The organism is Soonwooa sp., from assembly GCF_032062245.1.
Lineage (GTDB): Bacteria > Bacteroidota > Bacteroidia > Flavobacteriales > Weeksellaceae > Soonwooa.
The window spans coordinates 1-57,671 of record NZ_DAMBQF010000013.1 but is presented as its reverse complement, the minus strand read 5'-3'; the positions used below and the strand labels follow the sequence as shown (position 1 = coordinate 57,671).

Here is a 57,671-nt window from a genome sequence, read left to right as displayed (position 1 = left end):
AAGTAGATTTGCCGAAGTTTGAACTTATTAATTTTAAAGAAGCTCAAGATTCCAAGAATGTTTCGGGAGATTTTTCGTTTCATTTGTTGGAAAATATCAGACAAAATTTAGAACATAAAAATCAAACCATTGTTCTTCACAACCGCCGTGGTTATGCGAATGTTGTGGAATGTGAGTCTTGCGGTTACGTTAATTATTGTTCAAATTGCGATGTGGTGATGACGTATCATAAATTTTCTAACCAAATGAAATGCCATTATTGCGGTCAACGTGCTTCGAAGCCCAAAACTTGTCCAAAATGTCATTCTGAAAATTTGAATGAAAGAGGCGTTGGCGTAGAGCAAATTCATGAGGAATTGCAAAAACTTTTCCCAGAAGCTGAAGTGGATAGAATGGATGTGGATTCCATGAGAAAGAAATTTGCCTACGAAAAATTATATGAGAAAATTGAAGACCGCGACACTGACATTATCGTTGGGACCCAGATGATTTCCAAAGGTTTGGATTTTGACCACATCGAATTAGTTGCCATACCAAGAGCTGATTCTTTGATGTATGTTCAGGATTTTCGGGCGGAAGAAAGAGCTTATCAATTGATGACTCAGGTTTCTGGGCGTGCTGGTAGGGTTTCTGGGCAAGGAAAAGTATTAATTCAGACTTATAATCCTCAAAATCCCGTTTTTGAATTAATCCAACGAAATAATATTCAAGGGATCTACGACTACTTTTTGACCGAACGCAAAAAATTTCATTATCCGCCATTTACGAAATTGATAATGATAGAACTAAAACATCGCAGAGAAGACAAAGTGGATCGAGCGTCTCAATTTCTAGGTTCAGTCCTAAGAAAATACTTGCCCGAAGATTGCATTTTGGGTCCTGAACCCGCATCTATTGCACGTTTGAACAATATGTTTCAATTTCAAATTCTGCTAAAACTTCCTCGTGGAAAGAATTATTTAATCTTTAAAGACTATATCCGCCAAAGCTTCGAAGAATTCGACGATATTTCTGCTTACAAAAGTATCAAAAAGTTAGTTTACGTTGATTTTTAACAAAGTTTAACAAAGTTTAAAAGCTTTTATAATGTGTAAGGGCATCGACGGAAGCAATAATATATAACTTTACTTCGTTTTTAGAAAGGTTGATTTTATTTGACAAATATAGAATTGTTAAATTTTCAACATTTTCACCTATATGTTTGAGAATGAATAAATTTAAGAAATACATTAGCGTACTTAGTTTAGGTTTTTCGATTAGCATTTTTGCGCAGACATCAGCAGTATCTTCAATTCCTCAATTTTATGAGCAACCAGGTCTTTTGGCGAAAGAGATTTCTCCCGAAAAATCCCTGTTGTCACCTAAAGAGAATATTGAAGTTAACATCAACAGAATGTTTTCGGATCCTGTTCTAAGAACTGCAAATTGGGGATTTGTTGTGTACGATCCTAAAAGCAACAAGATTATTACATCTTACAACGAAACAACCCCCTTAATACCTGCTTCGACGACCAAATTGTTAACCACAGAAACGGCTTATTCTTATTTTGGAGGAAACTTCAGATGGAATACGCAGTTGGAGTTTTCAGGAAACATCGATGAAAATGGTGTGTTAGATGGTAATCTTTATATTATTGGAAGTGGCGATCCTTCTTTTGGAGCTTTGCGCGTAGGTTCTACATCGGCTTCTGGTCTGGTTTCGCAATTTATGAATGCTATTCGCAATAAGGGAATAAAAAGAGTAAATGGCGAGATTATCGTAGAAACTGCCGTTTTCAAAGAAAATAAAACGGATTTGCCAGCTAATATCGTTTGGTTAGACCACAATAACTATTATTTACCTGTTGGGACGACACGAGATATTAATCCAAGAAATGAAAAGTTAATTGTTAAACAAAATAATCCTTTTAACAACGAAAAACGTTACTTCTATGTGTCACCTTACAATAACAAAATGGTATATGCTGACAAATTTGAAGGTGGAGGATTAACAACAAAATTAGCAGATCAACCCACTTCGCTAGCAAATTCTTTAAGAGCATCGATGTTAAAATCTGGCATTGCAGTTCCTGGAAAAGTAACAGCAAGATTTATCGATCCAACGCCTGAACCAAGAGAAATACTTAGCAATTACAGGTCGCCAATGCTTTCGGAGATAGTACATTATACCAACCAACATAGTGATAATGCCTTGTCGGAAGCTTTATTAAAAAGTTTAGGATTTTATGTTTCTGGAGATCAAGTCGCAGAAGCTGGAAAACAAGTCGTCCGTAAGCATCTTGAAGGAAAATCGTTCGATACCAATGGTCTTAACTATGTTGATGGTAGCGGTTATTCTCGCAGCAACCTCGTGACGCCAATTGCTCAGGTTAAATTTTTAACTGGATTGATGAAGGAGCCTTATTATAAAGACTATTTTGAATCTCTGCCTATTGCTGGACAAACTGGGACGCTAAAAAAGATGTTTTTGAATACCTCTAATGGACAAATTTTTGCTAAAACAGGAACTTTAAGTCGTGTTAAAACTCTTGCAGGTTACATAAAAACTAGAAGTGGGAAAACATTGGTTTTCTCACTGTTAATCAATAATTACACGGGGTCTGTTGCCCAAGTCAAAGATAGAATGGAGCAACTTTTGGATCCTACTTTAGATTTGTAACATAATATTTTATAATTTTAATACTCGCAACATTGCGAGTATTTTTTTTATATGAAAACAAAATTTACCATTTTAATTTTATCTATGATTTCGGTTTTGAGTTTAGCTCAAAGCAGAACCGAGCAAGATAAACTGATTGAGAGTGAACGTAAAAAAGCTTCTAAAGCAATGCTTTTTAACGAAAACGAAAATCCAAATACGCTTAATTACGATCTTCGTTACATCCGTATGGAATTGGATCTTGATCCAGCACAACAATTTGTTAAAGGAAAGGTGACGTCGCATTTTAAAATGTTGAATCCATCATCAACTATTTATTTTGATTTGTCGAATAATCTTAATGTGAGTGAAGTTAAATATCACAATCAGAATTTGACTTACCAGCAATTATCAACCAAGGAATTGAAAATTAATTTTCCTACAAGTATTCCTGCTGCAACTTTAGACTCTTTAACGATTTCTTACAGCGGTGTGCCAGATGATTCCGATGATGCTTTTTCATCGCAGATGCAAAATGGAGTCCCAATCTTAGCAACATTATCAGAGCCTTTTGGTGCAAAAGAATGGTGGCCAACTAAGCAAAGTCTTAATGACAAGATTGAAAAAATCGATCTTAAAATTACAACACCGTCTCAATATAATGTCGCGGCAAATGGCGTTTTGCAATCGGAAACTTCTCTCAGTGAAGGGAAAAAATTGACTTATTGGAAAACTAATATCCCAACGCCTGCTTATTTGGTAGCTTTAGGTATTACGAATTATGTCAAACTAAATGATACTTTTGGGACTGGATCGGACGCTTTTCCGTTTGTGAATTACATTTATCCATCTACCAATAACAACCCTTCTGAGATGAGTAATATCCAATGGACTAAAACCTGCATGGCAAAGTTTGAAGAATATTTTGGACCTTATCCTTTCCGAAGCGAAAAATATGGACATATGCAATTCAATGCTGGAGGTGGAATGGAACATACCACGATGAGTAGTATGGGCTCTTTTTCGAAAGGCTTAATTGCACATGAGTTGGCGCATCAATGGTTTGGTGATAAAGTAACTTGTGCCACATGGAATGACATTTGGCTTAACGAAGGTTTTGCAAATTTTGGAGAACATCTTGTCTATGAAAAGTTATTGATGACTTCTAGCAACTTTCAGAATTACCTAAAAAATCAAATTGATTATATATCGATGTATCCTACTGGTAGTGTATATATCCAAGATCCGGAACCAAGTTCGAACAGAATTTTTGATGGAAGATTAACCTACGCAAAAGGAGGTTTTGTCTTAAGAATGTTAAAATGGAAACTTGGAGAGCAAAAGTTTTATAATCTCTTGAAAGCTTATACAACGGCACCGCAATTTGCTAATACTTATGCAAAAACTGCGGACTTCGTTACTTTTGCAAATACTTTTACTGGAGAAAATCTAACAGAATTTTTTAATGATTGGGTATATGGCGAAGGCTATCCAACTTATACAGTGCGTTGGAAGCCTGGTACAACTAATGTAACATTTAAGATTTCCCAAACCCAAAGTCATAACTCTGTTAATTATTATGAGATGCCTTTGCCAGTTAAAGTTGTTGGTGCCAATGGACAATCTATGGATTTGGTGCTTAATAATACATCAAATAATCAGTATTTTACAAATGAAGTTGGATTTCCTGTGACGGCGGTTTATTTTAATCAAGATTTACATATTTTAACCAAGAATTCAACGGTTGTTAAGGACAATTCTTTGGCGGTAGATGATCTTAAAAGCTTAAAAGTTATGGTCTATCCAAATCCTGCAACAACCGAGATTATTATTTCAAATCTTAAAAAAGATACAGGTTACCAAATCTTTAGTATTGATGGGCGTCTTATTAAATCAGGAACTTTAGACTCAAATAAAACGATTAATATTTTAAACCTCGAAAAAGGTGAATACATTCTAAAAACCAACGATGATCAAATCAAATTCTTAAAACATTAATTTTAAAATTAATCCAAACAAAAAGGAGAAACTTACTACAGTTTCTCCTTTTTATATTTAAAAATCCACCCCAAAACCGAGGGCAATTCTGCCACCATCGCTAGATCGGAAATAGCTAGCTTGCACACCAATTTTGTCCAAAGCATTTAGCCAAAGTCCCAGACCAAAGGAATTATGCCATTTGTCGGTAATTTCATTCGAGATCCAAACGCGTCCGTAATCAAAACCTGCAAACAAACCTACATTTATTGGTAAATAAGCATTTTTAATAGTTCCTAAATCGAATCTCAAATCTGTGGTTTGATAAAAACTAGATTTACCGTAAAAACGATCGAATCGAAATCCTCTCAATTTTTGATTGCCGCCCAATGTCGACATTTGGAAGAACTGATAATCGTTGGCTAACAGCCATTTTGCTTCTGCATAAGTGCTAACAATTACTTTTTCGTTGTTGGTGATGTAATGGATAAAACCTAATCCAGTCTCGAAAGTTGGAAGTTTGTTATCCGAGTTTTCAAGGTTTTGACGGTAGCTAAACGCCGCCTTAAATTTCATTCCCAAACTTGGATTCACATTTTTGTTTAAATTTTCAAAATCAAATTTTAAATCGATTCCTGCAAAATGCTGTGTTTTGAAAGCTTGTTCGTCCACAACATTTGGAAGACTAATGCGACGATTGGCTGTTTTTTCAATTTTTATGGTTTCGTAGGCTAAATTTGCGGTAAACCAACTTGCATTTTTTTTCCAGTTAATCGAAGGTTTAACATAAAATTCTTTCGCACGAACACGATAAAAATCTTCGTCAAAAATCTTTTCTTCATTAATTGTTAAATTACCGTTTCCAAAATAATTTCTGATAAATCGGGAACTCGTAAATCCAGTATTTAAGCCATAATACCAATTGCCAACCAATCTTGGGAAAATGCCTTCGTAAGCAATTTCGTAACCTTGAGAACCTGTGAAGTAATTGGTTTTGAGACTGTGTTTTGCAGCAAAAGGATTTCGTTTAAAACCATTTTTAACAAAACTCGTCGTCATGCCCAGGACAATTTCGTCGTCAGGATTGTAACCAAGGTTAGGTGTCGCTGTCCAAAAACTGTATTTAAGGCGTTTGTAATTATATTCGTTAAGGTCATAATCGTCAGTTAATTTTGCTGACGCATTTTTAGAAATCGTATTTTTTTTGGATTTGTAATCATAGATGTTGACACGATTATCTCTTTCGATATTGTAGTTGTCATGGTTAAGACCGCCCAAAAGACGCAGCTTGATAGGATTGCTTTGATCACCTTTTACGACTAAATCATCGTCGTCGCCCAAAGTATAAACCCAAATTTCTGAAGTTTCTTTTTTATTATAAACTTTTTCGAAGGTCAACTCTTTGCCATCTTTTTTATTTCTAAATATTTTTACTTGCGTTTCATGATTTGGAAGACGTGTAATTTCGAATCGATCTTTTTTATTAGTTCCCGTCAAAATAACGGTTTTTCTTAAGGCTTTATAATAATCGGAAGCGTAGGTTGCAAGGTCATTTTTACGAAGTTCAAGATTTTGTTTTATAGATTCGATGTCGGCATTTTGTACTTCTTTTGGTAAATTTTTAAAAGCATCTTCGATAACATTCCTTGTTAAATTAGCTTTAATAAAATCTGCCTCGCGCTTCCAATCTTCTTCGGTTGCATTGTTCGTAAATGCCAAATCTAAAGGGTATGGCTCCATATTAAACCATTTTATATTTTTGATTTTTGGTCCAAAACTCTGCATGTGACGAAGTCCCGGAAAGTTTAAAAACATTTGGGTTGCCAAGCCATCGTACTTAACAAAAGCTTGGTCACGATCTTTAGGAATCGGTGAAATTAAAACCCTGTCGCCAACATTTTTTTGTTCCCATTTCCATTGGTCATAATGTCTGTCCCAATCGCCGATTAACATATCGAAAAGACGTGCACGAATGTAGGCGGATTCGTCCATTTTGTATTTTTCATCCTTAGCCAAAAGTTTAATAACATCTTCTGTACTCAAGACTTTGTTAGGATTTTCTTCGGTCTCGGCAGGTCGAACTTCTAGATAATATAATTCGTTTCCAAAATTTTGATTGTACTTACCAAGTGCATTTTGCTTCGGAACATATACCAAACTAGGATCAGTATGTCTAATCCCGATAGATTCTGCCATTGCGGCGATTGCTAAAGGCGTGTAAGGATTAGACGATGTATAAAAATCCAACAAAAACTGATCAGCAAATCCGTCTGCAAAATCGTCAACGACATAACGATCTTTAAAAGCGACAGATTGCAAGAATCTTACGCCACTTTTATGAAGCGCTCGGATGACATATTCTCCTTTCGGGGTGTCCAATCGCAGAGAGTTGGTCTGATGGCCGCCACCAGCTCTCGTTGCCTTTGCGCCACCGTAAAGTGTGTCCAAATCCAAGGTCGGAACCGAAACTTGTGTGCCATACATCTCACGGTAGTTGTTACCCCAAAGCATTTTATAGAATCCAGACTTTTTGGTGTCTTTTTGATTGTAAATACTTGTGGTCGTCGTTGCGGGAAAGTCTTTTGGATAATCGGTTTTGGTATAATTATCACCTTTTAAAACGGTATGCCTAAAAAGCAATTTTTCTTGTTCGTTTTCTCTTCCAAAATAGTCAACGAAAGCTTCTCCTTTTTTTGAAATTTTTAAAACGGCATAACCATTTTGTCCGTAAGAAAAATCATTTGGAAAAATAGCTGCAGCAGCTTCCGATTTAGATCCCGCGCCGCTGATGATTTGGCGGATGTTGCCTTGTTCGATGTATTGTAGATTATGATCGTGACCAGAAACAAGGATCACATTTTCTTTATCAGCAATTAAAGTTTTGATTCGGGCTGCTAATTTTCTATAATTAGGATTTGATAAATCTTGGTGTGTGATACCGCCAGTGGCTCTCATTAGATTAATTGCGGTTGCTAAGATTGGCAGCGGAATTTTGTTCTCTAAAGGGAATAATTGCTTTTCCATCGAGTAATAACCGCCATGCGAGCCGTGGTCAATTAATGGATGATGGACAGCTACGATAATTGTTTTGTTTTGGTTTTTTGAAATTTGACTTTCAAACTCTGTGAAAAAATCTTCTCTCGTTTTGATGTCGCATTTTTCATTAATGCCTGGGTTTTTGTCCCAATTTGCTAGAAACCATTCGGAGTCGATCGTTATTAACGCAATGTCTTTTCCTATTTTTTGAGTTTCGATGGCGCAAGAATTTTTTGGAGAAAAAGCTTTTTTGTCATTTAGTTTTTCAATGACGTAATCTTGCTCTTCTTTTAATCCAATAATACCGTTGCTGTACCAATCGTGATTGCCAGGCACAAAAATACTTTGACCTTTGAATTTATTTGCTAATGCGATTTGGTCGTCGAGTTTTTCTTCTGCAAGTTTTCGGTCTTTGGAGTCTTTGTTAGGAAGTCCGCGTGGATAGATGTTATCACCAAGGAATAATAGGGTGCTATTTTGGTCAGCGGAGTCAAGTTTTGATTTTAATTGATTTAGAATTTTCTTTGCATGATTTTGATCGGCATTACCAGCGTCGCCTACCAGATAAAAAGTGTGGGCAATATCTTCATCTTTTACACGTTCTGTAGTCTGGAAGTTTTTGATGTTTTTACCATATTGCGCTTTTTCGGTAGCACAGGAAATGCTTATAATTGCCAGAGCAGAAAGCATGGTATATTTTTCAGCAAATATTTTCATAAATTTGAATCAAACATTTTATAAATGAACATCGTTCACAAAGCGGAGCACTACGTTATTCAACTTTTCAAAGATAAGCTTTCTCCAGTTTATTCTTTTCATAATCTTGAGCATACCAAAAGAGTGGTTGCCGCAGCAGAATTTTTAGCTAAACAAGAGCATATTAACGAAAAAGACAGGGAGATTTTGACGTTGGCAGCATGGTTTCATGATGTTGGTTATTGTCAAGCTTGTACAGTTCATGAGAATGTTGGTATGCAAGAAGCAGAAGTTTTTTTAAAACAAGAAAATATTTCGCAAGAAGAAATTGATGCGGTTAAACAATTAATCCATGCAACATCGGCGGAGTATCAACCGCAAAATTTGTTAGAAAAAATTATGAAAGATGCCGATTGCTCACACATTGGATCGGAAGACTTTTTTAGTATTACAGAAACGCTACGCCAAGAATGCAAGCAAGTTTATCAAAAGAAAATCAGCAAGTTGGATTGGGCAAATACGAATTTGCAGTTTTTGACGCAACATCATCGTTTCTACACCGATTATGCCCAAAAAAATTGGGAAGAGACTAAAACTGAAAATGTAGAAAAAACTTTGGAGCTAATTGCTAACCTCATTAAAGATAAAGAAAAATCGAAAAATACAGAGCACGAAAAGGCATTGCTTAATAAGAAAAAACTTGAAAAATTGGACTCACCAGAACGTGGTATAGAAACGATGTTCCGTGTGACAATGAATAATCATACACGCCTAAGCCAAATTGCCGATACCAAAGCTAATATTTTGTTATCGGTTAATGCGATTATTATTTCGGTGGCGTTATCGACGATTATTCCGAAACTTGATTCGCCAAAAAATGCGCATTTGGTGATTCCGACTTTTGTGATGATTGCCTTTAGTGTAGCCACTATTATTATGGCAATTATGTCGACGCGTCCAAAGATATCAAGCGGAACTTTCACTAGAAAAGAAATAGAGGAACGAAAAGTGAATCTTCTGTTTTTCGGGAATTTCCACAAAATGCCTATTGACGAATATATGTGGGCGATGAAGGAGATGATGAAGGATCGGACTTATCTGTATGATAGTCTCGTTAAAGATTTGTACTATCTTGGCATTGTCCTGAATCGAAAATACAAATTGTTGCGAACAACTTATACTATTTTTACAGTTGGGATTTTGGTTTCTGTGCTTACATTTTATTTGGCTTTCCGAGAAGTTATTTAAGAAAAAAAAAGCTTGAGAATTTTCTACAAGCTTTTTTTATAGTCGTTTTGTTGTCGAATAAAATTAAATTTCGGGATAAAATTCGTATTGCATTGGCTTTGGATCGTAATTGATCCCAACTCTTATCGCTTGTAGACCTGCGATACCTTGTAGATCTTCGATGTCTACAATTTCAATATTGTCTTCTAGATGACCTTCGTTTTGAAGGATTTTGATAAATCTAAGATAATCGTATTTTTCGGTTTCTTGAGAGAAAACAACACTCAGTTTTCCCGTTTGTACAAGACGTTCTGTTGTATTTTTAATTAAAGATTTATCGATACGTTTTTTAATCATTTCGTAACGTGCATTGTAACTCCCGTCGACATCAAAACGTTTCTCATCCATTCGGAATCTTATGCTAATTGGCGCACTGTAGACCAGAATAAGAGATGTGATGTCTAACTTCATAGGAAGTTTTTTGGTCAGCTCTCGAAACTTGATTTCGCTTTCGGTCATCACGCGAAGCTGCCAAAGTCTCAAATTTTTAAGATATACGTTGTCAAAACTCAGCCAAGGCGCGATGCTTGGGCCCATGTAGAAGTTATGCTCGACACCATCCGTTTTGAAACGTTCATAATAGAATGGGAAGCGTTTCTGCTGTTCGTCTTGGCGTTTGTCTAGTAGATTGCTGAGCTCTTTATTAATCATTGAAATGCTGTCGTCAAACTGTTTTCGGTAATGATAAATAAGTGGCGAATTTTTTTCTAATTGTTTATAGTAGGTCGTTATTTCTTGGTTATTGCTAAGACTTTCGAACTTTAATCGGTTAAGTGTCGGGTAGATTTGCTCCTGCAAAAAAGATTGGATTTCGCTTTCAGTATTGGCTTTCAGACCAAATTTTAATTCATTCTTTTTTGAAGTGAGTTTATCAAAAATTGGTTGAAGATCTTCGGAAGATGTTAAAGTTGCTAATAGGTTGTTGAGGATATCAAGATTGTTTTTAATATCCTTTACAATTGCTTGGTTTCGTTCGTTACTAGAATTTTTAACATCCGATTGTCCGTAGAAAGGGATTAAATTATCAAACGTAATACTTTTGTAGGGCGATTTATCACCATGTTCGTTAGCGATATTAATGTGCTTCATCGCTTCATCGTGGAATTTCCAGTAGACACTTGGGTGTATCGCCGTATATTCTTGTTGTATCAACGCAACAACGTGGTTTTCGAGATTTTCGTAGAGTTGGTTAATTGTGTCTTCTATATAGATAATAACGCTGTCCATTTTGTTAGCATTAATGCTGTTAAGCACTTTTTTAGAAGAGGTCAGCTCCATAATACCAAGAAGTTTTCCATCTTTATAAAGTGGTGCAAAAATGGCGCTTTTTATTCCTAAATTTTTAAAAGTCGAAACTATGAAAGCATCGGTTTTTTGAAGTTCTACTTTGTCAATATCCGAAATACTAAAATATCTACGTTGGTCTTTAGCATTTTGTAACAAAGCTTCGTGCACTTTGTCTGACAAAAATTGTTTCGGAATTGTTGATAGAATTTTACTCTCGATAACTGTATTAATAGGCGTTATCTCAAATTTATTTTCTTTATAATTAATAGCGGTATAACCAATTTCTAAATCAGAAAGTCGGAATATTGATCGGAAAATATTCGTAATGTCAGATTTGATGTTGCGATAATCATCTTTAGCTTGTATCAACTGACTTTTGAGGTTAGAAACTGCGATTTCTGAAGTGGCATCGTACATCGACACAATCCCAAAACCTGTGAGCTCCCAAGAGCTTGGCGGGAATTTTTCTTTCCAAAGATCAATGTTATCGAAGTTATCGACCAGTTCTTCAATTTCTTCTTGTGTTAAAATTTTTGAAGTTTCGGTTGTTTTTATTTCGATAAAGTCCGCATTGGTTAAGATTCGATAATGGTTGAGATAACCGTCTTTATTTGGAATATCATATATAAAAGGAAAATCAATTTTTACAGGTGTGCCAAAATAAAAATCCAAAATCACACAACAACTTAAGACATAAAATTGTGCTGCCGTGAAGCCGCTAATTTGTAAATAAAACTCTTCACCAGCATTTTCAATGATTTTCTGAAAACGCTTTGTCGGGTTATATATGAAATTAGCAAACGGAATTCCGACAGCTTTTATCTCATTGTTAGTCAATAATGGAGGGAAAAGCTCACTTAGTAGTTGCTTGTAAAAATAATCATTCTCACTTAGCAGTCTATCGGATAAGGCAAGTCCAAGATTCGGATTTTTTTCAAGTTCGTTAAGTAGATACTCATGTCGCTCTGCATACAATTTATCAACTTCAGCCAAGGACTTTATTTCATCAATTAAAGTTTTAAAAGTAAAAGTAATCTTAAAAGGAGAATCAAAAGGTTGGTTAAACGTCATACGCTCACAAGTTTGTATTTGCAAAGATACATAATATCAAGACTCTATATTTTAAAATTAATATGATTTTAATATTCGAAATCGATACTACAAGTAGATGTGCTCTATATGAAAAGCCTTATCTTTGCACCGAAAATTAATTTAATTTGAAAGATATTCGTACGTTAACTCTCGACCAATTAAAAGACTATTTCGAAAGTATTGGTGAGAAGGCATTTCGCGCCAAACAAGTCTATGATTGGCTTTGGAGTAAAAACCAACACTCGTTTGAAGATATGACCAATCTCTCAAAAAATTTGAGAGAAAACTTGATGCGTGATTTTTTTATCAATCCGATTGCTGTTGATCTTTTACAAAAATCAAAAGATGGAACCATCAAAAATGGTGTTAAACTTCATGACGGATTAATGGTGGAATCGGTTTTAATACCAACCGAAACTCGTACGACAGCTTGCGTTTCTTCACAAGTGGGATGTTCTCTTAACTGTGAGTTTTGTGCAACGGCGAAGCTTAAACGAATGCGAAATCTGGAAGTTGCCGAGATTGTCGATCAAGTTGCATTAATTGATAGTCAAAGTAAAACATACTTCGATCGTCCGCTTTCCAATATCGTATTTATGGGAATGGGCGAGCCAATGATGAATTATAAAAACGTTGTTGAAGCTATCCGAAAAATTACGAAACCCGAAGGTTTGGGGATGTCTGCAAGACGCATTACAGTGTCAACTTCTGGAATTCCTAAAATGATAAAAATGTTGGCTGATGAAGGCCTTCGTGTCAAGTTGGCTTTGTCATTACATTCCGCAGTTGAGAAGACCAGAAACGAGATTATGCCGTTTTCGGATAAGTTTCCGTTGACAGATATTATGGAAGCTATGCAATATTGGTATCAAAAAACTGGATCGGTTATCACGTTTGAATATTGCGTTTGGAAAGGCATTAATGACAAAGATGAAGATATCCGAGCTTTGATAAAATATGCCAAACAAGTACCGTCAAAAGTTAATTTGATACAATATAATCCAATTGGCGAAGGTAAGTTCGATCATCGAAGTATAGAAGCAGAAGAACGTTATGTTCGTGAGTTGGAGAAAGCTGGCGTTACAGTGATGGTCAGAAAAAGTCGTGGCGGTGATATTGATGCAGCGTGTGGACAATTAGCAAATAAAACAGCAGAATAATATAGATATAAATTTATTTTAATATGGATTTTGTATTTGGAGAAAATGCTTTAGAAAGTGTGTACGCATGGTCAATCCCGTTGCATGCATCAGTTATTTTGGCAGAAATGATATACAGCAGTGTAGCACAAGCCAATTTGTACAGTCGTAAAGATTTGTTTACAAATATCTATCTCGCTTTAATGAATTTTAGCCTTGACTTGATAATGAAGGCTTTCGCGATGGGCGTGATGTTTTTCTTTTATAGTTTCCGCATTTTTGATTTCGATATGGGGACTTGGTATTATTGGGTGTTTTGCTTTATGGCAACCGATTTAGCTTATTATTTCCATCATTTGGTCGATCACAAATCAAGAGCATTTTGGGCGGTGCATATCACGCACCACAACTCGGAATATTTCAATTTAACAACAGGATTTAGAAGTCCAGTTTTCCAGCCATTATACCGTTATTTATTCTTTTCGCCATTGGCGTTCTTAGGATTAAATCCTTGGTCAATTATGGTTTGCTACGCCGTTGGTCAAGTCTACGGAACTTGGGTGCATACGCAGACGGTTAAGAAGATGGGATTCTTAGAATATATTCTGGTAACGCCATCACATCACCGTGTTCACCATGGTTGTAACATCAAATATTTGGACAAAAATATGGGAATGGTGTTTATCTTTTGGGATAAAATTTTTGGAACATTCGAGCCTGAAGATCCAAAAGTTCCAGTAAAATTCGGGATCTATCCAAAAATGCCAGATGATGGACCTTTGACGACTTTGTTGTACGAATGGCGAAAAATCGGAAAAGATCTTCGTCAACCGAATTTGACTATTAAAGACCGTTTCAATTATATTTTTAATTCTCCGGGTTGGCGCCATGACGGAAAAGGAAAAACCGTTAGCGATTATCAACGCGAATATTGGGCTAAAAAAAAGGCGCAAGCTAAAGCTAAAGAATCGCAGAAAGAGGAAACAAAAATTGCTTAGTTCACTATGAAATTTAAAATTTTATTAATCTTTATTTTTTGTGTGAATCTTGGATTTGCGCAACAAGCTGAGATTTTTAAAATTAAAAATTATCAAGTCGCTGAGCTTTCGGATTCGTTGAAAGAAAGCTCAGGGTTGGGTTTTATTGGTGAAAAACTTATAAGTTTTAATGATAGTGGCAATGCTGGAGATTTATTTTTACTATATCCAAAAACTGGAAAAATCACAGATTATATTCCGACGCATCTTAATAACCGCGATTGGGAAGCTATTACAAAAGATTCAGCGAATCTATACGTTGCGGATTTCGGAAATAATGACGGAACCAGAAAAGATTTAATAATATATAAAATTCCTTTTTCTGGGGAGATTTTCAAAGTTGATTCAACACAAGTTATTTCTTATTTTTATCCAGATCAAAAAAATTTTACTTCTAAAAATCTAAACACAGATTACGATGCAGAAGCTGTTATTTTTTACATGGATAAACTCCAAATTTTTACGAAAGAGTGGGCGAGTAGAAGTGTAACACGTTATGAAGTTGATCCTAATGTTTTTGAACAACAACCTGCAAAAAAGCTAGAGTCTTATGATACAGGATTTGTTGTGACAGATGCTTCTTATTTTGATAAAAAACTGTATGTTGTAGGTTATACGAAGATGACTCAAGTCTATTTAATGATTTTTGAAGAATCAAAAGATGGCTTTTTCTTTTCCAAAAAAGGGAAGAAGTACCATTTAGGAAGTGCTTTGTCCGTTGGACAGATTGAAGGAATTGCTGTTAACCACGATGGAATCTATGTTTCTAGTGAACTTTTCAAAACACCTTTAGGAACTGTGAAGCCACGATTGTATTTTATCCCAACTGAAAAATTAAAATAACGAAATTTCGTTTCTCGCAAAGAAAAATTTATCTTTGCGTATTACCTAATAATTCTTGCTTTGGCTAATATTGTAGAAGAAATCAAACGTCCGATAAGTACCGAGATGAAACTTTTTGAACAAAAGTTTTATGAATCGATGAAGAGTAATGTGTCTTTGTTGGATAAAGTGACTCGTTTTATCGTGACAACAAAAGGGAAGCAGATGCGTCCGATGTTTGTGTTTCTTTGTGCAAAATTAGTTGGTGACGTTAACGAGAAAACCTATCGTGGCGCATCGATGATCGAGTTAATCCACACCGCGACTTTGGTACATGATGATGTTGTTGATGAGAGTTTTAAAAGAAGAAATTTCTTCTCGATTAATGCGCTTTGGAAGAATAAAATTGCTGTTCTTGTAGGCGATTATTTGTTGTCAAAATCGGTTCTATTATCTACGGATAATAAAGATTTTGACCTGCTTTCTATTATTTCTCGCACGATTCGCGAAATGGCAGAAGGAGAATTGCTTCAACTAGAAAAAGCTAGAAAACTAGACATCACCGAAGATGTCTATTATGAGATTATTCGTCAAAAAACAGCCACTTTAATTGCGGCTTGCTGCGAAGTTGGCGTTTTGTCTAATGATGCAGATGAAGTTCTAGCAAAAAAAATGAAAGACTTCGGAACTTACACTGGGATGGCGTTTCAGATTAAAGATGATTTGTTCGATTATACCAGTAGTAATATCATCGGAAAACCTGTAGGTATCGATATTAAAGAGCAAAAGATGACTTTGCCTTTAATACATGCACTCAAAACTTCAAAACCAGAAAATTACAAAAAGTATTTTAACACGATAAAGCGTTACAACAACGATCCTAAAAAAGTTCGTGAGTTGGTCGATTATGTAAAAACTTCTGGCGGGTTGGATTACGCCATCAAAGTCATGAAAGATTATCAACAAAAAGCTTTAGATATTCTTTCCGAATTTCCTGATTCTGAAGCTAAAAAATCATTAGAATTAATGCTGGATTATGTGATAAGCAGAAAGTTATAAATTTATTGGTTTTAAAGAATAAAAAGTCTTCAGTTTGGGAAACTTTTGCTTTCATTATCGATTTCGTAATTTTGAAATATGAATAACAATTCGCCTTTAGCAGAAATTTTACGTCCTAAAAATCTTGAAGAAGTTGTTGGTCAAGAACACTTGACTGGTCCCAAAGGTCCTATACGTCGTATGTTGGAGAATGATACCATTAACTCACTTATTTTTTGGGGACCTCCAGGAACTGGCAAAACGACTTTGGCGGAAATTATTTCTGAACAATCAAAAAGAAAATTTTATAAGCTAAGTGCGGTGACCTCTGGGGTCAAAGATGTTCGCGATGTTATTGACGATGCTAAGAAACAAAATCTTTTTTCTGGAAAATCGCCGATTTTATTCATTGATGAGATTCACCGATTTAATAAATCTCAACAAGATTCTTTGTTACACGCTGTCGAAAAAGGTTGGATAGTTTTGATCGGTGCCACGACCGAAAATCCTAGTTTCGAAGTGGTTTCGGCACTTTTATCGCGAAGTCAAGTTTATGTTCTTAAATCTTTGACGTTTGAAAAGTTGGAAGAACTCGCAGATACAAGTCTTCAAAAATACAATGAACTCAATAAAACTGAGTTTGTCCTCGATGATAAAGCGGCTTTTATACAATATTCTGGTGGTGATGCCCGCAAATTAATTAACTCGATTGAATTGGTTCTTAATCAGTTTAAAAATTCAAAAATTACGCACATCACCAATGATGAGGTTTTGTCGGTTTTACAAGAAAACATGGCGCTTTATGACAAAAATGGAGAGCAACATTATGATATAATTTCGGCTTTCATTAAGTCGATTCGTGGGAGCGATCCGAATGCGGCGGTCTATTGGTTGGCGAGGATGTTGGTTGGTGGCGAAGATATTAAATTCATAGCGCGTCGATTGGTAATTTTGGCGTCCGAAGATATTGGTCTTGCGAATCCAAATGCCTTGGTGGTGGCGAATAATTGTTTCCAAGCGATTAATGTTATTGGAAATCCTGAAGCACGAATTATCCTTAGCGAAACGGCAATTTATCTGGCGGTTTCCCCAAAAAGTAATTCGGCGTATATGGCGATTAATGAAGCGATGGCTTTGGTCAAAAAAACTGGAAATCTTGCGGTGCCATTACACCTTAGAAATGCTCCAACCAAATTGATGAAGGATATGAATTACGGAAAAGACTATCAATACGCCCATTCTCACGAAGGTAATTTTGTGGATCAAGAGTTTTTGCCGGAAGATATTTCGGGATTGCAATTTTATCAACCTGGACAAAATTCAACTGAGCAAAAAATTAAAGATCAGCTCAATAAAAAGTGGGGAAGTCGCTACACCTAGCTTTTAGATTTTTTTAAATATAAATAAACGCTTCATCTATAGTAGTTTTAAAATTATTATAAATGAAGCATTTTCCGTTTTTAATTAAATCATTTCTTAAGCTTCATTATTCTCATTTTTATGGTTTTCTGTTTTGGTTTCCACCATTTTAGAAATGATTTTTTTAAGCCTTTGGAATAAGAACGAACTTAATAACAACAATACGCCAAGTAGGATAAATGCGACAATTCTTGATACGTTATCTAACTGCCACACATCATACAGATATAGTTTTGCAATCGTGATGCCTATCAATACAAAACCAATTTTGTTGATTTCAGACTTTGATTTTTGTAATCCATAATAGATAAAACTTGCTGCTAAAACTGTCCAAATAATTGGTAAATAAAGTACGATAAAATGACTTTGTAGCCACGCATAATTTTTGAGGTGATTCAGTTTTAGTAAAATATAAATATGGTAAAATTCAAAACTTATCAAATACACTAATACTAAACCTATTGCCCAATACGCTAATTTTTCGCTCATGAAATTCGTTTTAGGAATAATACCAATTAAACAATGTAAAACAGGAATCCAATACAATAGATAGACTAGATAAAAAATTTTGCTGACCTCGTATTTAAAAATACTGTAATTAATATCTGTCACCGAAACATGGATGAGTGCAAACAAAAATAAAAGGCCAATTAAAATGTTGACAAATGCTGGTTGAAAGTTGAGTTTTTGTCGTAAAACTAACATGACGAACAAATAATAAATCGTGTAAACAAGGATAATACAATAGATGAATGTGTCCGACTGATTTTGGATGTGATACCAAATCTCAAACGAAATCGAAAAATAAATGACAATATAACTTAGTCCCGCAAAAAATTTCACATATTGAAATCTGCTTTTTTTAAGAACATCTTCGCTAAGGTTTTTAATGTAAAATAAATTGAACAAAAACGACGCAATGACAACCAGGCTTGTCAGAAAAATTGGATTGAAAGCTATCGCTAATCGTGTTTCTGAAAAATAATTGCTCCACGTATAGATTTGCGAAACAATCAATATAGGAAATAAAATATTAAAATATTGTTTGAAAATTTTTTGTCCCGTTTTTTTCCAGATAAATAAAAGTAAACTCGCCTCGATCGCCCAAATTATCGTCACAAAATAAGTCTCTAATTCTAGGGCGACAGCTATTGTAACAAGACTTATGGCGATGCTGTTAAATATTGCAAAATTCAAATTTTTAGAAGTCGTTTTCTTATCTCTAAAAATCAGTAATGCGTTAATGATTGCAAAACCAATTGGAAGTAGACTAAATCCTTTAATATTCTCGCTCCACAGCACATAGACTCCTCCTAAGACAGCAAAAATATTGATGAAAATTAAAAGTAATATTTCGGCAGTAGAAATAATTTTTGTTTTAAAATAATTTTGTAACGCAAAAGCATAAAATATCAAATACGATAATATAATAAAATAAAAGATCTTCGTACTTGGCGCGTCAATTATCCACGTTAAAAAATAAATGGAAGTGAAGGAAAAGGCGAGCCAGCCCAGACTTTTCCAATTTCTAAGGAAAGCAATAACAAGCATTCCGATGTTGAGAATACTTAAGTAACTGAATAAAAATAGATAATTACTTTGTCCAGTACTAACTAAAATCGGTGCTAAAAAACCGCCAATTAATGCGACTGTATTTAAGACTTCACTTTTATAAAAATTAGCAAGAACAACAGAAGCTAGCGTGATGACTGCCAATATCCCAAATGCGACATTTTGCGAAAACATGCCATATTCTTGAAAAGCAATTGTGATTGTCAAATAAAAAACGCTGATGCCACCACCTGTAATAATTGATCCGAAATTTGAATAATTTTTTCTGAGCCAATGCCCGATGCCTAAAAGGATTCCGCCAGTTATCATCCCGATAGCAACGCGTCCCGATTCACCAATCCAATTGCGATCGATAGCATATTTTACAAAATAACCGATACCTAAAACTAATGTAAAAATACCAATAACACTTAATGCATTTTGTTTTAAAAATGACATGAGTTGCTCTAGTTTTCCTTCAAAAACATTGGGCTTTTTTGGAATTATTTTCTCCTCAAGACTAGGTTTAGGAGGTTCAGGTTTAACAACAAACTCTGGTTGTAAAGTTGTTGTTTGGGTTTCGATTGGTTGTTGCTCTGGCTTTACTTCCTGAGGAATAACGCGTTTTTCAAAAGGAAGATTGAGGTTCGCATTTTGACCTTTTAGTTGCGAAACTTCTTCTTCAAGCTCTTTTATTCGTCCATTAAAATGGTAATAAATCCAAATTACGATGATGATAAAAAATAGGAGTAATAATTCCATTTGTTTTAATATTACTCAAATATATCAATTTTCGTTAAAGTAGATTTTGTATTAAGAACAAAGAACAAAGACCAAAGAACAAAGAACAAAGAACCAAGAATAAAGAACAAAGAACTAAAAACTAAATCTTTAACTTTCCAAAAGATATTCGTTATAATTTCCTAGGAAATCGACTTTTGTTCCAAGTGCTTTTAGTTCTTCTAAAGCATTTTCGTGAAGAATAGGATGCCAATCGCCAACAATATTTAAGAAGAAGAAATAGTTGCCCAAACCAGTTTTTAAAGTTCTAGATTCTATTTTGCTAAGGTTCATGTTGCGCCAAGCAAAAACAGAAAGTACCTGATGCAATCCTCCTGCATGATCTTCGGGTAAGCTAACAAGCAATCCAGATTTTCGACCAATATTCTCTAAACTCGAGTTGTCGTAGGAGTTTTTGGATTTAGAAATGATGATAAAACGCGTATGATTTTGTTCAAAATCGTGGATGTTACGTTGGATGATTTCTAAATCATAAAGCTTTGCAGCAAACTGATTAGCAACTGCCGCAAGTTTTCTGTCTTGGTTTTTAGAAACATGATTTGCTGCTGCCGCAGTTGATGAAAAATCTTGCTTTGGAATATATTTATAATGCTGATCCAAATAATGGAAACTCTGCGCTAAAGCTTGCGAATGCGAATATATTTTTTCTAAACGAGCATCATTACATTGTGATTTATGAATCATGAGATGATGTGCAATCGGCATGACAGCTTCGGCTTCTATTTGGATTTGAGGTGTTTTATATGGGTAATCCAAGGTCATAGAAACTGTACCTTCAATCGAGTTTTCTAACGGGACAACGGCTTTGTCAACGATTCCGTCTTCAACCGCCTTGAAGCAATCCAAAATACTAACCTGCGGAATTTTAGTTTCTGTCGGAAAAAGCTGCGTTGTTGCCAATTGCGTGAAAGAGGCTTCTGGACCTAAGAATGCGATTTTCATATAACAAATCTAAATGTAAAATTATTTTTTTCAAAATGTTCACACTAGAAAAAGCCCGTTTCCAAACTTAAAGCGGCAGATTGATATCCGTTGATTTTGTCAGGTTGTATAATTTTTGCTCTTTTTAGAAGATCCTCCGTAATTAAAATGTCATCACGATTGACTTTAATTTTATTAAGAAAAACTAGCGCATTGTTTTCTAATGTTAATATTTGCTTAGCTTCTTTGATGTTAAGTTTTGGGATAAAAACTTTCTCTTTTCAAGGTTATATCTAAAATTCCATTTTGTGTTAAATCGTCAAGAATTGGTCGGTTTTCAATTTTTGATTTATAGACGTTTATTTTTTCGATTTTGTTAGGATCTAGATCATGTATGAAAAAAACGATCGACAATAACATTATCAACAATAATAATTGGTGTATTTTGTGGAACAGCAGTGTGAGCGTGGCTTAAAATGTTTATACAAAAAAGTGAAATCCAAAATAATTTTTTCACGTCTTGTTTTTAGCAATTATTGTTCCGTCCATCTTTCTTCGATTAACTCCATAAGAAATTCTGGACATTTAATAATTTTATTATTTTCGGCATTCAGAAAGAATAGAGTAGTGCGGGCTTCTGTAATTTTTTCATCATTTTCATTATATATTTCGTAATCAAAGATGATTCTTACGCCAGGTTTTGTTTTAACATAAGTTTTAATATTCAAAACTTGGTCATATAACGCAGGTTTTATATATTTGATTTGATATTCCGACACGGGAAGAAAAATACCTTTCTTTTCGATCTCATCATAAGATATTCCAAGTGAACGAAATAGCTCTACTCGGGCTACTTCTAAGTAGGTAGCATAATTACCATAGTAGACATATTTCATAGGATCGGTTTCGGCGTAACGTACTCTTATTGAGGTTGTTGTGTGTATCATTTTAAGCGATTATTAATACATACAAATATATTTTTTAATAAGCAATAGAGCAAAAATTTTTTTTATTAAATTATAATTAGATATTTGTCACCCCTATGAAAATTAGTGGTCTAACCTGGAAAAAGCAGCAAGAAAAATGGATGAAAATTTAGTTTTGATATGGGAAAAATGTCTTCAGTTCATGCGAGATAATCTCAATGCTGCCGAGGATCATTCGGACCTTAAAAAATTAGAAAACTCTTTTGATTTATTATTTGATAAAGTTAAACCATTATCTCTAGTTAATCATAATTTGACTTTATTAGTTCCTAGTGACTTTTATAAAGAATATATCGAAGACAATTATTTGTCTTTGCTATCTGCTGCGCTTAAAAAATACATTGGTAAAGGAGTTAAGCTTTGGTATTCTGTTATGGAAAACAAACCAGTTGGTAAAGAAGCTCCAATTACTGTTAATGTAAAAGGTAATAGTACACAAACGCCTAAAATCCAGGAAGCTTTACCAATCCAAAAAGAAACGAACATTAATCCGTTCGTGGTTCCAGGTATCAAAAAAGTTAATATAGAATCTAACCTAAAAGCAGATTTATCGTTTGATAATTTTGTAGAAGGCGAGAGTAATAAATTGGCTGCGACGGTTGGTAAAACTATTGCTAAACGTCCTGGTGCGACGGCTTTTAACCCATTGTTTGTACATGGTGGTTATGGTGTTGGTAAGACGCACTTAGCGCAAGCTATCGGTCTAGAAGTTAAAAATTCTTGTCCAGATAAAGTAGTTTTGTATCAATCTTCTGAGAAATTTATTCAAGATTTTATTAAGGCGGCGAAATCTCAAAACAAAACAGATTTCCAAAACTATTATCAGTTAGTTGATGTTTTAATAATTGATGATATTCAGTTTTTATCGGGAAAAGCAGCAACACAAGATAGTTTCTTCCATATTTTCGATTATCTACATCAAAACGGAAAACAGATTATTTTGACGTCTGATAAAGCTCCTTCTGATATTATGGATATTCAGGAGCGTATCGTTTCTCGTTTTAAATGGGGTTTAACAGCAGAAATTAAATCGCCTAACTTCGAGACACGTCGTCAAATTATCGTTGATAAACTAAGTCGTGACGGTATCGTTTTAACAGATGATATGCTAGATTTCTTAGCAACAGAAGTTAAAACCAACGTTCGTGAGTTGATGGGCGTTATCAATTCGGTGATTGCTTACTCAACAGTTTATAAATCAGATTTAAGTTTAGAATTACTTAAAGAAACGATTAACAAAATCGCGACGACTCAGAAGAAAACGATCAATATTCCATATATTCAAGAAGTGGTTTGCGAATATTTCGGGATCAACAGAGAGTTGTTGTTGTCAAAATCTAGAAAAAGAGAAGTGGCTTTACCAAGACAGTTAGCCATGTATTTTGCAAAAGAATTGACCAATTCTACGTATACAAAAATCGGTGAAGAAATGGGCGGAAAAGACCATTCGACCGTAATCTACGCTTGTGACACGATTCGTGATGTTTCGAAAATAGATAAAGAAATCAAAAAATATATCAAAGATTTGAAAGAGCGTATCAATCATTAATCAATGATAAATAATATAGAAAAGGCTTTAATTTATTTTAAAGCCTTTTCTTTTTTTAATAAATTCACAACATGAAAATTTTAATGCTTTGTTTAGGGAATATCTGTCGTAGTCCATTGGCAGAAGGAATATTAAGAAGTAAATTATCCTCTGACTTTGAGGTTGATAGCGCCGGAACAATCTCGATGCACGAAGGTGAAAAAGCGGATAAGCGTTCTATAAAAGTGGCTGCTAATCACCATGTCGATATTAACGAACATCGCTCGCGCCCGATTACTGCTAAAGATTTTGAAAATTTCGATAGAATCTATTGTATGGATTTGCATAATCTTGAAGATGCATTATCAATGGCGAAAAATGATGAACAACGTGCAAAAGTTAGTTTAATTTTGGATGTTCTTAATTCTGGAAAAAGCAATGAAGTTCCCGATCCTTATTGGGGCGATTTATCCGATTTTGAAAAGGTTTATCAAATGTTGGATGAAGCCTGCGATGTGATTGCAAAGGAAATTAATTTTAATTCAAAAACAATCTAAGATGTTGTATTTGTTACCAGCGTATTTGTCAGAAAATTCGCCGTTTGATTATTTTGCGCCAACCATTCGTGAGATTATTATGAATGTCGATCATTTTTTTGTAGAGAATGAAAAAACAGCAAGACGTGTTATTAAATTTTTTGCGCCTGAAAAAAAACAATCCGAATTAAAATTATATTTACTTGACAAATATTCTGAAGCTTCGGATCTCAAAGAAGCACAAGACTTGATGAAGTCGGATGTGGATTTTGGGGTGTTGTCAGAAGCGGGCTTGCCGTGCATTGGTGATCCCGGAAATATTATGGTGAAGTGGTCGCATCAACACAACATAAAAGTTGTTCCAGTTAATGGACCTAGTTCTTTTGTTTTGGCTTTGGTAGCGAGTGGTTTTAACGGACAACAATTTAGTTTTAGTGGATATTTGGCGATCGATAAGCAAGAAAAGAAAAAGCAAATTCAGTATTTAGAAAGTTTGATGCACAAGACTGGTTTTACTCAAATTTTTATGGAAACGCCTTATCGTAATAACCAAATGTTGGAGGATTTAATTAAGTATTTACAACCAAATACTCAGCTGTGTATCGCGGCAAACATCAACGATCCTGAGCACGAATTTATCAAAACAAAATCTGCTAAAGATTGGTCAAAATCTAAACCAGAATTACATAAAATCCCAGCCGTTTTTTTAATCGGAAAATAATAAAATACCAAACACAAATACTATGAAAACCACATTTCCATTTTATCTAAAACTCTCGAGTGTGCTTGTAAGTATAGTGATTTTAGGTTTTTTAGCTAAACTTGGCGAACGCATTATTGTACCGATGATTTTGGGTTTGTTATTCTCAATTTTGTTAACGCCCACTAGTCGTTTTTTAGAAAAGAAATTAAGGTTTTCTAGGAGTATGTCATCAATATTTGTTAGCATTTTAGCAATGTTAGCGATTTCGGGTGTTGTTTATATTATGGCGGTTCAGATTGGTAAGTTGTCCGAAGATTGGCCAGCTTTCCAAAAGCAAATTACAGATCTGTTTGATCAGTTGCAGAGTTGGTTTTACAACACATTTGGCGTTAAACGTAGTGAGCAATTAACATATATTAATGATACTGCCAAAAAAAGCATTAGTACAGGGACGGCTATTTTGGAAAAGATTGTCAGCTCGGTGTCTTATGTCTTGATGATATCAGCGTTTACATTTTTGTTCACTTTATTTTTCTTGTTGTATAGGACTCGATTAGTTCATTTTTTAGTATTAAGTTTTAGCAAAGACGAACATAAAAATGTTGTGTACGAAGTTGTTGAAAATATTCAATTTATGGTAAAAAAATATCTAGTAGGTTTGTTTTTACAAATGATAATAGTGATAATTTTGTCCTTTATTGCTTATACAATTATTGGGATTAAATACAATGTCATGTTAGCAGTATTGACGGGCGTTTTCAATATTTTACCATACATCGGCATTTTTACGGCTTTGCTTATTGGCGTTCTCATCACATTTGCAACATCAAGTTTGTCGAGTGTATTATTCTTGGTGATTTCTATAGTTGTAATCCATGCGATAGATGGCAATATTATTATGCCAAAAGTTGTCGGTTCTAAAGTCAAGATTAATTCACTTATTGTGATTATTGGTTTGGTAGTTGGAGAGATGCTTTGGGGGATTTCGGGGATGTTGTTAACGATTCCGATTCTTGCCATTGCAAAAATTGTATTTGACCGTATCGACAATACCAAAGCTTGGGGTTATCTAATGGGCGAAGATCACGATGATGAAACCGAAAAATAATAATTATAATCTCAGAATATTCTGAGATTTTTTATTTGTGAAATCTTTGTAAAACATTTAACCTTTGTTAACGTAAGACTTGCACCAACTTTGCAAATACTATTATTATAAAACACAGTATCATGTTAAATAAAAAAGTAGCCGGTCTTTGGATCGATGGGAGAAAAGCAATTGTTGTAAGTAATCACAATGCCGAAACTATTTCTGATTTTGAAGTAAAAGGAAATCTAAAAGTTGAAGTACAAGTCGGGAATTCTAACGAACATACTGCTAATAATGTTGAAAAAACCAACAGAATAAAATTCTATAAAGAAATAGAAAAAGAAATCACCAACAGTACAGAGCTTTATATTACTGGTCCTGGCACTGCGCAAGAAGAACTTAGAAACTACCTTTTAGAAACGCCTCAATACAAAAATCTAAAGATAACTTTAGGCACAGATTCGCAGCTTAACGATGCAGAAGTTCTTAATGAAGTTAAAAGTCACTACGGTGTCTAAGTCATTTATATCAAATTAAATTTTTCAATATTAAACCATTCGTAAGAGTGGTTTTTTTGTTTTTGTAGGATTATATTTTAAATGAAATTAACACTTTCTAATCGCTTTTCAATCGTTGTGTTGATGGCTTTTTTTGTACTTTTGTTAAAACTGAAAAGTAGAAAATTATGATCTCTAAAAAGTATCTCCAGAATTTACAAAACGAATTACAAAATATCGATAACGAAGGTCTCTTTAAAAGAGAACGTATTATCACCTCACAACAATCTGCGGAGATTGAAGCTAATGGAAAAAAACTTCTTAATTTCTGTGCCAACAATTATTTAGGATTATCTAACCATCCAGAAGTGATGAAGGCGTCGCAAGACATGATTGCATCACATGGTTATGGGATGTCTTCGGTTAGATTTATTTGTGGAACGCAAGATATTCATAAAGAGTTAGAAGCTAAAATTTCTAAATTTTTAGGACTTGAAGACACTATTCTTTATGCTGCATGTTTCGATGCTAATGGCGGGGTTTTCGAACCATTATTCTCGGACGAAGATGCAATTATTTCGGATGAGCTTAACCACGCATCAATTATTGATGGTGTTAGATTGTGTAAAGCTGCTAGATACCGTTATAAAAACAACAATATGGAAGATCTAGAAGCACAATTAATTGAGGCTTCGAAGAAAAATCATAGATTCAAAATCATCGTTACTGACGGGGTTTTCTCGATGGATGGTATTGTTGCTGACCTTAAAGGTGTTTGTGATTTAGCAGATAAATATGATGCTTTAGTAATGGTTGACGACTCTCACGCGACAGGATTTATTGGTAAAACAGGTCGTGGAACGCACGAAGCTAACGACGTTATGGGTAGAGTAGACATCATTACATCAACTTTAGGAAAAGCTTTAGGTGGTGCTTTAGGTGGATTTACTTCTGGTAAAAAAGAAATCATCGATATGTTACGTCAACGTTCTAGACCTTATTTGTTCTCAAATTCTTTGGCGCCAGGTATTGTTGGTGCTGCGATGAAGGTTTTGGATATGATTTCTGATGATACATCTTTGCGCGATAAAGTAATGGACAACGCAGAATATTTTAGCACCGAAATGAAAGCTAAAGGTTTCGATATTCCTGATGGTGACGCTGCAATTGTTCCTGTAATGTTGTATGATGCGCCACTTTCTCAAAAAATGGCGGAAATGCTTATGGATGAAGGTATTTATGTAATCGGATTCTTCTATCCAGTTGTTCCAAAAGGTAAAGCGAGAATTAGAGTTCAGCTTTCTGCAGCGCACACTAGAGAGCATTTGGATAAAGCGATTACTGCTTTCGAAAAAGTTGGAAAAGAATTAGGTGTTATCTAATTTAAAAATATTAAAATACAATTAAAATCCTACATCAACTGTAGAATTTTTTATTTATTGGCAGTAATCTTGCAAATTGTTTGATGTTTTTAATATTTAATAAAAATGAAGAAAGTAGGCCTTGGATTTTTTGCAGTTTTAGTGTTGTCGATGTTGACAAGTTGTGAAGCAGTAAGTACCGTTTTTAAAGCCGGAATGTGGTGGGCTTTTATCTTAATGTTCGCAGGTATTGCCTTAATTATTTGGATCTTATCCAAATTTATGGGAGGAAAGAAGTAACAATTATAAAAAGAAATCCGATGATTAATCATCGGATTTTATATTTATTTTTCGTCGGCAGATGGTCCGTAGATTCCTGGTAGAGGAAGATCTAGCATTCTCATATAGACTGTCAATTGTCCTCTGTGGTGGATCAGGTGATTGGTGATAATGTAACGTACCGCACCTATTCTCGGCAACTGAGAGATAACATTATCGCCAGCTTTCAAAGTCCAATCTTGTAACCAAAAGGCTTCATCTTTAGAATTAACAAAATCAATATTCTTTTGTAGATTCTCATCCAACATTGCTTTTAGCTCATCAAGATTATAATTTCCCATTGGTTTATAATCTACATGAAAATCGAAAACATCTTTATCCGCAGCACCAGCAACCCAAGAATGTAATTCTACAATGTGGATAGCCAATTCTCCAACTGACATCGATTTTTCGTGAGGTTTCCAAGTCCAGTGATCTTGGTTCAGGTTATTGAGAATACGTTTTGTATTGTTAGTCTCGTGTTTTAGTTCCGCTATAATTCCGTCTTTAATGCTCATTTTTATAGGATTATATAAAATTATTTTTTTAAATTTTCCAAAACTTCGCTTAGATCATTATAACCACCGCCATTGTACACGTCAGTTAAACCTTCTGCTTTAAAGTATTCTGCAGCTTTTCCACTTCTGTTTCCGCTTCTACAAAAGAAAATTTTTGTTCCGCTAAGGTTTAGGATTTCTTGTTTACGATCCTCAAGCTCGCCAAGTGGAATATTTTGTGCTTCCTCGATGTGTCCATCCATTTCTAATTCCATTGGTTCGCGAACATCGATTAGGTGATAATTACCAGCTAATAATACATCTTCTATAGCCATTTTATTTAATTTTTTTGATTCTAAACAAAACTACAACTTAATTTTTGGATTCATCTTTTTAGAAATTATAAATTTTATTTAAAATTACTATACTTTTTATTAATGCTTTAGAAAACTTAATTTTGCAATCGTGAATTTATCCGAAAAACTGACGAGATTAATTAAAGATAAAGCCAAGAAATTTGGCTTTCAGTCTTGTGGTATTTCAAAGTCAGAATTTTTGGAAGAAGAAGCGCCAAAGTTGGAAGCTTGGTTGAAAAATAATTTCCATGGCGAGATGAAGTATATGGAAAATTATTTTGACAAACGTCTCGATCCACGATTGTTGGTAGAAGGTTCGCGATCTGTTATTTCGCTCAGTTACAACTATTTTCCGAAGCAAGATATTTTTAAAGATAAATTACAAAAGATTTCAAAATACGCTTATGGTGAAGATTATCATGAAGTTATAAAAGATATTTTACGAGAAATGATTTCGGAACTTCAAGACGAAATTGGAGAATTTAGTTTTCGTGTCTTTGTAGATTCCGCGCCAGTTCTGGAACGTGCTTGGGCAAAAAAGTCCGGTATTGGCTGGGTTGGTAAAAACGCGAATATCATCACAAAACAAAGTGGATCTTTCTTTTTTTTAGCGGAGATTATTTGCGATTTAGATTTAGAATATGATCATGCAACAACCGATCATTGCGGCACTTGTAGAAAATGCATCGATGCTTGCCCAACAGATGCAATTGTCAGTGATAAATTAATTGACGGCTCCAAATGTATTTCTTATGCAACCATCGAATTAAAGGAAGAAATCCCTGATTCGTTCAAAAATAAAATGGAAAATTGGATGTTCGGTTGCGACATTTGTCAAGATGTTTGTCCTTGGAATCGTTTTTCGGCACCGACATTAGAAGAGAAATTCCACCCGAATGAAGCCTTACAAAACTTCACCAAAACGGAGTGGAAAGAAATGACCCAAGAGATTTTTTCTTCGGTTTTCAGAAAGTCACCGGTTAAAAGAACCAAATTTGCGGGTCTTAAGCGCAATTTGGATTTCCTGTCAGATTAATATTTTTTCTGAAATCTTTTTGGCGCTACTTTAACTCGGAATTTGAATCGACGGTTGTTTTTCTGATTTTTTTGCATAAATATTTGCTTGATTGGTTTCCTAAATTTAATGAAAAGCTTTTAATATCAGTTAATTCCGATGTTAATTTTTTGTTTCAATCATCTTAAATTTTATCCTATATTTAATTTTTAATTTAAATAATTGATGAAAAAAGTACTTTTTAGTATTCTTAAGATGATAGGCATTATTATCGGAATCGTTTTGTTGTATGTAATTGTTGCGTATTTTCTACCGATGATTCCTGTTAACGCCGAACAAACCAACGATCCCAAAACCATAGAAGCATATATTTTGACCAACGGTGTACACACCGATATTGTGGTGCCGACCAAAACAGAACAAATGGATTGGAGTACCAAAATTTTGTATGCTAATACCAAAGGAAAGCAAACAGATTTCAAATACACCTCGTTTGGTTGGGGAGACAAAGGCTTTTATTTGGACACGCCGACTTGGGCGGATCTTAAATTTTCAACAGCTTTTAATGCCGCATTTTGGTTGAGCGACTCGGCGATGCACGTTACTTTTTATAACCAAATGAAAGAAGGCGACGATTGCAAAAAAATTATGTTGACCGAAAAGCAATATCAAAGCCTTATTAAGTTTATCGATGCGCGATTTGATTATGATTCTAACGGAAATTATGTCTTGATTCCGACAGATGCAGTTTACGGAAATAATGATGCATTCTACGATGCAAAAGGCAGTTATAGCTTTTTGTATACTTGCAATACATGGGCAAATAATGCGCTAAAAGCCGCTGGACAAAAGGCTGCAATTTGGTCGCCATCAGATTTCGGAATTTTCCAACATTATAAATAGAATGAGGACGCTTTGTTTCGTGTTTTTATTGGTGTCATTTTTTAGTTGTTCAAAAGAAATTTTAGAACAGAAAAAATTGATGATTACAGATCAAACTTCCATTAAACAAGAGAAACCAGAACTCGATTTAGAAAAAACAAAACTAAAAGCCGACAAAGCTTTAGCTTTTTGCAAAGAGCAAAATTTTAATACAGATTTTTGCATTCTTATCGATATGAGTTTGCATTCGGGTGTTAAAAGATTCCTCGTTTATGATTTCAAAAAACAAGAGATAACCAATCAATATCTTGTCGGTCACGGTTGTGGCGATGCATCTTGGAGTGCTGACGAGACCAAAGACAATCCCACATTCAGCAATGTTGAGGACAGCCATCGCACGTCGTTGGGCAAGTACAAATTGGGCGCGCGTGGTTACAGCAACTGGGGCGTCAATACCAAATATTTGATGCACGGTTTGGAGGACTCCAACAGCAATGCGGTCAAGCGAATTATCGTGTTCCATTCGTGGGAGAAGATGAGCGACGAAGAGGTTTTTCCGAAAGGTTCGCCCGAAGGTTGGGGCTGTCCAACGATTTCTAACAACTCATTTCGTGAAATCGATCCACAACTTAAAGCCTCCAAAAAGCCAGTTTTGATGTGGATTTACAATTAGTTTAATTTTTATTTTTGCGGACAATTCGGGCTATTCAGGGGTTTCGTCTTCAGAAAGCTCCGCTTTTCCAACGCCTTTTCTTCAGACCGCTCCTTTCAGTCGCGCCCTTACTATCCCGGCCGCAATTTCGGATTCGTTGAGGATTTTGGTTTTTTAGTTTTATTTCCATCGAAAAGCTTAGAGTCTGTTTATATTTTATTGCTAAAATTTTTATAGACAATTTGAGATGGATTTTTTGCTTCATATTTGAAGATTTATCGGGATAAATCAAAAATATGAAGTGAGAAATAGGCTCAAAGAGGCATGAAAATTTAGCAAATAAGGTTGGAACGCTTCAAAAAAAAGTTTTGGTAAAATTTTAAGCAGGCTCTTATTTTTTCTATCCAAAAAGATGATAAAATTCACTAAATTTGCATCTTGTAAATTACAAAGACAAGAGTTGAGAGCCAAGAACTAAGTTGAAAAACTTTAAACCTAAAACTCAAAACTCCAAAACTTGAATAAATATGACTTCACAAGAAATACGCCAGCAATTTTTAGACTTTTTCAAAAGCAAAGAGCACCTTATTGTGCCTTCTGCGCCAATTGTTTTGAAAGATGATCCTACTTTGATGTTCTCCAATTCGGGGATGACGCAGTTCAAGGATTATTTTTTAGGGTATAAAGAGCCAAAAGCTTCAAGAATTGCTGATACACAAAAATGTTTAAGAGTTTCAGGAAAGCACAACGATTTGGACGATGTTGGTCGTGATACCTATCACCACACAATGTTCGAAATGTTGGGCAACTGGTCTTTTGGCGATTATTTCAAAAAAGAAGCCATCGATTGGGCTTGGGAATTGTTGACAAAAGTTTATGGAATTCCAAAGGAAAATCTTTACGTAACTATTTTTGAAGGCGACGAAAAAGAAAATCTTGCAAGAGATACCGAAGCTTACGATTTCTGGAAAGCGCATATCGACGAAAGCCGAATTATCAATGGAAACAAAAAAGATAATTTTTGGGAAATGGGCGCGAGTGGACCATGTGGACCATGTTCAGAAATTCATGTGGATCTAAGAACACCAGAAGAAAAAGCCAAAGTTTCGGGATTGGAATTGGTAAACAACGACCATCCGCAAGTTGTAGAAATTTGGAATCTCGTTTTCATGCAATACAACCGTAAAGCAGACGGAAGTTTAGAAAATCTTCCAGCAAAACACATCGATACCGGAATGGGTTTCGAACGTCTTTGTATGGCTTTACAACATAAAGAATCCAATTATGACACTGATGTTTTCACACCTTTAATTGCGAAGGTTGAAGAACTTTCAGGGAAAAAATATACAGGAATTTTAACTGACGAAAAAGACATCGCAATCCGTGTTGTGGTGGATCATATTCGTGCAGTTTCGTTTGCAATTGCCGATGGACAGCTGCCTTCTAACAACGGAGCGGGTTATGTTATCCGTAGAATTTTGAGAAGAGGAATTTCTTATGCTTATCGTTTTTTAGGCATGAAAGAAGCTTTCCTTCATCAGTTGGTTGATGTTTTGAAAAACCAAATGGGCGCAACTTTCCCAGAAATCGTGAAGCAAGAAACCTTGGTGACAGAAGTTATTAAAGAAGAAGAAATTTCTTTCTTAAGAACGATTGAAAACGGTTTGGTAAGAGTACAAAAACTAATTGAACAAACGATTTCAAAAGGAGAAAAAGTACTTCCAAGCGAAGAAGTTTTCGAATTGTACGATACTTACGGTTTTCCAGATGATTTAACGAGAATTATCGCAGAAGAAAAAGGTTTGACGATTGATGAGGCAGGTTTCGAAGCTGAATTGCAAAAGCAAAAACAACGTTCGAAAAAAGATTCGGCAGCGAAAGTTTATGATTGGGTTGTTTTAGAAGAAAAGCCAGAAACTTTCGTTGGTTACGACAAAACAGAAAACGAAGTTGTCATCACGCGCTATAGAAAAATCGAAAATAAAGACGGCGAGTTTTATCAAATCGTTTTAGACAATACGCCTTTCTATCCAGAAGGAGGTGGACAAGTTGGCGACAAAGGAACTATCGAAAATGCGGTTGAAAACATCGAAGTTTTAGAAACTAAAAAAGAAAATAATTTAATTATTTCTTTAATTAAAGAACTTCCGAAAGACGTTTCTGCAGTTTTCTATGCGAAAGTAAATTCGGCTGATAGAAGAAATTCTCAAGGAAATCACTCGGGTACACACTTATTGCATGAAGCTTTGAGAGACGTTTTGGGAACGCATGTTGAGCAAAAAGGTTCTTATGTTGGTCCAGATTATTTGCGTTTCGACTTCTCGCATTTCAGTAAAATGAATGAGGAAGAATTGGCTCTGGTTGAGGAAAAAGTAAATGCTAAAATCAAAGAAAATATTGCGCTTCAAGAGTTCAGAAATATCCCAATTCAGGAAGCTTTGGATAAAGGCGCAATGGCTTTATTTGGTGAAAAATATGGCGATAATGTTAGAATGATTCAGTTTGGAAGTTCGAAAGAACTTTGTGGTGGAACGCACGTGAAATCAACTGGCGAAATCGGACGTTTTAAATTGATTTCAGAAGCTTCTGCAGCAGCTGGAATTAGAAGAATTGAAGCTGTTTCTGGCGACAAAGCGCAAGAATATTATCAGTCTTTAGAAAATCAGATTTCCGAGCTTTCTCAATTATTGAAATCAAAAGATGTTTTGAAATCTGTTGAGAAATTAATGGAAGAAAATCACCTTTTAAAAGTTGAATTAGACGCTTTCAAAAAAGAAAAAGCAAAAGGCGAAATCTCCGATTGGAAAAACGCTTACGAACAAAAAGGCGACAAACAATTATTAGTAAAGAAAACCTCTTTGGACGCTGCTTCTGTAAAAGACATCGTTTTCGAATTGAAACGTGAAATTCCAAATTCTGTAACGATTATCCTTTCTGACGCTGACGGAAAACCAATGATAACTGTTGGTGTTTCAGCAGATTTGGAATCAAATTACCAAGCTGGAACGATTGTAAAAGATTTGGCAAAAGAAATCCAAGGCGGCGGTGGCGGAAATCCGGGTTTTGCGACTGCTGGTGGAAAGAATTTGGATGGATTGGAAAATGCGTATCAGAAGGCTTTAGGATTGTAAGATAGTCTAAAAGCTTATTAAAAATAAAGAATCGGGAGCAACAAAGTTGCTCCCGATTTTGCTTTTCAGTGAACTGAAAAAAGGTTAAATATATTGATGATTTTTAGCGTTTTTTAATCTTAAGAAAAGAAAAAGTAACAGATCATTCGACTTCCAAAAGAAAACGATAAAGCAAGTAGAAGTTTTCCAATGAATTTGATTTTAAAATACATTTGTAAGTTAGATTGAAATACTGAAATCTATGATAAAGTTGCGTGTTCAAAGGCAGACATAGAGATTTTACAAATGAAAATTATTGTCGAATGATTGTTACAGTTTCCTTTTTCAAACAATACAAATCACCTACTTGCTCTTATTTTGCCATTCTGTATGGGAAGTAGTTAACCACTTTGTCCATAAGATTATTCATTAGTTTGTCAGTTTCATCGATTAGAGAATATTTAGAACCAGCATTCTCGTCCAATTTCCAAACCCAATCGCCAGAAGCACCGTCGAATAAGGTAATTTTGATGATACCTGATTTACTTTCTTTGTTGTTCATTTTTTGCACATAATCTCCAGCGATAACAGCGTCAACTCCTAATGCTTTCGCAATTTCTTCTTTGCTCGTTGTATAGAGTGTCGACATAATGCCGCTATTTTTTAGTTTAAGATTAGTTGTGCTAATATCTTGAAATTCAATAGAGTAACTATTTTGATTTCTTAACAAAAATTTGTAAAGACTTTCTTGTACTTTTTCTTCTATTTCTTTTTCGTTGCGGACACGTTCTTTTTTACTGGTAATTTGTTTTTTGTTTTCACCTTCTATGTCAACAGAAAAAGGAATAATTGCTACAGTCTTATGTGCTGTAATATAGTCGTCATAACGTTTTGAAAGGAAAATATTTTTGTTTTTTGACTTATCCAAACTCGTTTGTAGATCAGTACTTTTTTGGAATAATTTTCCAGAAGTAAAAGGATCTGTACCAATAATTCCATTAGTTGCAGCACCCAAAATCATGTTTCCAAGACTAGGTTTTTTCTTTTCTTCAGGTGCTTTTGTCGTCACTGTACCAGTCGACTGAACCATCATATTACCTAGATTAGCTGTAGAACCTGCGATTTGGCTGATTGTTTTTGGTTTTTTAACCAAGCTATTAATTAAAGCTGGATTGTTATTTAGCGTAGTGACAATACTTGGATTAAGACTAAGTGCTAAAACAACATCTTCATTTTTAGTCAATAATTTTAAAAAATCTGGACTTGCATTAATTGTATTGATAATGTTCGGGTTAGCGGTTATTAAATTTAGAACTTGAGGTTCGTCAACGACTGCATCCAATAGTTTTTCATTCATGTTTAATGAATTGATTAACTGTGGATTAGCATTAATTGCATTAAGGATTTGTGGATTTTTCTTAATAGCTTTGGTAACTGCCTTTGTTGGAGGCATCGCCATTTGGGCATTAACTTGTGACGCTGCTACAAGGAGAAGCGCAGAAAGTAAAATTTTTTTCATGATGTTAAGATTTGTTTGTTAGTTATTGTTGAAATAAGGGAAATTCTTGTTGAGTCTCTTGATAACATTGACTACGGTTTTTGACATGTCGTAAATTCTGGTTTTAGAATTCTCGTTGATGTATTGCCAAAGCACTTTGTCGCTATCTTTTCCGAAGACGTTAATGGTAAATTTTGATTTGTCTTTCGGATCTAATGTTGGATCTAGGATAGAAGCCGTCGTTTGCGAAAATGTTTTTTCACGCAGGCTTACCGTATCATATTTGTGAGATAATGCATCTTTTCCAAAATCAAAGAATTGTAAATCGATCATGTCATTTAATAACATTTGGTTGATTTTAGAATTCACGATAACTTCGGCAACGGTTTTTTGTTCTTGCGTTAATCCTTTAGAAATTTGTGCAAACAAGTTTTTATCAATGCCTAAATTGTCATTAGCATAACTTGCCATAATCTCCTGATGATCGCCTTTTACAATACCATTAAGGACTTCTTTGGTGTCAGATAATCTGTACGCAAGTACTTCCAATTCTTCTGGAGTTTTATTAAGAATTGTAAAATCTTCGTCGGCTGCAATACCTAATAATTTATTAATTTTTGAACGGTTATCAATTAAAATATTTGCTGTGGCTTCGTCATTACCAAGAAGATTTGCAAGTTGGATTTTATCACCTTTTAGAAGAGACAAAATACCTTCTTTATTATTAAGTAACAAGTCCGAAGCTTTGGAAATAGCATTTTCATTAAGCCCCGTTTTTAAACCTGAAAACCAAACTTTAAGCGTTCCTGAAGGCGAATTGTCATTAAGTAAATCGCCTAACAAAGTTGTTGAATTGCCGATAATCTGAGCAAATTGTCCTATCTGGCTGAAGTTAAGTTCTGTACCAAAAAGATTTCTGTTTTGCTGTAATAAACCAGTGATAATGTTTTGGATATTTCCGCTGTTGATATTGCTGATAAAATCTTTGTTATTACTGATAAATAAACCAAGTTGCTGGATATCGATACCTTCTAATTTGTTTCCGAAAAGTTGAGTTCCGTTTTGGCTAAGATTATTAATAATCGATTCTTGATCAAGATCTATTAAACTACTAATGTTGTTTTTATCCGTTAATATTGAAGCATATTTTTGTACGTCATCTGCCGACAATTTGTTACCGATAATTTGACTGCTATTCGCTAGAGCCATATTCACCAATCCAGAATAATCACCTTTGATGATTCCTCCCAATTGGTCTTTATTTTTTAAAATTAAATTGGTATAAAATGAAGTTGACTCGTCTCCGAAACTACCTACCAATCGACCAACATTATTACCCAAAGCTTCTTGCCAAGCATTCGACGTATCTCCAGATGCTAACTTACCGATAAGCTCTTGGTTATCAATTAAAATATTTCCGAATTCGCCCAACTGATTTTTGTCCAGGACAGTTCCGAAGATATTGGCATCTTTGCTAAGTAAGGATGTCATCATACTTTTAGCATCGCCATTCATCGCATTTCGTAAAAAATCTTTGTTGTTGCCAAGTAGTTTTGCAAATTTCTGAATATCAACATTTTGTATTTGATCTCCGAAGATTTTCAAACCATTTTCTGTCAAATTAGTTACAATCATTTGTGTATCAAAAGATAAAAGCCCGGTGATAGCTTCTTTGTTTGTAAGAAGAGAAGCGTAATTTTTTGCTTCTTCTGATGGTAAAATTTCACCAATTAAAGAAGCATTGTTACTTAGTAAATCACTTGTGAAAGATGTAAAATCACCACTAACAGCTTTCGCAAAAAGATTTTTATTTTTTACAATTAAATCTGTGTAAAAATTAGAAGAAGTTGCCGGCACCATTCCTGATATGGTAGAAATGTTTTTGCTTAACATATCTTGCAAAAGATTAGAAGTATCGCCAGAAGCTAGTTTGACAATAATATCAGAATTGTTACTTAGGATTTCTCCAAATTTTCCCAACTGTGCTGCGTCTAGTGCTGTCCCAAGAATATTACTGTCTTTACTTAATAAGGAATTCAGTATTTTTTTTGGATCGCCATCGATAGTACTTTGGATAAATTCTCTATTGTTTGCAATGAGTTTTGCAAATTTTTGTACATCCGCATTTCCTATTTGATCTCCGAAAAGCTGCGCTCCACTTTGTGTTAAAGTCGAAATAATTGATTGCGTATTACCAGACAATAATCCTTTAACAGCTTCTTTATTGGTTAATAAAGCGGCATATTTTTGAGCTTCACCTAGTGGAAGTTTTTCACCAATTAAAGAAATATTATTAACTAATAAATCTGTTGTCAATGCTGTGAAGTCACCCTTCAATGCTTTACCAACTAGTTCTTTATTATTCAATATTAAATTAGAATAAAAAGACGCATTATTACCGCCAATCATGTTGGTTACTTGACCGATATTTTTGTCAAGAACATCATTTAACAAATTGCTAGTGTCACCCGTCGCTAACTTTGCAATAATACTTGCATTGTTGCTAAGCGCCGTTGTCAAAAACGAATTTTGCTCACCTGCATATTTGCTCGTAATACTCGTTACATTACTAGAAATAATATCGAACATAATCCCTTTCGTATTGCCGTCAATTACATTCTGTACAACTTTGGTGTTGTTTTGTATCAACTTGACAACTTGAGGGTTAAGGTTAAGTTCGCTGCCTAATAAGCTGGCATTATTGGAAACTAAATCACTAAATAAATTTGAGGTATCGCCTTTCGTAAGTTTAGTTATCGTTTTTGAATTTTTTGCTGCAATTTCTGCAACTTTTTGCCAATTACCTTCGGGAAGAAGAGATCCAGCAATTGACGTAATTGCGGCAATATCTCCAGATTTTAATTTTTGATAAAACTCACCAGGTTTTGTAATTGCATCTATTAAAGCATTTGGATTTTTTATAAACTTAAGCGCTTGTAGCCCAGGAATATTTCCTTTAAGCTGAGATATTGCTAAATCACTTAAAGCTTTAGAAAGGTTCTGCCAACAAGTTTTTTGATTATCGACTTCTAGGTCATACGTACAAATAAGCACGGCGTCGACATTTAACAATTTAGCTAAATATGATGGTGGATAGTCGCCTGGATGTAAGAAGTAGCCAATATCCTGAAGAAGTTTATTTGTTATTCTTATGTCTTGTAAATAGATTTCGGATTTGTAATTATCAAATACATCCCAAAACTGTTCTTGCAACAATTTACCAATCATCTGTTGATTTTCAAATTGTTGTTCAGCAATTTCTTCGGTGTAATCTAAAGGTTTGATGTACGATATCGCTGTATTAAAAGGAATAATCGCAATCTTGACATGCTCGTCGATTTCATCTTTGAGATTCTCATCAGCGTATATAACGTCATTTTGGTTAGACTTCAGTAAGGTTGCATACTTGCTTGCAATACTAATAACTGATGTAATCTGGCCAAGTTGAGCGTTAACTAGTGTCATGGGAAATAACGTCACCCCAAACAGGAGGAGAATTGAACATTTTCTTCTCAGCATAATTTTAGTTTTTCGTTAGTTGGTTAATGGTTTTGAGTTAGACATTTATAAGTACTTAACTCGGGTGTTTCAATCTTGCTGACAAAGATGTTTTATTTTAAAATTAAAACTAAACTTCACTGAGGTAGTTATAAGGTAGTTCCGTCTACTACCTAGAAGGGTAGTCTGTTTAATGTGTTGTTTATCAGAATATTGATTGGTTTTTGTTGACAGTTGTTTTTGTTTTTGTAGACAGATTGTCAAAAACTGTTTTTTGATATTTTGGAAGATTATTAGAGATTTTATTGATAATCATAACTTAGGTTTTTGTGCTCTATAGATATTAAAATACTTGCGTTTCAGTTGTTAAAATTGGTAACCTAAAGACTTTTTAAAACGGAATTAACTGCCATTTTACTTATAAAAATTATTTTTTTAATAGGTTAAATATTAATCATCTATTAAATTTTTGTTTAAAAAATCAGGCATTTTAAAATAGCATTAAATGTAGCTTTTCGATGTTTGTTTTAATATTGTTGAGATAAATAACAACTTAAATAATATGAAAAAGAAAAATTTACTTTTACAACTTTGTGGAGCAATGCTTCTTGTGTCTTCTACAATGAGTGCGCAAGAATATAGAAAGATTACACAACCCAATTCAGCGTTTCAAGATATTAATGATAATGGCGTAGCAGTTGGTTTTGGATTAATGTATGATTGGACTACGAAGGTGGTAACTCCTAAAGAATGAGTAGTTTATAGATTGAGGTCTATTAATAATAATGGCGATATGACTGCCGTTGTTACTGTTGGTGTTCAAAAGGTTGCGTCTTACAAGCTGAATGGTAACGATTCTTGGACTTCAATACCATTGCCACCAAATACGGTTAATTCAACTTTATATACAGAAGGGGTTCCGTATCAAATTTCAGAAAATGGAAAGTATATTGTCGGAAGTATAGGCTTATTTGATAATCAATTACAAAAAGATATTGTACTATCTTTCATATTCGATACAACAATAGGAGTTACCAGTAGAGCGTCGAATTCCGATTTCGTAGACGGAACTTTTTTAACAGTTAATAATGCCGGAGATACTGCAGGATGGATTGAGATTCCGTTGACGAGTACGAGAAGCGTGCCGACTTTATATAGTAATTCTGGTGTTTTTAAGTGCATCAAAAATAACAACGGGAATTTGCCACAGGTTATTAATAACGAAGTTAAAGCCATTAATAATAATAATAATGGGGTAGCGGTTGGACAACTTGATAATTTACCATTTATCTACGATCCTGCCAAAGATACATATACGCAGTTTGCAAACCCTAATCCCGCTTAATATTTTGGAGGTGCGTTTTCAAGCATTTCAGAGGATGGGACTATTATAGGAATGTGGTATACTGCTGGGCAAAGTAACCGTTCTGCAACGATATATCATCCGAATTTGGGTACTACACCATTAGATATGAAAGCATATTTAGAATCGAGAGGCGTTACAGTCCAAAGTGGTGGTACTGCTAACAATATGGGCCAGCCTTAGCACTTTCTCCAAATGGAAAATTTATTATTAGTTTTGAAGATGGATCTGCAGTTTTTGCTTACGGATGGATTGTTAATATCCCAGAATTGGTGGTAGCTAGCAATGGGGTGAAGGCCAGTAAACTGACAGTTAATGTATATCCTAATCTCGTTATTGATGACATTAATATTGATCTGAGAACTTCGAAAGATGGCGTTGCAAAAATCGAGCTTTATTCGCTTGATGGTAAACTTTTAAAATATGAAAATGAAAATTTATCAAATGGTATTAACCACATTAAAGTTGTTTTTGCTCAAGCTGCAAAAGGAACTAAGAATCTTATCTTGGTTATTAATACACCAGAAGGTAACAGGATTTCTAAAAAGTTGGTAATTAAATAATTACAAGTGTGTGAAGAAAAAGGCTTTCCATTTAAATTGAAAGCCTTTTTTATCAAATATTTTTGGGAGAGTAGAAATACAAGAATTTTTTGTTGGCCATTTCAAAATCTGACCAATCTTCGCAATCTACTTGGTAGGCTGCAACACCGCAAGTTGGAAGATTTATAATTTCGTCCGTTAAATAATTTGCAAAATTCGAAATACCATTATTGTGCGAAAATATAGCGACACAATTGCTATCCTTTGGAAGTCCGTAGATTACGTTTTCAAAATGTTGTTCTCGCGCGTTATAAAGTTGATGCTCAGTCGAAAAATTTTTGTCGAAAACTTTAGAAAATAGCGCGCAAGTATCCTGTGCTCTTTTAGCAGGACTACTAATAAAAGTATCTATGTTAACGGATTTATTTTTTAGGAAATTCGCCATTCTTGGGGCATTTTCTTCTCCTATTTCGGTAAGTGGGCGGTCAAAATCTTCCACGCCTTCTGGCCAGTCGCTCTTGGCATGTCTTATGAGTAAAATTGTTTTCATGTGCTTTTTTTTCTTCAGAAATAAAATTAGGAAAAAAATCTTTTCAAAATTTAATTAATTTGAAAATCAATCTGATATGCATAAAATTTTCTGTTTTAATTTAAAAAAGCAGATTTTATTTATTTTTCTAAATTTAATTTCGTTTAAATTTAAAGTGTTGATAATGAATGTTTTGTGGTGATTTGTAATGTTGGATTATTTTTGAAATTAAACTCTCATATAAATAAAGAAGTATATTAAATTTATTAATTTAAATATATATTTACGGAAATTATAATTGAAATGGTAACGAAATCAAGAGTCATTTAGAAAATATATTGCGCGAGATAACGCCTTTGTCGTCAGAAGACAGCTTTCTGGTTTTTGATCGTATTCATAAATCTTTTGAATTTCCGTACCATTATCATCCCCAAGTCGAACTTAATTTTATCGTTCATGGGAAAGCTTATAAAAGAGTTGTGGGAGATCATTCTGACGAAATCGATGACCTAGAGCTGGTTTTAATTGGACCCAATCTGCCGCATTGTTGTGCAAATCATAATTGTAAAAGTAAGAGATCGCACGAGATTACAATCCAGTTTAATCAAGATTTTTTTTCGCAGGCATTAATGGCTAAAAATATTTTTAAACCGATTAGTAATTTGATGCCCGATTCGATCAAAGGGATTTTATTTTCCCAAGAAACCGCCACAAAACTAAAGAATTCGCTTTTGAATTTATCAAAAATGAACAGTTTTGATTCTTTTGTTGAGGTTATGAAAATTCTCAACCAACTCGCTAATTCTAAAGACCGCACGCTTTTATCTTCGTACAGCATAGAGCAGGAGAAATTTTCATATAAATACACGATGCAAATTGTACATGATTATGTGCATCAAAATTTTAAATCCAAAATTATGTTAAACGATATCGCAGCATTGGTTAACATAAGTATCCCGACTTTTAACCGTTTTATAAAACAAAGGACAGGAAAGACTTTTATTAATTATCTTAATGATATTCGGGTGAGTTACACGGTGCGTTGGATGTTGGATCGCAACATGACAATTTCGTAGATTGCTTTTGAAGCAGGATTTAAAAATATCGCGAACTTCAACAAGATTTTTAAGTCGGTTAAGAATACAACGCCTTCCGGTTTTAAGGAACAATTTGCCGGAATTAAGAAAATTGAATAGTATTTTTGATAGACAGCATCTACAATTTGTAGACAAAGCCTCTTTTTTTCTAATATTTTAAAAATTTGAGAAACTTTTTAATCTCTTTAACATCGTTTTTAATTTGATAATGCTTTTCCTTTTTGTTGGATTTTACAAATAAATCCAAGGTAAATTTGCTAACATCTCCTCCAATAAAAACTTTTTCCATAACATTGATTTTTAAGATTTTAAAGAGAAACTTATCAATAGCTCAACTCCTTTATAATGGGTTTTAAACCCGAATTTCTATCTGATTTTATGATAAGAAGTGTTTAAGTATAAATCGAAATATTAGCCACAACTCTGAGTAAATATTAGTTTACTTAAACACTTTTCTCTTTATCTTAAAGTTATCTCTCTTCTTGTTACAAATATAAAGGAGTAAAAATCTTAAAGATTTAGTATCGAGAAGTTTTATTGATAAGTTCTCGATACTATTTTTAGCAAAATCTACTCGAACTGACGATAACTTTCTCATCCCGAATTTAGGTTAAATATTAAACGATTGTAATTTTAATAAGAACACACAAATGTATATATACACCTATTTCAAATTTTACTAACTTAAAAAACATCTAATATTAAGAAACAATCTCTTATTATGATGTTGCTTGCAGGCTTGTTATCGACACAAGTTGAAGCACAGCAAAATCCTCAAAACTTCTGCTATGTAGAAGTTAACAATAATAACTTACTTAACGTAGGTTCTTACACTTTTGCAACGTATGGAAAGCAAGCCTTTGATTCGGCGATAATTTTTGCTGGAAACATTAATTATGATGCTGCTAAAGTTCGTGCTTAAATTTACAAAAATAACAACGTTACAAAAGTTCTTAACGATGTTAGTCCGTATGTAAGACCATAACAAGCTAAAGGTATTAAAGTTCTTTTGAGTCTTATAGGTAACTATCAAGGCGCTGGAATTCTTAACTTTCAGACACAAGAAGCTGCGAAAGATTTTGCACTTCAATTAGCAAATACAGTCTATACTTATGGTCTTGACGGTATCGACTTTGATGACGAATATGCGGGATATCCCAAAACGGGTAATATCAAAAATCCTGCATCTTTCACAATGCTTTTACAAGAGTTAAAAGCAGCGATGCCAGATAAACTTATCACGCTATATGATTATTCTGACGCGTTTGGTGCGCCAATACCAACAATTTATTTAACAAGTGGGGCTGATCGCGCGGGTAACTATATCAATTATGCTTACAATGGGTTGTACGGAACATACATGACGCAGATGTCGACTGCAGTTCCACCTTTAACCAAATCAAAATTAGGTGCAGCAGCTTTTAATGTACAATCGACTTGTACAGCGACTATTAATACACAATCTACAAGAACAAAAACCGATGGTTATGGCGTGATTGTTTGGTACGACCTTCGTCAAGGAGATGCATCGGCTAAGATTTCTACTTCTACTAATAATTTGTATGGTGAGGCAACGACTTTGTCAGGACAAACTTATGCTTGGACATCGGGAGTAACTTGCGAACCACCAATTGGTCTAGATGCTATTAATTTAGCAGGAACTTTCGCAACGCTTTCTTGGACTGGCGACTCTACTAAAACTTATAACATCGATTATAAATTAGCAAACTTATCAAATTGGATATCAGCAGCTACTAATTATTCTGGAAGTGGTCTTTCGATTAATAATTTAACGGCAAATACAGAATATGACTAGAGAATTCAATCTTCTTGTTCGGCTTCTTTAACGAGTACTTATATTTTTGCACCTCGTTTTAATAGTGGTAATGGATGCGTTCCTCCATATAATTTGTCTTCCTCTAATTATAAAGGAACATCTACAATTGTGTCGTGAACGGCTACCAATGTAGGTTCTTATACTATTCAGTACAAAGCTTCAACAGCATCAGATTAGACAACAGTTAATAATGTAACGAGTAATAATTATGACTTACAAGGTTTAACACCTAATACAACTGATCCTGCCAAAGTACAAGGATCTTGTGGAGGACAATCAAGTGCTTATTCTGCAGAGTCTACATTCAAAAGTGGTTTCACACCGGTACAAAGTATAGGTAATCGTTCGCTTTCGTTCAATGGAACCACCAATTATCTTGATGCCGGTAGTTTTAATATTAGTGGTAATGCATTAACGCTTGAAGGTTGGGTTAAAATGAATGCTTTCCAAGCAAATTTCCCATATATTTCATCTGTTGCAGGTATCGAATGAGGTGAAAACAACTTGGCTTTATTACGCTTTGGTGATGGTGATATCCCAACGGGTGATTATTTACAATTTGTTATAAGTATTGGTGGAGCGCAAGTTAAATTGAAATCTGCGACTAAATTTAACAAAAATGCTTGATATCACATTGCAGCAACTTACGATGTTACAGCTATGAAACTTTATCTTAATGGTGCTTTAGATGCAACAGCTGCAGTTTCGGGAGCATTTAACGCAAATGGTAATTTTTTTTTTACCGGCAAGAAATTCTAATAATAACGACAGAAGACTTAACGCTTTCTTGGACGAATTTAGAGTTTGGACAAGAGCTTTATCTGCAGAGGAAGTTGTAGCAATGCAATGTATTGTAGCACCAAATGCTGCTGGATTAGAGGCTAACTGGAAGTTCAACAAAGATAGTGGTGTAGCGGCTTTTGACCAAACGGCTATCACGCATTTCGCAATTTTGAATAGTATGACAGATGCTAACTGGAGTACAGATGTAGCTTGTGCGGTAGATATGGCAGTTAATGATGTTGCTTCTGCTAAAACTAAAATCTATCCTAATCCAGTTAAAAAAGGTCACGATATTCACTTTGTAACTAAAGAAAAGTCTGCAACTATTTCGCTTAACGACGCTATTGGCAAGTTGGTGAAAACTCAAAAAGTGTCAGGAGAAAAGGCTTCGGTAAGTTCTTCTCACTTAGGTACAGGACTTTACATGTACAAGGTTCAGTCAACAGATAATAATATTATTGATTCTCGAAAAACAAGGGTTAAATAACACTTTTTTCATATATATTTAAATTTTTTTTTTAAAATCAAGGCGCAAATTTGACGTTTAAAAATGTCAGATTTGCGCTTGTTTATCTTATTTTTAAGCCAAAATAAAATGAAACAAATTGTAGGAATAGACATTGGTGGGTCGCATATTACGATGGCACAAGTAACAACCGAAAACCGCGAAACAATCGCTTCAACTTATCTGCGAGAACATGTCGATTCTTTAGCCGAAAATCAAGTTATTTTATCAGCTTGGGTTTCGGCGATACAAAAACTTATTGCTAATCTCGATAAAAATGTAGTGTTAATAGGTGTTGCGATGCGTGGACCTTTCGATTACGAAATCGGAATTTCGTTGATGGCATATGTCAAATTTTTCAATATTATTAATTTGAATGTTAAAAAAGAATTAGCGCAACGACTTTCGATTTCTGAGAAGCAAATTCACTTTATTAATGATGCCGCTGCATTTTTGGAAGGCGAAATTTTTGATGGTGTAGTTCAAAATCATAGAAGAGTTTTTGGGATTACTTTAGGAACTGGACTTGGGAGCACTTTTTATGATGGCAAAATCACAACAGACGAAGATTTGTGGGATTCGCCATATAAAACAAGTATTTTTGAAAATTATTTGACAACCAATTGGTCTATTAAACGTTATAAAGAATTAACAGGCGCAGATATTTCTGGTACTAAAGATTTACGAGAAAAATCAGAAGACCTCCGAACTATAATTTTTGATGAGTACGCGGATCACTTCAGTGATTTTGTTGTGCAACATGTCAAAGCTTATAATCCGAAAGTTTTGGTGATTGGCGGTAATATTGCAAAAGCTTATCCTTATTTTCAGGAGAAACTGACTAATAATCTTGAGAATAATAGCATTAATTTACCAATAAAAATTTCAGCGATTTTTGAAGATGCAGCCATTCTGGGTGCCGCAAGTTATACCTTGAAACAATCGTCAAATTATTAATAAAACTATGAAAATGAAATTCTTATTTACTTCACTTTTTGTTTTTTTTAATCTTATCGTTTTTGGTCAAAATTCGCCAGTCGATTATGTCAATGCTTTGATGGGGACGCAGTCGAAGCCGTCCTTATCCAACGGAAATACGTATCTTGCAGTTGGTCTTCCGTGGGGAATGAATCTTTGGACGCCACAAACGGGAAAGATGGGCGACGGTTGGGCTTACAGTTACGATGCAGACAAAATTAGAGGTTTTAAACAAACGCATCAGCCATCGCCTTGGATGAATGATTATGGCGCTTTTGCCATAATGCCAGGCGTTGGAAAACCAAAATTCAAAGAGGAAGAAAGAGCGAGTTGGTATAGTCATAAAGCTGAAATTTCAACACCTTATTTTTATAGCGTTTATCTAGCGGATGCGAATGTTACAACAGCTTTAACGCCAACGGAAAGAGCGTCTTTTTTTAAGTTTGATTTTCCAAAAACGGACAGTGCTTACGTGGTTATCGACGCTTTGGACAAAGGTTCTTATATTAAAATTCTCCCTAAAGAACGCAAAATTATTGGCTATACAACCAAATATGCTTCTGGGAAATATGAGAATTTTAAAAACTATTTTGTTGTTCAGTTTGATAAAGATTTTGATTTAGCAACAATTTGGAAAGATGATAAATTTGTAAACAATCAACTAGAAATTACATCAAATCATGCTGGTGCAGTTGTAGGTTTCAAACTTAAAAATAAAGAATCGGTTTACACAAAAGTGGCTTCATCTTTTATCAGTTTTGAACAAGCTGAATTAAATTTAAAAAGAGAAATTGCTAACAAAACTTTTGACCAAGTAGAAACCGAAGCTAAAGATATTTGGAACAAAACTTTGAGCAAGATTGAAGTTAAAGGCGGGACAGATCAACAAACAAGGACTTTCTATTCGTCGTTGTACAGAACCTTATTTTTCCCTCAAAAATTTTATGAGATTGATGCGCAAAACAAAATCAAACATTGGAGTCCATACAACGGAAAAATTATGGATGGAAGAATGTTTGCGGATACTGGATTTTGGGATACTTTCCGTGCGTTATATCAATTGTTGAATTTGGTTTATCCAAGCATTAATGTAGAAATGCAAGAAGGTTTGGCTAATGCATATAAAGAAGGCGGATTTTTGCCAGAGTGGAGTAGTCCTGGATATTCCGATATTATGATTGGGAATAATTCGGCGTCGGTTGTCGCGGATGCTTATCTTAAAGGTCTTCGCGGTTACGACATCAAAACACTTTGGGAAGCTGTAAAACACGGTGCAAACAACGAAGGACCGATGAGCGCGGTCGGTAGAAAAGGCGTTGATTATTACAATACTTTGGGTTATGTGCCTTATGATGTTAAAATTAACGAAAATGCTGCTAGAACTTTAGAATATGCTTATGATGATTTTGCAATTTATGAATTAGGAAAAGCTTTGGGGAAACCAGCTTCGGAGATTGATATTTATAAAAAAAGAGCTTATAATTATAAAAACCTTTTTGATAAAGAAACAGGTTGGATGCGTGGCAAAAACAAAGACGGAAAATTCCAATCGCCTTTTAATCCTTACAAATGGGGCGATGCTTTCACGGAAGGAAATAGCCTACACTATACGTGGTCGGTTTTCCAAGATGTTGATGGATTGGCTACTTTAATAGGTGGCAAAAAGAAATTCGAAGCAAAGTTGGACGAAATTTTTACAATTCCTCCCGTTTTCGATGACAGTTATTATGGTTTTGTAATCCACGAAATTCGCGAAATGCAGATTATGGATATGGGACAATATGTCCACGGAAATCAACCGGTACAACACATGATTTATCTTTATAACTATGCTGAAGCACCATACAAAACGCAATATTGGACAAGAAAGGTTATGGATAAATTGTATCAACCAACGCCTGATGGTTATTGTGGTGACGAGGATAATGGACAGACCTCGGCTTGGTATATTTTCTCGGCTTTAGGTTTTTATCCAGTGACGCCAGCGACGGATAAATATGTTTTGGGAGCGCCATTGTTTAAGAATGCGATTATTCATTTAGAAAACGGAAATTCAATCAAGATCAACGCACCAGAAAATAATGCTGACAATCTTTATGTCAATAGTTTAAAGGTGAATAATCAAGCTTATTCTAAAAACTGGTTAAGTCATAAAGAATTGATGAAAGGCGCGGTTTTGGATTTTAAAATGGATAAAACTCCAAATAAACAAAGAGTAAGTGAGGAAAAGGATTTCCCTTACTCAATGTCAAAAGAAAAGTAAAATTTAAAATAAACAATAAATGGAAAAGAATAAAATCTTTGATGAGGTTGAAAAAATGCTGAACGAACAAAATTTTAATATCATTACAAAAGACGACACAAGACCGTGGGGAGGTTTTTTTGTAATTGATGAAAATCAGGCGCAAGATTTTGCAAACATCTATTTTGATGGTATAGATGTGGACGGGCTGAGAATCGGTGGAAAGCTAAGTCCAAAAATTCTTTTGGTGGCGCCAGAAGCTAGATTAAGTTGGCAGTATCACCACAGAAGAGCTGAAATTTGGCAAGTGGTTTTAGGTACTGTCGGTATTAAAAGAAGTCCAACGGACGAGGAAGGCGAACTTGTTGAATACAAACCAAAAGATCAAATCAAGCTAAAGCAAGGCGAAAGACATCGTTTGATTGGTTTGGATAATTGGGGCGTTGTTGCAGAAATTTGGCAGCACGTTGACGCTTCCAATCCTTCGAATGAAGACGATATTGTAAGACTTCAGGACGATTTTGGTCGCTAGAATTTAAAATATGTAATTCAATATTATTTTAATTTTCATTAAGAAAACATTCTCATAGATTCTGTGAGAATGTTTTTTGACCGTCTCTCTGTCCCATGGATGCACGTAATATATGCATCATCAACCAAATAGGTTCATAATTCTTGTGAGAAAGTTGTCTTTGAAGTTCTTTAGTAGAAATTCCTTTTTTTGAAAAACTCATAAAAGCCATTGCTAAAAACCATTTCTGAATTGGAAGTTTTGATGATTCTAAAATGGTTCCGCTTCTCAGTGAGGTTCTAAAATTACAAACAATACATTGCCACATCCACTTGTTTTTTAGCAAATAATGATCTACACCACCACAACTTTTACATAATAACACCTTCTTTTTCTATGGATTCTTTTAAATGTTGCTTACAGCTTTCTTCTGTGGGGAACATTTCAATAAATTGTACTATATTCATAATGAGAAAGATATGGAAATATTGTCATACTGGCAACTTTACTGATAAACATATATTTTTTTATAACTTGTAATTATCGCAAATTTGCTTTGTAACTAATATAGATTTGTATTGGAAATCAACTCTCTATTTGGTATGGTAGTCTTGTATAAAAAAGGCTATCTCATTATGAGATAGCCCTTTTTTAATCATTATCAATCCTTATCCATCTGCCGTTTTCTACACCTTCATAGAAATGGTCGTTATGATAAATAATTGCTCCCTGAATATGAGGTTTGCTTGCCGGTAATCCTGTTAATATTTCTGGAGAAGCGCTTACATTTCTCAATAAAAAAACATCTGGCCCTTCTTTGATAACAATTCCGCTTCCCGGAATCAATCGGGCTTGATTTTCATCCACAGGTGGGTTTGAAATAATAACCGGTAATACTTCTGCCAAACGTCTTGCTCCCATATTTGTTGTACAGCCTCTCAACTCTGTTCCGTATAATTGAACAACACCTGGCGCCGTACATGCGGGATTAATATAAACCACAACATTCTTGTTGCTGATAATCGCTGGACAAGCCATACCGCTGGCAAAGCGGATACTTTTCAAACGATATACAAAAGTCCCTGCAATATTTCTGGGATGGTCAATAGTAGCCACCCCGCTTGAGTTAGACGTCACCTCCATATCTGCACCATTATTGATATTATACGTGAAAATATAAATTTGGTTCGTAAGGCTTCCTTTGAAGGTTACCGTAACATCACCTGTCGGCTGCTGTAGTGCATTTAATGCTGCCGTAGAGGTATTGTCTGCAGGCAAGGCAACGGACGAAATCGTAAAGTTTTCTGTAATATTACATCCATCCTGAGCATACACCACTTTTACACTGTAATTTCCCGGCTGGGTAAAAGTAACCATTGGCGAAGTGCTGATGACTCCGGCATTCGGTGCTCCAATTTTTGTCCAGGTATATGATGCATTTGGATCTGTTCCGTATAATGCTGCTGCATCATAAGTTTTAGGAAATTCTGAAGCACAAAGTGTTTTGTTGCCACCAAAACCTGCTGCCTGAACATTGGTAGGCACAATGGTAAGATTAGTTGTATTACCCAAATCCTGGCTATTTCCATAAGCACTGACAGGACGTGAAAAACTTATGTCTTTTACAGATGCGTAAAATATAGTATAAGCAGCTGCCGGATCAAGATTGATGATAGTTTGACCGGAAGCAGCTGTTCTGCTCACGTTAATCCTATTACATGAAGTTCCTGTCATAAAGAGATTTTCTGTTACCGTTTGTCCACTGGCGATGGTATATGTTCCGGGATTGAAATATAAAGTTTTGTAATTGCCTTTTGATGATAGTGTACCGCTTCCAAGGAAAGTTACTTTATTGAAATTATGAACAGGAGTTCCACCATTTAATGTACCTGCCGTTGTTATCGTCACATCTCCGAAGTTGTTTACATTTGTTACACGAACATAGAAGTTACCCGTTGTTATTTTAGAATCGATGGCATTTATCGTTACCGGGTAATTGTTGTAGGAATCAATAGTAAAGATAGGACTATTAACAACTGATTGTCCAAAGTTTAGTACAGGACCTATATTCTGAGGATAAATTAATTCAAATTTGGAGGTGCTTACTGTAGTCAAAGAATAATTATTGGTTTTAAAACTTTTCACATTCGTTCCTGTCAAGCCGCCATAGTAATCACTCTGAAGCTCAAAATAATCCTGGGTAGCAGCGATACTGATTAGTGTGCTGACCCCTTTGGTATCAATATATCGGGTAATTCCCGGAGTTGCGCTCTGTTGCATTATAATGTTGAAAGGAACTGTAGATCCGGTTGGTACACTAACAGTTGCATCACTTTGTAATGTAAGATTTCCGTTTATGGATAATAAATATACCCGATAAGGATCTGTTCCAAAATGTAGAATGGGTTTATTAGGAGCATTATCAAATGTCATATTCTTTACATTCCTGTTAGCTGATATATATATCCTGTTTTGTTCAGCCGTAAATCCGGAATTGACATCAAAGAAAACATTATCCGTAGCACGCGGTGGAAAACAATCGGTTAAAGGTGTTCCTCCCGAAGTTAAAGACCAGTGCTGTGCATCATCAAAATCACCTTGTCCTCCTATCCAATAAAGATCCCTGGCAGCGGGAATAGTATTGAAATTAAAACCCGCATTATTACCGGCATCAATACTAGCACTTACTTCGTAGGTTTGACCTCCGGATGACGATAGGTTTCTAAGATATGTATTGGTAATTTTAAAGTCAATAGTGTTATAGCTAGGGATAATAATTTTTTTAATCGATGCATCATTACCAATTATTGCCAGCTTATCGGAAGAGCAGTTTCCTATAAGATTCATTTTTTGTTGCACATAGATATCATTTCCAAGGGAAATCGTATTTTTCCCGCTAATATTAAGAGTATTTACTTTATTTAAGTTTCCAAGAGCCAATGTACGAAACCCTGGCCCTGCATAAGCAGTGGAACCAGAATAAGGAAGAATATTAAGTTCATTGATTGTACCTTGTGGAAAACTAAAAGTAGCATAATATCCTGAATTAGAGGAATTATCCTGATAGGAAGGTGTAATATTTATCTTTTCGATATAATGATTAAGCGCATTAAAGCTTGATGCCAGGTATTGGTAATATGCTGGTGTAATATTAATAACACTATTGATATCCTGTATTGGCTGAACGGTATTTACTATGATAGAATTAGTATTTACTGTACTGTTATTCAGTATAAGCTTTTCCCCGGCAAAGGACATAGCCGGTGCTTGTACTGTAATACCTGTAAAATCTAATGTCGCACCAGTATATTGCCGGAGATTGAGATTTGATTTTATTATATTGGTAGCTTTCCAGATAGCATTTCCTGTAAAATTAATTGAAGTGATGCCGCTTATTCCTGCTGTATTAATTGTTTTTGTGATACCTGCCGGTTTTCCCTGGTTAATGAAACTCCAATTCCTGTAACCGTCTCCATAATAACCGTCTACTGCAAAATTAGACTGTAAACTAAGATTACCATTGATGTTAATAGAGAAAGTACCCATATAAAGTCTAACACTTGCAGGCGCTGGAACAGTCCAGGTCATATCATTTACAAAAACGTTGCTGTTCAGTAAAATTGTATTACCATTACCTGCAAACCCTGAATTGGCATCAAAAAAGACATTATCATATATCGTAGGTGTACCACAACGGTTGGCAGAATCTGTACTGCCGCTTACCAAAGACCAGTGCGTTTCGTCATCCCAATTGCCTGCACCACCAACCCAATACAGATTTTTACCGGTAGGTGCAGTAAAGGTGATGCCTGAGTTGTTCCCATTATCAATAGAATTATCCGCTAATACAGTTGCTCCGTTGGCTACTATATTGGTTATGTTCAGCCTGTTGAGCTGTACAATACCGTTACCGTTGATGTTGTTTCCTAATATCAGCTTGCCTTTTTGGGTTGCCGAATAGCCGCTCATATTCTTCATTGTAGCACAGCTGCTTCTGTTGTAAAGAAAAGTATCCTTAACCGAAAAAGTCGGCGAATAACCATTATAATTACCGAATACTATCCCCCCCGTTCCGTTATTGATAAAGCTTTTGGTAGATATTACGGCATTAAGACTGTTATAACCATTAAGAAGAAAATCTGTACCATTTACGACCTGCATTGTATTAGCAGATAGTTTCCCGGTAATACCTATTGTTCCTGCATAATCAAAAATAACAGTATCGATGAAATGATTATTGGTATCACTATTAACTGTAACTCCCCCAACTCTTGCAGTAGTATTCTGGGCATTTACAGGCTGTGTACAGGAAATGGTTATATTGGATGCAGTAATATCCGAATTGCTGATTGAAGCTGAATTACCTCCCAACCTTATACTACCTCCTACACTTATCTTACTATTGTCGGCAAAAAGATTTGCTCCTGTTGCATTGCTAAAATCGAAAATAGCGTTTGGTACTGTTTTCAGAGTATAATCTCCCGGTGCGCTGGGTGCTACCAGATAATAATTCCCGGCTCCGTAAACGGTAACGTCTCGCATTGTATTCCCTTCAAAACTCATATAATAATTAGCAGATGCCACTCCTCCTAAGAACCGGAAGCCCTGATAGTTTGTAACCTGCATATTTTTTTGAAGATAAATACTGCCGTAACAGTCTGCTGTATAGAGATCCAATTGTGGAACCCCGGGTACATTGTGCCACGTCATATTCCTGAATTCTGCCGGCTGCCCGTAAGAAGCCGAGACATTTATTGTTGTGCCGGAATTTTGATCAAAAATAACATCATCCCATCTCATCGGAACACAGTTGGAGGGTGTGCCTCCCGACGTTAAAGACCAATGCGAAGGATTTGCCCAATTGCCAGCGCCACCAATCCAATAATAGGTATGAGAGCTATAATTATTATACATAATATTGCCCAAATTACCTCCTCCGTTAATTGCAGCAGTGTAATTGGCTCCGCCACCTGCATTGATATTGGTAAAGGTGTAATTAGGAAAATCCATTACCACACCTGCGGGTGCGAGGATTCTTCCCTTGTTGGAATTGCTACGTGAAACACCAAGAACCGGGGGCTGACCCGTACAAGGTACATTTGCCAATAAACTCTGGTTGACCTGGAGATAATAATTAGTATAAATATTGTCCAAAGAATAATTTAAGCCATTAAGATTTAATTTATTAACAGAAATTAAACCTCTAAATGTAGCATTACTGTTCATTATCATTTCATCTACATTCAGAACATCTACAGTGGAACTAATAAGGGGTTTCAACATATTGGAAGCTGCAGTAATTTTTTTTACAGTTTGCTGTTTTGTAAATGTTAGTCCCGGGTTACCATAATTGTAATTGCTATAATAGTTATAAGTAGTAATATTAATAGTTGAATTGGAAAGATTAACATTATCATTGATGCTCGCAGCACTTGTATTGATTACACTATTTCCAAAATCGGAAACCGCAGTTGATGTGTAATTAAATATCTTTGTTGTAAGATTCTTGCCATTCACGTCAAGCGAGGCATTATTCTGCACAGTAAAGCTCATATCAAAATGTTCTCCGCCAAGGTCATTGACCAGCTTCCATTTTCCGTTCCCTGTGAGATACACATTGGCATATTTTTGATTCCAATTATCATCGTAAGAATTATTATTTACCCAGAATATATCCGTAGGGATATCAATAAGATTGGGTATTGTCTGGCTATCATCATACATTAGATTAATTACACCGAATAATGGCAAATAAGCCCCCTTTCTCCATTGTATATTTCCGTAGACGCTAATGCCACTGCTTAATTGGAAATTACCGGCAAAACCATCCTGCACAATAAAATCTTTACAGATAGCGGTTCCGGCAATACTTCCCATTGAGGATGTAAAACCGCTCAAATTAGTAATCAATACATTATCATACCTGGAAGGGATAATAGTTGCCTGCGGTCCGGTAGATGAACCAATGCGCCAATGGTTCAGGTCGCTCCAGCTTCCTGTACCCCCAACCCAATAGTAATCGCTTTGCGCAAATACTTGTTGACACATTGTCAGGAAGAAAAGAAAATATAGTTTTAGTTTCATTTAATTTAGAATTACATATTAATAGCTGATTGAATTTTATTCACAAACAATCAGTCCTATAGAAATACATTGAATAATCACATTTGATTCTGAATTACTTTTGCTTTTTCAGTTTTTGGATCTCTTCTTGTAATTCCTTTATTTTGATGTCCTGTTCTTGTGCATTTTTAAGTAGGAGAGGAATCAACTCATTATAATTTACAGACTTATACCCTTCACCATCTGTGTTAACAATGTTAGGAAGCACTTTTTCAACTTCCTGTGCAATTAATCCGTACTGAAGCTGTGCATTTCCTCCTTTTTGTTTTCCTTTTTCATTCCAGAAGTAAGAAACAGGATTCAGCTGTGAAATAATTGTATGCGAAGATATTATCTGCGTAATATTTTGTTTTAAACGTTGATCTGAGTTGTAATCAATAGCGCTTGCTTTCACCGTTCCTGCAACATCAAGCTTAGCAGAAGGAGAGGGAGTATTAGTTCCGATTCCGACACTTCCAATCCCCGAAAAAATTAGATTTTTACCGTTCAAGTCAACATTTCTTGCTGCCAAAGCTGTTGTAATTGTTCCATCAGCTGTATAAATATTGGAATTTACTCCGCCGATGTTTTCCCAGATTGTTCCATTCCAATAATAGTAACCGGGTTGGATAATCTTTGCAACGCTTGCATTAGAAACCGTAGGGGCTGATGTGGCATATATCATCAGAGATTCTGTTCCTGATTGCAGGTTGTTAGTCATTGTCTTGATTTGATCCCCAGTGAGTCTTGGTATCATAAGGCCTTCGGTCTGTGCAGTACCATCGGTTTTTGCGATAACTTCTAACGTGGATTTAGGTGTTACAGTATTGATTCCTACTTGGGAAAATAAGAACGAGCCGGAAAAAAATGCAACTAAAAAAGGTGCATTAAGTAATGTGTTGCGAGATGAGCTCAGAATCATCGTGTGTTTCATAATGTAATAGTTTTTAGTAGTTTATTTTTTTCAGTTTAAATGCTTTAAGCTATCATAAAGGATACTTTTAGATTTCTCAATGAGTTCATTGGACCGGTAAATCTTGCTGGTAATGATGCAGCTTTCAAAAAGCAGGTAAATATGTGCAGACAGAAGTTCATCATTGATTTCATTATCAAAACAAATTCTTAATCTCCTCTTATGCTCTCTGATAGTATAATGAATTTCTGTTTTATCTTCGGGGACTTCAAAAAGTATATTTAGAAAGCTGCAACCTCTGAAATTTTCTTTTTCATTCATATGCATCAGAAAATCAAAAGACTTGAGAATTTTAATTTTAGGACTGGGAGATCCGTCGGTAAATTTTTCAAGCTCTGCAACCCAGTAATCAAATCTTCTCTCCAAAAATTCTATACACAAATCGTCTTTCGACTTGAAATGGGCATAAAATGTGGCTTTAGAAACATTAGCTTCCTGTATGATCTGGTTAATTCCTGTATTACTGAAGCCTTGTCAGTCAAATAAATCACTCGCAGTTATTAAAATTCTTTCCCGTGGAAGTTGCATTATTTTTTTTAACAAATTTAACAAAAATCGAACATATTGGTCTGTTTTTTTTTTAAACATTTAGAACTTTAAATTTCTACATAACAAGGTGTTGTTTTTTAATTTAATCCGATCTTATTTCTTATTAGAATATAAACAATGATCACGCAGGTTATAGAAATATATTAATAAAATTTGTACAAAAAAGTATTAAGATTAAAAAAAAAAAAATAGTCCTTCAAAGTTTTATTTCAATTAAAATATGAGGGATCAGAAATCATATTATGGATATTTTCACTGTTGTCAATCTGCAAAAATCGTTCTAAGGTATAAAGCGTCATGACATAAAAATGAAAGATACAAATAGATAAACAATCTTACCCGTTGTGCATTATGAATTAAAAAGTAAAAAGTTGTTCATTTGATTGAAAATC

At 34.8% G+C, this 57,671-nt stretch carries 48 protein-coding genes and 1 pseudogene (1 of these 49 running past the window's edge); 33 read left to right on the top strand and 16 right to left on the bottom strand.

Features of this window, described 5'->3' with window-relative positions:
• From priA to RT037_RS08280, 3 genes are all read left to right on the top strand, one after another.
• Nucleotides 1-1,055, top strand: partial view of a primosomal protein N' gene (gene priA, locus RT037_RS08290; RefSeq protein ID WP_313029885.1) — the 3' end only. 1,393 nt of this gene lie to the left of the window's left edge; 1,055 of the gene's 2,448 nt are visible here — the last part of the coding sequence; the start codon falls outside the window, past its left edge; the stop codon is at nt 1,053-1,055.
• Nucleotides 1,056-1,207: 152 nt separating this feature from the next.
• The gene (gene dacB, locus RT037_RS08285; RefSeq protein WP_313029882.1) at nt 1,208-2,659 is read left to right on the top strand and encodes a D-alanyl-D-alanine carboxypeptidase/D-alanyl-D-alanine-endopeptidase; all 1,452 of its coding nucleotides are present in this window, start codon (nt 1,208-1,210) and stop codon (nt 2,657-2,659) included.
• 51 nt (nt 2,660-2,710) lie between these two features.
• Nucleotides 2,711-4,636, top strand: coding sequence for a M1 family aminopeptidase (locus RT037_RS08280; RefSeq protein WP_313029880.1), 1,926 nt, complete (start codon nt 2,711-2,713; stop codon nt 4,634-4,636).
• Between the two features lie 57 nt (nt 4,637-4,693).
• Here the strand turns inward: RT037_RS08280 and RT037_RS08275 are convergent, their stop codons facing one another.
• Nucleotides 4,694-8,368: a metallophosphoesterase gene (locus RT037_RS08275; protein WP_313029878.1), complete on the bottom strand. Its 3,675-nt coding sequence runs from the start codon at nt 8,366-8,368 to the stop codon at nt 4,694-4,696.
• A gap of 24 nt (nt 8,369-8,392) precedes the next feature.
• Between RT037_RS08275 and RT037_RS08270 the strand changes: the two genes are divergently transcribed.
• On the top strand, nt 8,393-9,595 hold the full coding sequence (locus RT037_RS08270) for a Pycsar system effector family protein (protein WP_313029876.1): 1,203 nt from the start codon (nt 8,393-8,395) through the stop codon (nt 9,593-9,595).
• A 63-nt stretch (nt 9,596-9,658) separates the two neighbouring features.
• On the opposite strand, the gene RT037_RS08265 is transcribed toward RT037_RS08270, so the two are convergent.
• Nucleotides 9,659-11,992, bottom strand: coding sequence for a GAF domain-containing protein (locus tag RT037_RS08265; protein WP_313029872.1), 2,334 nt, complete (start codon nt 11,990-11,992; stop codon nt 9,659-9,661).
• Between the two features lie 146 nt (nt 11,993-12,138).
• Here RT037_RS08265 and rlmN point away from each other — a divergent pair, with 146 nt between their 5' ends.
• The 5 genes from rlmN to RT037_RS08240 all read left to right on the top strand — a co-directional run bounded on the left by rlmN (nt 12,139) and on the right by RT037_RS08240 (nt 17,429).
• Nucleotides 12,139-13,173, top strand: a complete 1,035-nt coding sequence (rlmN, locus tag RT037_RS08260; RefSeq protein ID WP_313029870.1) for a 23S rRNA (adenine(2503)-C(2))-methyltransferase RlmN — start codon at nt 12,139-12,141, stop codon at nt 13,171-13,173.
• Between the two features lie 23 nt (nt 13,174-13,196).
• The gene (locus RT037_RS08255) at nt 13,197-14,150 is read left to right on the top strand and encodes a sterol desaturase family protein (RefSeq protein ID WP_313029867.1); all 954 of its coding nucleotides are present in this window, start codon (nt 13,197-13,199) and stop codon (nt 14,148-14,150) included.
• A gap of 6 nt (nt 14,151-14,156) precedes the next feature.
• Nucleotides 14,157-15,032 carry a hypothetical protein gene (locus RT037_RS08250; RefSeq protein WP_313029866.1) on the top strand — a complete coding sequence of 292 codons (876 nt, stop codon included), beginning with the start codon at nt 14,157-14,159 and terminating at the stop codon, nt 15,030-15,032.
• A 60-nt stretch (nt 15,033-15,092) separates the two neighbouring features.
• On the top strand, nt 15,093-16,070 hold the full coding sequence (locus tag RT037_RS08245) for a polyprenyl synthetase family protein (RefSeq protein WP_313029865.1): 978 nt from the start codon (nt 15,093-15,095) through the stop codon (nt 16,068-16,070).
• A 78-nt stretch (nt 16,071-16,148) separates the two neighbouring features.
• Entirely contained in the window at nt 16,149-17,429 is a 1,281-nt protein-coding gene (locus RT037_RS08240; RefSeq protein WP_313029863.1) for a replication-associated recombination protein A, read from the top strand.
• A 96-nt stretch (nt 17,430-17,525) separates the two neighbouring features.
• Here the strand turns inward: RT037_RS08240 and RT037_RS08235 are convergent, their stop codons facing one another.
• From RT037_RS08235 to RT037_RS08225, 3 genes are all read right to left on the bottom strand, one after another.
• A complete protein-coding gene (locus tag RT037_RS08235) occupies nt 17,526-19,781 on the bottom strand; it encodes a DUF2339 domain-containing protein (RefSeq protein ID WP_313029861.1) in 2,256 nt (751 codons plus the stop codon).
• Nucleotides 19,782-19,910: 129 nt separating this feature from the next.
• Nucleotides 19,911-20,762, bottom strand: a complete 852-nt coding sequence (gene pheA / locus RT037_RS08230) for a prephenate dehydratase (protein WP_313029858.1) — start codon at nt 20,760-20,762, stop codon at nt 19,911-19,913.
• A 512-nt stretch (nt 20,763-21,274) separates the two neighbouring features.
• Complete coding sequence (locus RT037_RS08225; RefSeq protein ID WP_313029854.1) at nt 21,275-21,688, bottom strand: thioesterase family protein; 414 nt, start codon at nt 21,686-21,688, stop codon at nt 21,275-21,277.
• Between the two features lie 136 nt (nt 21,689-21,824).
• On the opposite strand from RT037_RS08225, the gene dnaA reads away from it, so the two are divergent.
• From dnaA to RT037_RS08190, 7 genes are all read left to right on the top strand, one after another.
• Complete coding sequence (gene dnaA / locus RT037_RS08220; RefSeq protein WP_312322590.1) at nt 21,825-23,276, top strand: chromosomal replication initiator protein DnaA; 1,452 nt, start codon at nt 21,825-21,827, stop codon at nt 23,274-23,276.
• A gap of 71 nt (nt 23,277-23,347) precedes the next feature.
• Nucleotides 23,348-23,812: a low molecular weight protein-tyrosine-phosphatase gene (locus RT037_RS08215; protein WP_312322588.1), complete on the top strand. Its 465-nt coding sequence runs from the start codon at nt 23,348-23,350 to the stop codon at nt 23,810-23,812.
• Between the two features lies 1 nt (nt 23,813).
• The gene (locus RT037_RS08210) at nt 23,814-24,512 is read left to right on the top strand and encodes an SAM-dependent methyltransferase (RefSeq protein ID WP_313029848.1); all 699 of its coding nucleotides are present in this window, start codon (nt 23,814-23,816) and stop codon (nt 24,510-24,512) included.
• Nucleotides 24,513-24,534: 22 nt separating this feature from the next.
• Nucleotides 24,535-25,602: an AI-2E family transporter gene (locus RT037_RS08205; protein WP_312322584.1), complete on the top strand. Its 1,068-nt coding sequence runs from the start codon at nt 24,535-24,537 to the stop codon at nt 25,600-25,602.
• Nucleotides 25,603-25,724: 122 nt separating this feature from the next.
• Nucleotides 25,725-26,102, top strand: coding sequence for a hypothetical protein (locus tag RT037_RS08200; RefSeq protein WP_313029844.1), 378 nt, complete (start codon nt 25,725-25,727; stop codon nt 26,100-26,102).
• Nucleotides 26,103-26,269: 167 nt separating this feature from the next.
• On the top strand, nt 26,270-27,463 hold the full coding sequence (gene kbl / locus RT037_RS08195; RefSeq protein ID WP_313029841.1) for a glycine C-acetyltransferase: 1,194 nt from the start codon (nt 26,270-26,272) through the stop codon (nt 27,461-27,463).
• A 105-nt stretch (nt 27,464-27,568) separates the two neighbouring features.
• Complete coding sequence (locus tag RT037_RS08190) at nt 27,569-27,742, top strand: phosphatidate cytidylyltransferase (protein ID WP_312323451.1); 174 nt, start codon at nt 27,569-27,571, stop codon at nt 27,740-27,742.
• 44 nt (nt 27,743-27,786) lie between these two features.
• Here RT037_RS08190 and RT037_RS08185 read toward each other — a convergent pair whose 3' ends face one another.
• Together RT037_RS08185 and RT037_RS08180 are read right to left on the bottom strand one after the other, a co-directional pair.
• Entirely contained in the window at nt 27,787-28,278 is a 492-nt protein-coding gene (locus RT037_RS08185) for a DinB family protein (RefSeq protein WP_312323452.1), read from the bottom strand.
• A 20-nt stretch (nt 28,279-28,298) separates the two neighbouring features.
• Entirely contained in the window at nt 28,299-28,592 is a 294-nt protein-coding gene (locus RT037_RS08180; RefSeq protein WP_312323453.1) for a rhodanese-like domain-containing protein, read from the bottom strand.
• 130 nt (nt 28,593-28,722) lie between these two features.
• On the opposite strand from RT037_RS08180, the gene queG reads away from it, so the two are divergent.
• From queG to alaS, 4 genes are all read left to right on the top strand, one after another.
• The gene (gene queG, locus RT037_RS08175) at nt 28,723-29,649 is read left to right on the top strand and encodes a tRNA epoxyqueuosine(34) reductase QueG (protein WP_312323454.1); all 927 of its coding nucleotides are present in this window, start codon (nt 28,723-28,725) and stop codon (nt 29,647-29,649) included.
• Nucleotides 29,650-29,853: 204 nt separating this feature from the next.
• Nucleotides 29,854-30,531: a TIGR02117 family protein gene (locus tag RT037_RS08170; RefSeq protein ID WP_313029835.1), complete on the top strand. Its 678-nt coding sequence runs from the start codon at nt 29,854-29,856 to the stop codon at nt 30,529-30,531.
• A gap of 79 nt (nt 30,532-30,610) precedes the next feature.
• On the top strand, nt 30,611-31,183 hold the full coding sequence (locus RT037_RS08165) for a murein L,D-transpeptidase catalytic domain-containing protein (RefSeq protein WP_312323456.1): 573 nt from the start codon (nt 30,611-30,613) through the stop codon (nt 31,181-31,183).
• A 506-nt stretch (nt 31,184-31,689) separates the two neighbouring features.
• Complete coding sequence (gene alaS / locus RT037_RS08160; RefSeq protein WP_313029830.1) at nt 31,690-34,293, top strand: alanine--tRNA ligase; 2,604 nt, start codon at nt 31,690-31,692, stop codon at nt 34,291-34,293.
• Nucleotides 34,294-34,645: 352 nt separating this feature from the next.
• Here the strand turns inward: alaS and RT037_RS08155 are convergent, their stop codons facing one another.
• Complete coding sequence (locus tag RT037_RS08155) at nt 34,646-35,791, bottom strand: hypothetical protein (RefSeq protein ID WP_313029827.1); 1,146 nt, start codon at nt 35,789-35,791, stop codon at nt 34,646-34,648.
• Between the two features lie 18 nt (nt 35,792-35,809).
• Nucleotides 35,810-39,235 (bottom strand): hypothetical protein, encoded by a 3,426-nt coding sequence (locus RT037_RS08150; RefSeq protein ID WP_313029824.1) that lies wholly within the window; start codon nt 39,233-39,235, stop codon nt 35,810-35,812.
• Nucleotides 39,236-39,869: 634 nt separating this feature from the next.
• Between RT037_RS08150 and RT037_RS08145 the strand changes: the two genes are divergently transcribed.
• The 4 genes from RT037_RS08145 to RT037_RS08130 all read left to right on the top strand — a co-directional run bounded on the left by RT037_RS08145 (nt 39,870) and on the right by RT037_RS08130 (nt 41,194).
• Entirely contained in the window at nt 39,870-40,022 is a 153-nt protein-coding gene (locus RT037_RS08145) for a hypothetical protein (protein ID WP_313029821.1), read from the top strand.
• A 12-nt stretch (nt 40,023-40,034) separates the two neighbouring features.
• Complete coding sequence (locus RT037_RS08140; protein WP_313029819.1) at nt 40,035-40,613, top strand: hypothetical protein; 579 nt, start codon at nt 40,035-40,037, stop codon at nt 40,611-40,613.
• A 51-nt stretch (nt 40,614-40,664) separates the two neighbouring features.
• The gene (locus RT037_RS08135; RefSeq protein WP_312323372.1) at nt 40,665-40,814 is read left to right on the top strand and encodes a hypothetical protein; all 150 of its coding nucleotides are present in this window, start codon (nt 40,665-40,667) and stop codon (nt 40,812-40,814) included.
• An 89-nt stretch (nt 40,815-40,903) separates the two neighbouring features.
• Complete coding sequence (locus tag RT037_RS08130) at nt 40,904-41,194, top strand: T9SS type A sorting domain-containing protein (protein WP_313029889.1); 291 nt, start codon at nt 40,904-40,906, stop codon at nt 41,192-41,194.
• A gap of 52 nt (nt 41,195-41,246) precedes the next feature.
• Here RT037_RS08130 and RT037_RS08125 read toward each other — a convergent pair whose 3' ends face one another.
• Nucleotides 41,247-41,723 (bottom strand): phosphoglycerate mutase family protein, encoded by a 477-nt coding sequence (locus tag RT037_RS08125; protein WP_312323373.1) that lies wholly within the window; start codon nt 41,721-41,723, stop codon nt 41,247-41,249.
• Between the two features lie 317 nt (nt 41,724-42,040).
• On the opposite strand from RT037_RS08125, the gene RT037_RS08120 reads away from it, so the two are divergent.
• A complete protein-coding gene (locus RT037_RS08120) occupies nt 42,041-42,778 on the top strand; it encodes an AraC family transcriptional regulator (protein ID WP_313029813.1) in 738 nt (245 codons plus the stop codon).
• 169 nt (nt 42,779-42,947) lie between these two features.
• Here RT037_RS08120 and RT037_RS08115 read toward each other — a convergent pair whose 3' ends face one another.
• Nucleotides 42,948-43,088, bottom strand: a complete 141-nt coding sequence (locus RT037_RS08115) for a hypothetical protein (RefSeq protein ID WP_313029809.1) — start codon at nt 43,086-43,088, stop codon at nt 42,948-42,950.
• 432 nt (nt 43,089-43,520) lie between these two features.
• On the opposite strand from RT037_RS08115, the gene RT037_RS08110 reads away from it, so the two are divergent.
• From RT037_RS08110 to RT037_RS08080, 8 genes are all read left to right on the top strand, one after another.
• On the top strand, nt 43,521-43,721 hold the full coding sequence (locus RT037_RS08110) for a hypothetical protein (protein WP_313029806.1): 201 nt from the start codon (nt 43,521-43,523) through the stop codon (nt 43,719-43,721).
• Between the two features lie 75 nt (nt 43,722-43,796).
• Entirely contained in the window at nt 43,797-44,615 is an 819-nt protein-coding gene (locus RT037_RS08105) for a glycosyl hydrolase family 18 protein (RefSeq protein WP_313029888.1), read from the top strand.
• Between the two features lie 525 nt (nt 44,616-45,140).
• Complete coding sequence (locus tag RT037_RS08100) at nt 45,141-45,263, top strand: hypothetical protein (RefSeq protein WP_313029802.1); 123 nt, start codon at nt 45,141-45,143, stop codon at nt 45,261-45,263.
• 33 nt (nt 45,264-45,296) lie between these two features.
• Nucleotides 45,297-45,395, top strand: a complete 99-nt coding sequence (locus RT037_RS13870) for a hypothetical protein (protein ID WP_409456520.1) — start codon at nt 45,297-45,299, stop codon at nt 45,393-45,395.
• Nucleotides 45,361-45,906 (top strand): T9SS type A sorting domain-containing protein, encoded by a 546-nt coding sequence (locus tag RT037_RS08095; protein WP_313029799.1) that lies wholly within the window; start codon nt 45,361-45,363, stop codon nt 45,904-45,906. Before RT037_RS13870 ends, RT037_RS08095 begins: the two co-directional genes overlap by 35 nt.
• Before the next feature lie 108 nt (nt 45,907-46,014).
• The gene (locus RT037_RS08090; protein ID WP_313029796.1) at nt 46,015-46,881 is read left to right on the top strand and encodes an ROK family protein; all 867 of its coding nucleotides are present in this window, start codon (nt 46,015-46,017) and stop codon (nt 46,879-46,881) included.
• Nucleotides 46,882-46,894: 13 nt separating this feature from the next.
• The gene (locus RT037_RS08085) at nt 46,895-49,165 is read left to right on the top strand and encodes a GH92 family glycosyl hydrolase (protein WP_409529549.1); all 2,271 of its coding nucleotides are present in this window, start codon (nt 46,895-46,897) and stop codon (nt 49,163-49,165) included.
• 19 nt (nt 49,166-49,184) lie between these two features.
• Nucleotides 49,185-49,676: a phosphoheptose isomerase gene (locus RT037_RS08080; protein ID WP_312323414.1), complete on the top strand. Its 492-nt coding sequence runs from the start codon at nt 49,185-49,187 to the stop codon at nt 49,674-49,676.
• 52 nt (nt 49,677-49,728) lie between these two features.
• On the opposite strand, the gene RT037_RS08075 is transcribed toward RT037_RS08080, so the two are convergent.
• The 5 genes and pseudogenes from RT037_RS08075 to RT037_RS08055 all read right to left on the bottom strand — a co-directional run.
• On the bottom strand, nt 49,729-49,983 hold the full coding sequence (locus tag RT037_RS08075; RefSeq protein WP_313029790.1) for a hypothetical protein: 255 nt from the start codon (nt 49,981-49,983) through the stop codon (nt 49,729-49,731).
• A gap of 323 nt (nt 49,984-50,306) precedes the next feature.
• Nucleotides 50,307-55,739 carry a hypothetical protein gene (locus RT037_RS08070; RefSeq protein WP_313029788.1) on the bottom strand — a complete coding sequence of 1,811 codons (5,433 nt, stop codon included), beginning with the start codon at nt 55,737-55,739 and terminating at the stop codon, nt 50,307-50,309.
• Between the two features lie 94 nt (nt 55,740-55,833).
• Entirely contained in the window at nt 55,834-56,478 is a 645-nt protein-coding gene (locus RT037_RS08065; protein ID WP_313029786.1) for a tail fiber domain-containing protein, read from the bottom strand.
• A gap of 243 nt (nt 56,479-56,721) precedes the next feature.
• The gene (locus RT037_RS08060) at nt 56,722-57,096 is read right to left on the bottom strand and encodes a hypothetical protein (protein ID WP_313029783.1); all 375 of its coding nucleotides are present in this window, start codon (nt 57,094-57,096) and stop codon (nt 56,722-56,724) included.
• 18 nt (nt 57,097-57,114) lie between these two features.
• A pseudogene (locus tag RT037_RS08055) lies at nt 57,115-57,192 on the bottom strand (TetR/AcrR family transcriptional regulator); the annotation flags it as partial.
• Nucleotides 57,193-57,671 lie beyond the last annotated feature (479 nt).

Coding starts and splice junctions, on each gene's coding strand:
- RT037_RS08110 (WP_313029806.1), top strand. CDS start 43,521: ATGATGTTGCTTGCAGGCTTGTTATCGACACAAGTTGAAGCACAGCAA.
- RT037_RS08280 (WP_313029880.1), top strand. CDS start 2,711: ATGAAAACAAAATTTACCATTTTAATTTTATCTATGATTTCGGTTTTG.
- RT037_RS08275 (WP_313029878.1), bottom strand. CDS start 8,368: ATGAAAATATTTGCTGAAAAATATACCATGCTTTCTGCTCTGGCAATT.
- RT037_RS08215 (WP_312322588.1), top strand. CDS start 23,348: ATGAAAATTTTAATGCTTTGTTTAGGGAATATCTGTCGTAGTCCATTG.
- RT037_RS13870 (WP_409456520.1), top strand. CDS start 45,297: ATGAAACTTTATCTTAATGGTGCTTTAGATGCAACAGCTGCAGTTTCG.
- kbl (WP_313029841.1), top strand. CDS start 26,270: ATGATCTCTAAAAAGTATCTCCAGAATTTACAAAACGAATTACAAAAT.
- RT037_RS08240 (WP_313029863.1), top strand. CDS start 16,149: ATGAATAACAATTCGCCTTTAGCAGAAATTTTACGTCCTAAAAATCTT.
- RT037_RS08080 (WP_312323414.1), top strand. CDS start 49,185: ATGGAAAAGAATAAAATCTTTGATGAGGTTGAAAAAATGCTGAACGAA.
- RT037_RS08250 (WP_313029866.1), top strand. CDS start 14,157: ATGAAATTTAAAATTTTATTAATCTTTATTTTTTGTGTGAATCTTGGA.
- RT037_RS08090 (WP_313029796.1), top strand. CDS start 46,015: ATGAAACAAATTGTAGGAATAGACATTGGTGGGTCGCATATTACGATG.
- RT037_RS08180 (WP_312323453.1), bottom strand. CDS start 28,592: ATGGCTATAGAAGATGTATTATTAGCTGGTAATTATCACCTAATCGAT.
- RT037_RS08155 (WP_313029827.1), bottom strand. CDS start 35,791: ATGAAAAAAATTTTACTTTCTGCGCTTCTCCTTGTAGCAGCGTCACAA.
- RT037_RS08095 (WP_313029799.1), top strand. CDS start 45,361: ATGGTAATTTTTTTTTTACCGGCAAGAAATTCTAATAATAACGACAGA.
- dnaA (WP_312322590.1), top strand. CDS start 21,825: ATGGATGAAAATTTAGTTTTGATATGGGAAAAATGTCTTCAGTTCATG.
- RT037_RS08235 (WP_313029861.1), bottom strand. CDS start 19,781: ATGGAATTATTACTCCTATTTTTTATCATCATCGTAATTTGGATTTAT.
- RT037_RS08270 (WP_313029876.1), top strand. CDS start 8,393: ATGAACATCGTTCACAAAGCGGAGCACTACGTTATTCAACTTTTCAAA.
- RT037_RS08150 (WP_313029824.1), bottom strand. CDS start 39,235: ATGACACTAGTTAACGCTCAACTTGGCCAGATTACATCAGTTATTAGT.
- RT037_RS08135 (WP_312323372.1), top strand. CDS start 40,665: ATGTGGTATACTGCTGGGCAAAGTAACCGTTCTGCAACGATATATCAT.
- RT037_RS08185 (WP_312323452.1), bottom strand. CDS start 28,278: ATGAGCATTAAAGACGGAATTATAGCGGAACTAAAACACGAGACTAAC.
- RT037_RS08085 (WP_409529549.1), top strand. CDS start 46,895: ATGAAATTCTTATTTACTTCACTTTTTGTTTTTTTTAATCTTATCGTT.
- RT037_RS08225 (WP_313029854.1), bottom strand. CDS start 21,688: ATGATACACACAACAACCTCAATAAGAGTACGTTACGCCGAAACCGAT.
- RT037_RS08065 (WP_313029786.1), bottom strand. CDS start 56,478: ATGACTAACAACCTGCAATCAGGAACAGAATCTCTGATGATATATGCC.
- RT037_RS08145 (WP_313029821.1), top strand. CDS start 39,870: ATGCTTCTTGTGTCTTCTACAATGAGTGCGCAAGAATATAGAAAGATT.
- RT037_RS08190 (WP_312323451.1), top strand. CDS start 27,569: ATGAAGAAAGTAGGCCTTGGATTTTTTGCAGTTTTAGTGTTGTCGATG.
- RT037_RS08165 (WP_312323456.1), top strand. CDS start 30,611: ATGATTACAGATCAAACTTCCATTAAACAAGAGAAACCAGAACTCGAT.
- RT037_RS08255 (WP_313029867.1), top strand. CDS start 13,197: ATGGATTTTGTATTTGGAGAAAATGCTTTAGAAAGTGTGTACGCATGG.
- RT037_RS08125 (WP_312323373.1), bottom strand. CDS start 41,723: ATGAAAACAATTTTACTCATAAGACATGCCAAGAGCGACTGGCCAGAA.
- alaS (WP_313029830.1), top strand. CDS start 31,690: ATGACTTCACAAGAAATACGCCAGCAATTTTTAGACTTTTTCAAAAGC.
- RT037_RS08075 (WP_313029790.1), bottom strand. CDS start 49,983: ATGTGGCAATGTATTGTTTGTAATTTTAGAACCTCACTGAGAAGCGGA.
- pheA (WP_313029858.1), bottom strand. CDS start 20,762: ATGAAAATCGCATTCTTAGGTCCAGAAGCCTCTTTCACGCAATTGGCA.
- RT037_RS08115 (WP_313029809.1), bottom strand. CDS start 43,088: ATGGAAAAAGTTTTTATTGGAGGAGATGTTAGCAAATTTACCTTGGAT.
- RT037_RS08265 (WP_313029872.1), bottom strand. CDS start 11,992: ATGACGTTTAACCAACCTTTTGATTCTCCTTTTAAGATTACTTTTACT.
- RT037_RS08210 (WP_313029848.1), top strand. CDS start 23,814: ATGTTGTATTTGTTACCAGCGTATTTGTCAGAAAATTCGCCGTTTGAT.
- RT037_RS08070 (WP_313029788.1), bottom strand. CDS start 55,739: ATGAAACTAAAACTATATTTTCTTTTCTTCCTGACAATGTGTCAACAA.
- RT037_RS08170 (WP_313029835.1), top strand. CDS start 29,854: ATGAAAAAAGTACTTTTTAGTATTCTTAAGATGATAGGCATTATTATC.
- dacB (WP_313029882.1), top strand. CDS start 1,208: ATGAATAAATTTAAGAAATACATTAGCGTACTTAGTTTAGGTTTTTCG.
- RT037_RS08200 (WP_313029844.1), top strand. CDS start 25,725: ATGTTAAATAAAAAAGTAGCCGGTCTTTGGATCGATGGGAGAAAAGCA.
- RT037_RS08205 (WP_312322584.1), top strand. CDS start 24,535: ATGAAAACCACATTTCCATTTTATCTAAAACTCTCGAGTGTGCTTGTA.